Origin of the sequence: Oleiagrimonas soli (genome assembly GCF_000761445.1) — a bacterium.
Taxonomy (GTDB): Bacteria; Pseudomonadota; Gammaproteobacteria; order Xanthomonadales; family Rhodanobacteraceae; genus Oleiagrimonas; species Oleiagrimonas soli.
The window spans coordinates 1,692,608-1,749,835 of record NZ_KN196470.1 but is presented as its reverse complement, the minus strand read 5'-3'; the positions used below and the strand labels follow the sequence as shown (position 1 = coordinate 1,749,835).

General features: G+C 66.0%; 53 protein-coding genes and 2 tRNA genes (2 of these 55 only partly in view). 16 read left to right on the top strand and 39 right to left on the bottom strand.

Annotation, left to right across the window (positions count from 1 at the left end; all coding sequences use genetic code 11):
• Positions 1–16 carry the beginning of a circularly permuted type 2 ATP-grasp protein gene (locus tag LF63_RS07575; RefSeq protein ID WP_043100759.1) on the bottom strand. 1,403 nt of this gene lie to the left of the window's left edge, so the window shows 16 of its 1,419 coding nt (coding positions 1–16); the start codon lies at positions 14–16; its stop codon lies beyond the left edge, outside the window.
• A gap of 170 nt (positions 17–186) precedes the next feature.
• On the opposite strand from LF63_RS07575, the gene purB reads away from it, so the two are divergent.
• The 8 genes from purB (at position 187) to pilH (ending at position 11,251) form a co-directional block, all read left to right on the top strand.
• Complete coding sequence (purB, locus tag LF63_RS07570; protein ID WP_043100757.1) at positions 187–1,554, top strand: adenylosuccinate lyase; 1,368 nt, start codon at positions 187–189, stop codon at positions 1,552–1,554.
• 114 nt (positions 1,555–1,668) lie between these two features.
• Positions 1,669–2,874: a cupin domain-containing protein gene (locus tag LF63_RS07565; RefSeq protein ID WP_043100756.1), complete on the top strand. Its 1,206-nt coding sequence runs from the start codon at positions 1,669–1,671 to the stop codon at positions 2,872–2,874.
• The gene (locus tag LF63_RS07560; protein WP_043100754.1) at positions 2,871–3,836 is read left to right on the top strand and encodes a GNAT family N-acetyltransferase; all 966 of its coding nucleotides are present in this window, start codon (positions 2,871–2,873) and stop codon (positions 3,834–3,836) included. Before LF63_RS07565 ends, LF63_RS07560 begins: the two co-directional genes overlap by 4 nt.
• Before the next feature lie 172 nt (positions 3,837–4,008).
• Positions 4,009–6,852 (top strand): 2-oxoglutarate dehydrogenase E1 component, encoded by a 2,844-nt coding sequence (locus LF63_RS07555; RefSeq protein ID WP_043103419.1) that lies wholly within the window; start codon positions 4,009–4,011, stop codon positions 6,850–6,852.
• A 48-nt stretch (positions 6,853–6,900) separates the two neighbouring features.
• Positions 6,901–8,097: a 2-oxoglutarate dehydrogenase complex dihydrolipoyllysine-residue succinyltransferase gene (odhB, locus tag LF63_RS07550; RefSeq protein ID WP_043100753.1), complete on the top strand. Its 1,197-nt coding sequence runs from the start codon at positions 6,901–6,903 to the stop codon at positions 8,095–8,097.
• A gap of 112 nt (positions 8,098–8,209) precedes the next feature.
• Positions 8,210–9,637 carry a dihydrolipoyl dehydrogenase gene (lpdA, locus tag LF63_RS07545; RefSeq protein ID WP_043100750.1) on the top strand — a complete coding sequence of 476 codons (1,428 nt, stop codon included), beginning with the start codon at positions 8,210–8,212 and terminating at the stop codon, positions 9,635–9,637.
• Between the two features lie 103 nt (positions 9,638–9,740).
• The gene (locus tag LF63_RS07540; RefSeq protein WP_043100749.1) at positions 9,741–10,742 is read left to right on the top strand and encodes a YhdH/YhfP family quinone oxidoreductase; all 1,002 of its coding nucleotides are present in this window, start codon (positions 9,741–9,743) and stop codon (positions 10,740–10,742) included.
• Between the two features lie 143 nt (positions 10,743–10,885).
• Positions 10,886–11,251, top strand: coding sequence for a twitching motility response regulator PilH (gene pilH / locus LF63_RS07535; RefSeq protein ID WP_043100746.1), 366 nt, complete (start codon positions 10,886–10,888; stop codon positions 11,249–11,251).
• Positions 11,252–11,330: 79 nt separating this feature from the next.
• Here pilH and LF63_RS07530 read toward each other — a convergent pair whose 3' ends face one another.
• Entirely contained in the window at positions 11,331–12,230 is a 900-nt protein-coding gene (locus LF63_RS07530; RefSeq protein WP_043100744.1) for a DnaJ C-terminal domain-containing protein, read from the bottom strand.
• 104 nt (positions 12,231–12,334) lie between these two features.
• Complete coding sequence (locus LF63_RS07525; RefSeq protein ID WP_425477062.1) at positions 12,335–12,724, bottom strand: Hsp20/alpha crystallin family protein; 390 nt, start codon at positions 12,722–12,724, stop codon at positions 12,335–12,337.
• A 215-nt stretch (positions 12,725–12,939) separates the two neighbouring features.
• Here LF63_RS07525 and LF63_RS07520 point away from each other — a divergent pair, with 215 nt between their 5' ends.
• On the top strand, positions 12,940–13,425 hold the full coding sequence (locus LF63_RS07520) for a peroxiredoxin (protein WP_043100739.1): 486 nt from the start codon (positions 12,940–12,942) through the stop codon (positions 13,423–13,425).
• Positions 13,426–13,510: 85 nt separating this feature from the next.
• Here the strand turns inward: LF63_RS07520 and gyrA are convergent, their stop codons facing one another.
• The 28 genes from gyrA to tpiA all read right to left on the bottom strand — a co-directional run bounded on the left by gyrA (position 13,511) and on the right by tpiA (position 43,191).
• A complete protein-coding gene (gene gyrA, locus LF63_RS07515) occupies positions 13,511–16,168 on the bottom strand; it encodes a DNA gyrase subunit A (RefSeq protein ID WP_052394829.1) in 2,658 nt (885 codons plus the stop codon).
• 141 nt (positions 16,169–16,309) lie between these two features.
• Complete coding sequence (locus LF63_RS07510) at positions 16,310–16,717, bottom strand: GtrA family protein (RefSeq protein WP_043100738.1); 408 nt, start codon at positions 16,715–16,717, stop codon at positions 16,310–16,312.
• Complete coding sequence (mtnA, locus tag LF63_RS07505; RefSeq protein WP_043100736.1) at positions 16,714–17,733, bottom strand: S-methyl-5-thioribose-1-phosphate isomerase; 1,020 nt, start codon at positions 17,731–17,733, stop codon at positions 16,714–16,716. Before mtnA ends, LF63_RS07510 begins: the two co-directional genes overlap by 4 nt.
• A 138-nt stretch (positions 17,734–17,871) precedes the next feature.
• Positions 17,872–19,977 carry a polyribonucleotide nucleotidyltransferase gene (gene pnp, locus LF63_RS07500; RefSeq protein ID WP_043100735.1) on the bottom strand — a complete coding sequence of 702 codons (2,106 nt, stop codon included), beginning with the start codon at positions 19,975–19,977 and terminating at the stop codon, positions 17,872–17,874.
• Between the two features lie 21 nt (positions 19,978–19,998).
• Positions 19,999–20,268, bottom strand: coding sequence for a 30S ribosomal protein S15 (gene rpsO / locus LF63_RS07495; RefSeq protein ID WP_043100733.1), 270 nt, complete (start codon positions 20,266–20,268; stop codon positions 19,999–20,001).
• Between the two features lie 149 nt (positions 20,269–20,417).
• Positions 20,418–21,353 carry a tRNA pseudouridine(55) synthase TruB gene (gene truB, locus LF63_RS07490; RefSeq protein WP_043100731.1) on the bottom strand — a complete coding sequence of 312 codons (936 nt, stop codon included), beginning with the start codon at positions 21,351–21,353 and terminating at the stop codon, positions 20,418–20,420.
• Positions 21,354–21,392: 39 nt separating this feature from the next.
• Positions 21,393–21,752, bottom strand: coding sequence for a 30S ribosome-binding factor RbfA (gene rbfA, locus LF63_RS07485; protein WP_043100729.1), 360 nt, complete (start codon positions 21,750–21,752; stop codon positions 21,393–21,395).
• An 87-nt stretch (positions 21,753–21,839) separates the two neighbouring features.
• On the bottom strand, positions 21,840–24,614 hold the full coding sequence (gene infB, locus LF63_RS07480; protein WP_043100726.1) for a translation initiation factor IF-2: 2,775 nt from the start codon (positions 24,612–24,614) through the stop codon (positions 21,840–21,842).
• Between the two features lie 131 nt (positions 24,615–24,745).
• The gene (gene nusA / locus LF63_RS07475) at positions 24,746–26,251 is read right to left on the bottom strand and encodes a transcription termination factor NusA (RefSeq protein WP_043100724.1); all 1,506 of its coding nucleotides are present in this window, start codon (positions 26,249–26,251) and stop codon (positions 24,746–24,748) included.
• A gap of 49 nt (positions 26,252–26,300) precedes the next feature.
• A complete protein-coding gene (locus LF63_RS07470; protein ID WP_043103415.1) occupies positions 26,301–26,810 on the bottom strand; it encodes a ribosome maturation factor RimP in 510 nt (169 codons plus the stop codon).
• 146 nt (positions 26,811–26,956) lie between these two features.
• A tRNA-Met gene (locus tag LF63_RS07465) sits at positions 26,957–27,033 on the bottom strand.
• A 92-nt stretch (positions 27,034–27,125) separates the two neighbouring features.
• Positions 27,126–28,568 (bottom strand): NADH-quinone oxidoreductase subunit NuoN, encoded by a 1,443-nt coding sequence (gene nuoN, locus LF63_RS07460; protein WP_043100723.1) that lies wholly within the window; start codon positions 28,566–28,568, stop codon positions 27,126–27,128.
• 10 nt (positions 28,569–28,578) lie between these two features.
• Positions 28,579–30,087 (bottom strand): NADH-quinone oxidoreductase subunit M, encoded by a 1,509-nt coding sequence (locus tag LF63_RS07455; protein ID WP_043100721.1) that lies wholly within the window; start codon positions 30,085–30,087, stop codon positions 28,579–28,581.
• 22 nt (positions 30,088–30,109) lie between these two features.
• Entirely contained in the window at positions 30,110–32,137 is a 2,028-nt protein-coding gene (gene nuoL / locus LF63_RS07450) for an NADH-quinone oxidoreductase subunit L (RefSeq protein ID WP_043100719.1), read from the bottom strand.
• 6 nt (positions 32,138–32,143) lie between these two features.
• On the bottom strand, positions 32,144–32,449 hold the full coding sequence (gene nuoK, locus LF63_RS07445; protein ID WP_043100717.1) for an NADH-quinone oxidoreductase subunit NuoK: 306 nt from the start codon (positions 32,447–32,449) through the stop codon (positions 32,144–32,146).
• On the bottom strand, positions 32,446–33,072 hold the full coding sequence (locus tag LF63_RS07440; RefSeq protein ID WP_043100716.1) for an NADH-quinone oxidoreductase subunit J: 627 nt from the start codon (positions 33,070–33,072) through the stop codon (positions 32,446–32,448). The genes nuoK and LF63_RS07440 overlap by 4 nt, the downstream gene beginning before the upstream one ends.
• A gap of 51 nt (positions 33,073–33,123) precedes the next feature.
• Entirely contained in the window at positions 33,124–33,615 is a 492-nt protein-coding gene (gene nuoI, locus LF63_RS07435) for an NADH-quinone oxidoreductase subunit NuoI (protein WP_043100715.1), read from the bottom strand.
• A gap of 6 nt (positions 33,616–33,621) precedes the next feature.
• Positions 33,622–34,644 carry an NADH-quinone oxidoreductase subunit NuoH gene (nuoH, locus tag LF63_RS07430; RefSeq protein ID WP_043100713.1) on the bottom strand — a complete coding sequence of 341 codons (1,023 nt, stop codon included), beginning with the start codon at positions 34,642–34,644 and terminating at the stop codon, positions 33,622–33,624.
• Between the two features lie 3 nt (positions 34,645–34,647).
• Positions 34,648–36,987 (bottom strand): NADH-quinone oxidoreductase subunit NuoG, encoded by a 2,340-nt coding sequence (gene nuoG / locus LF63_RS07425; RefSeq protein ID WP_043100711.1) that lies wholly within the window; start codon positions 36,985–36,987, stop codon positions 34,648–34,650.
• Positions 36,987–38,297, bottom strand: coding sequence for an NADH-quinone oxidoreductase subunit NuoF (gene nuoF / locus LF63_RS07420; protein ID WP_043100709.1), 1,311 nt, complete (start codon positions 38,295–38,297; stop codon positions 36,987–36,989). The genes nuoG and nuoF overlap by 1 nt, the downstream gene beginning before the upstream one ends.
• A gap of 75 nt (positions 38,298–38,372) precedes the next feature.
• Positions 38,373–38,900, bottom strand: a complete 528-nt coding sequence (gene nuoE, locus LF63_RS07415; RefSeq protein WP_043100707.1) for an NADH-quinone oxidoreductase subunit NuoE — start codon at positions 38,898–38,900, stop codon at positions 38,373–38,375.
• Positions 38,897–40,156 (bottom strand): NADH-quinone oxidoreductase subunit D, encoded by a 1,260-nt coding sequence (locus LF63_RS07410; protein WP_043100705.1) that lies wholly within the window; start codon positions 40,154–40,156, stop codon positions 38,897–38,899. Before LF63_RS07410 ends, nuoE begins: the two co-directional genes overlap by 4 nt.
• Before the next feature lie 3 nt (positions 40,157–40,159).
• Entirely contained in the window at positions 40,160–40,894 is a 735-nt protein-coding gene (locus tag LF63_RS07405; protein ID WP_043100704.1) for an NADH-quinone oxidoreductase subunit C, read from the bottom strand.
• Positions 40,895–40,903: 9 nt separating this feature from the next.
• Positions 40,904–41,458, bottom strand: a complete 555-nt coding sequence (locus LF63_RS07400; protein WP_043100702.1) for a NuoB/complex I 20 kDa subunit family protein — start codon at positions 41,456–41,458, stop codon at positions 40,904–40,906.
• The gene (locus tag LF63_RS07395; RefSeq protein ID WP_043100701.1) at positions 41,449–41,805 is read right to left on the bottom strand and encodes an NADH-quinone oxidoreductase subunit A; all 357 of its coding nucleotides are present in this window, start codon (positions 41,803–41,805) and stop codon (positions 41,449–41,451) included. Before LF63_RS07395 ends, LF63_RS07400 begins: the two co-directional genes overlap by 10 nt.
• Before the next feature lie 71 nt (positions 41,806–41,876).
• Positions 41,877–41,961 (bottom strand) — tRNA-Leu (locus LF63_RS07390).
• A 16-nt stretch (positions 41,962–41,977) separates the two neighbouring features.
• Positions 41,978–42,418: a preprotein translocase subunit SecG gene (secG, locus tag LF63_RS07385; RefSeq protein ID WP_043100699.1), complete on the bottom strand. Its 441-nt coding sequence runs from the start codon at positions 42,416–42,418 to the stop codon at positions 41,978–41,980.
• Between the two features lie 2 nt (positions 42,419–42,420).
• Positions 42,421–43,191 (bottom strand): triose-phosphate isomerase, encoded by a 771-nt coding sequence (gene tpiA / locus LF63_RS07380; RefSeq protein WP_043100697.1) that lies wholly within the window; start codon positions 43,189–43,191, stop codon positions 42,421–42,423.
• 190 nt (positions 43,192–43,381) lie between these two features.
• Between tpiA and LF63_RS07375 the strand changes: the two genes are divergently transcribed.
• Together LF63_RS07375 and LF63_RS07370 are read left to right on the top strand one after the other, a co-directional pair.
• On the top strand, positions 43,382–44,197 hold the full coding sequence (locus LF63_RS07375; RefSeq protein ID WP_043100695.1) for an SDR family NAD(P)-dependent oxidoreductase: 816 nt from the start codon (positions 43,382–43,384) through the stop codon (positions 44,195–44,197).
• Between the two features lie 64 nt (positions 44,198–44,261).
• Positions 44,262–44,933 (top strand): DUF6445 family protein, encoded by a 672-nt coding sequence (locus LF63_RS07370; RefSeq protein ID WP_043103414.1) that lies wholly within the window; start codon positions 44,262–44,264, stop codon positions 44,931–44,933.
• Between the two features lie 13 nt (positions 44,934–44,946).
• Here the strand turns inward: LF63_RS07370 and LF63_RS07365 are convergent, their stop codons facing one another.
• The 5 genes from LF63_RS07365 to orn all read right to left on the bottom strand — a co-directional run bounded on the left by LF63_RS07365 (position 44,947) and on the right by orn (position 49,478).
• Positions 44,947–45,453, bottom strand: coding sequence for a hypothetical protein (locus tag LF63_RS07365; protein WP_043100694.1), 507 nt, complete (start codon positions 45,451–45,453; stop codon positions 44,947–44,949).
• An 87-nt stretch (positions 45,454–45,540) separates the two neighbouring features.
• Positions 45,541–46,476: an isopenicillin N synthase family dioxygenase gene (locus LF63_RS07360; protein ID WP_043100693.1), complete on the bottom strand. Its 936-nt coding sequence runs from the start codon at positions 46,474–46,476 to the stop codon at positions 45,541–45,543.
• Between the two features lie 116 nt (positions 46,477–46,592).
• The gene (glmM, locus tag LF63_RS07355) at positions 46,593–47,945 is read right to left on the bottom strand and encodes a phosphoglucosamine mutase (RefSeq protein WP_043100692.1); all 1,353 of its coding nucleotides are present in this window, start codon (positions 47,943–47,945) and stop codon (positions 46,593–46,595) included.
• 46 nt (positions 47,946–47,991) lie between these two features.
• A complete protein-coding gene (gene folP / locus LF63_RS07350; protein ID WP_043103412.1) occupies positions 47,992–48,903 on the bottom strand; it encodes a dihydropteroate synthase in 912 nt (303 codons plus the stop codon).
• Between the two features lie 5 nt (positions 48,904–48,908).
• Positions 48,909–49,478: an oligoribonuclease gene (gene orn / locus LF63_RS07345; protein ID WP_043100691.1), complete on the bottom strand. Its 570-nt coding sequence runs from the start codon at positions 49,476–49,478 to the stop codon at positions 48,909–48,911.
• 92 nt (positions 49,479–49,570) lie between these two features.
• Between orn and sbcB the strand changes: the two genes are divergently transcribed.
• The 5 genes from sbcB to LF63_RS07320 all read left to right on the top strand — a co-directional run bounded on the left by sbcB (position 49,571) and on the right by LF63_RS07320 (position 54,676).
• Positions 49,571–51,022: an exodeoxyribonuclease I gene (gene sbcB, locus LF63_RS07340; protein ID WP_043103410.1), complete on the top strand. Its 1,452-nt coding sequence runs from the start codon at positions 49,571–49,573 to the stop codon at positions 51,020–51,022.
• Positions 51,019–51,705, top strand: a complete 687-nt coding sequence (locus LF63_RS07335) for a DUF2461 domain-containing protein (RefSeq protein ID WP_043100689.1) — start codon at positions 51,019–51,021, stop codon at positions 51,703–51,705. Before sbcB ends, LF63_RS07335 begins: the two co-directional genes overlap by 4 nt.
• Positions 51,706–51,975: 270 nt before the next feature.
• Positions 51,976–52,839, top strand: coding sequence for a hypothetical protein (locus tag LF63_RS07330; RefSeq protein WP_043100687.1), 864 nt, complete (start codon positions 51,976–51,978; stop codon positions 52,837–52,839).
• A gap of 10 nt (positions 52,840–52,849) precedes the next feature.
• A complete protein-coding gene (locus tag LF63_RS07325) occupies positions 52,850–54,121 on the top strand; it encodes a DUF4785 domain-containing protein (protein WP_043100684.1) in 1,272 nt (423 codons plus the stop codon).
• 120 nt (positions 54,122–54,241) lie between these two features.
• Positions 54,242–54,676 (top strand): phosphate-starvation-inducible protein PsiE, encoded by a 435-nt coding sequence (locus LF63_RS07320; protein WP_052394828.1) that lies wholly within the window; start codon positions 54,242–54,244, stop codon positions 54,674–54,676.
• 16 nt (positions 54,677–54,692) lie between these two features.
• Here the strand turns inward: LF63_RS07320 and epmA are convergent, their stop codons facing one another.
• The 3 genes from epmA to msbA form a co-directional block, all read right to left on the bottom strand.
• Positions 54,693–55,655, bottom strand: a complete 963-nt coding sequence (gene epmA, locus LF63_RS07315) for an EF-P lysine aminoacylase EpmA (RefSeq protein ID WP_043100682.1) — start codon at positions 55,653–55,655, stop codon at positions 54,693–54,695.
• Positions 55,652–56,665 carry a tetraacyldisaccharide 4'-kinase gene (gene lpxK / locus LF63_RS07310; RefSeq protein WP_043100680.1) on the bottom strand — a complete coding sequence of 338 codons (1,014 nt, stop codon included), beginning with the start codon at positions 56,663–56,665 and terminating at the stop codon, positions 55,652–55,654. The genes epmA and lpxK overlap by 4 nt, the downstream gene beginning before the upstream one ends.
• A gap of 67 nt (positions 56,666–56,732) precedes the next feature.
• On the bottom strand, positions 56,733–57,228 hold the 3' portion of the coding sequence (msbA, locus tag LF63_RS07305; protein WP_052394825.1) for a lipid A export permease/ATP-binding protein MsbA. It continues 1,292 nt past the right edge of the window; only the last 496 of its 1,788 coding nucleotides appear in the window; the start codon falls outside the window, past its right edge — the gene reads right to left on this strand; it ends in the stop codon at positions 56,733–56,735.

Genomic DNA, 57,228 nt, shown 5'->3' with positions numbered 1-57,228 from the left:
GGGGGTGCGACGACATCGGTTCGAGCTCCCTGGCCGGCACGCCGGCCGCTGTGGATCGGTGCGTGACACGTTCGACGACCATCCTCGCATACGCCGTGTGAAGTTCCGGGTAATCGTGCGGCCGCGATCCCTGTCGCCGGCAAGTCCATTACAATAGGGCGCTTGTTCCGACCGGAAGCCTGCTTCATGTCCCTGACTCCGTTGACCGCCCTCTCGCCGCTGGACGGCCGTTATGCCGCCAAGGTCGAGATGCTGCGCCCGATCTTCAGCGAATACGGCCTGATGCACCGCCGCGTCCGCGTCGAGATTGCCTGGCTGCTGGCGCTGGCTGCCGAACCGGGCATCGTCGAACTGGCACCATTCTCCACCGCCGCCGCGGCGCGCCTGCAGGCCATCGCCGACGACTTCTCGGTCGAAGACGGTCAGCGCATCAAGGACATCGAGGCGACGACCAACCATGACGTCAAGGCCGTCGAGTACTTCATCAAGGAGCGCATCGGCGACGACGTCGAGCTGGGCGCGGCCAAGGAATTCGTGCACTTCGCCTGCACCAGCGAGGACATCAACAATCTGTCCTACGCGCTGATGTTGCGCGACGCGCGCGACGCCGTGCTGCTGCCGCAACTGGACGCGGTGATCGGTTGCCTGCGCGACATGGCGCACGCCAACGCCGACCTGCCCATGCTTTCGCGCACCCACGGCCAGACCGCCTCGCCGACCACCTTGGGCAAGGAACTGGCCAACGTCGTCGCGCGTCTGCAACGCCAGCGCGCGCAATTGGCGCGCGTCGAGGTGCCGGCCAAGATCAATGGCGCGGTGGGCAACTACAACGCCCATGCCGTGACCTACCCGGACATCGACTGGCGCGGTTTCTCGCAGCGCTTCGTCGAGAGCCTGGGCCTGGACTGGAACCCGTACACCACGCAGATCGAGCCGCACGACGGCGTCGCCGAGTACTGCGACGCGGTGCGCCGCGCCAACGTCATCATGATCGACCTGGCACGCGACATCTGGGGCTACATCTCGCAGGGCTATTTCAAGCAGGCGCTGAAGGAAGGCGAAATCGGTTCCTCGACCATGCCGCACAAGGTCAACCCGATCGACTTCGAGAATGCCGAGGGCAATTTCGGCGTGGCCGACGCCCTGCTCGACCACTTCGCGCAGAAGCTGCCGATCAGCCGCTGGCAGCGCGACCTGACCGACTCCACCGTGCTGCGCGGCCTCGGTACCGCGTTCGGCCATACGCTGGTGGCGCTGGCTTCGCTGCAGAAGGGTCTGGGCAAGCTGGAGGTCAACCCCGAACGCCTGGCCGCCGATCTGGACGCCAACTGGGAAGTGCTGGCCGAAGCCGTGCAGACCGTGATGCGCCGCTACGGCTTGCCCAGTCCGTACGAGCAGCTCAAGGCGCTCACGCGCGGCCGCGGCATCACGCGCGATTCGATGCGCGAGTTCATCGGCCAGCTCGACCTGCCCGAAGCCGACAAGCGGCGTCTGCTGGAACTGACGCCGGCCGGTTATACCGGCCTGGCCGCGGAACTCGCGCGCGATATCTGAATCCACCACCGGGCCGCGACGTAAGGTCGCGCCCGGAACCGCTCGAGCGTCGTTCCAGGATGGCGCATCGAGGTCTGAGACCCTTCGGGGCGGACCCCTCGATACACTAGGCCGATGACTCCACGCACACGTTCCCGCAACCAGCCACCGATCGAAGTCCGCGGCTCGGCCCGGCTGCCGCTCGGCATGCCGGCCGCGCGCTTCCTCGAACTGTACTGGCAGAAGCACCCGCTGCTGATCCGCAACGCGTTCCCGAACTTTGAACTGCCGCTGCGGCCCGAGGATCTCGGCGGGCTGGCCTGCGAGGACGCCGCGCTGTCGCGCATCGTCATCCACGATCCAAAGAACGATCACTGGGAACTGCGCCAGGGACCGTTCGAGGAAGCGACCTTCGCGCAGCTGCCCGAGGATCGCTGGACCCTGCTGGTGCAGGATGTCGACAAGTGGGATGCCGACGTCGCGCGCCTGCTCGACCCATTCCGCTTCCTGCCGTCCTGGCGCATCGACGACGTGATGGTGAGCTACGCCGAGGACGGCGGCGGCGTGGGCGCGCACGTCGACCAGTACGACGTGTTCCTGCTGCAGGGCATGGGCCGCCGTCGCTGGTCGATCGACAGCAACCCGGACGCACCGCAGGATTTTCGCGACGACGTCGAACTGAAGTTGCTGCGCCAGTTCACGCCGGATCACACCTGGGTGCTGGAACCGGGCGACATGCTCTACCTGCCGCCCAACATCGCGCACGACGGTGTCGCGCAGGGCGCCTGCCTGACCTTCTCCGTGGGCATGCGCGCGCCGGCGCACGCCGAATTGCTGACCGACCTGGTCGATCACGTCGCCGAGCAACTGCCGGAACAGCAGCGCTACCGCGATCCCGACCTGCGCCCCGCGCCGACCCCGGGCGAAATCGACGAAGCCGCGCTGAACCGCCTGTGCGCGCGGCTGGGACCGGCCGCCGACCTGCTCTCGCGCGACGCCCTGGCCGAATGGTTCGGCTGCTTCATCACCCGCTACCGCAGCGCGCAGTTCGCGGCGCCGCCGGCGCGCAAGCGGTCGCACAAGCAACTGCTCAACGCGCTGGCCGCCGGCGCCACCTTCGTGCGCCATCCGTGGACGCGCTTTGCCTGGGTACGCCGTCGTGGCGGCGCCACGTTGTTCGCCGCCGGCAACGCCTATCACTGCACGATGAGCATGGCCCGCTGGCTGTGCAGCGAGCGCATCCAGCACTTGCAGAAGCCACCCGACGAGGCCGCCCAGGACGTGTTGCTGGCGCTGATCAACGACGGCCACCTGGCACTCAAGCGAGGCCGCGCCAAATGACGCTCTCGGCGGATTTCCATGTCGAACCGGCGGACTGGAACGCCGACCGAACCGCCCTTCGGGCGATCCGCGACGTGGTCTTCATCCAGGAACAGAACGTGCCCATCGAAGAGGAATGGGACGAACTGGACCCGCAATGCCATCACGTTCTCGCCCGCGCCGCCGACGGCACGCCGATCGGCACCGGCCGCCTGACCCCCCAGCGCACCATTGGCCGCATGGCCGTACTCGCCGACTGGCGCGGTCGCAACGTCGGCGCGGCCATGCTGCAGGCCCTGATCGACCGCGCTCGTGCGCTCGGCTGGACACGCGTGAGCCTGCACGCGCAGGTCCACGCCATCGGCTTCTACGAACGCCATGGGTTCCAGGCCGAGGGCGAACCGTTCATGGAAGCCGGCATCGAGCACCGCACCATGCAGCGCGATCTGGAACCGCTGGAGGCCGCGCCCGGCGAACGCGGCATCGCGGTCGAGCGCCCCGCCTACCGATTGCTGCAGACGGAAACCTGCAGCGATGTCATCGCGGCCGTGCTGCAACTGCTCGCCGACGCGCGGCACGCCTTCGTCGTCCATCATCGCGATCTCGCGCCCGGCGTACTGGACCACGACGACGTACTGACCGCCGTGCGCAAGCTGGCGACCTCCGGACGCGGCGCGGACGTGCGCATGCTGCTGGCCGACCCGGCGCAGGCGCTGCGCGACGATCATCGCCTGATCCCGCTGGCCCAGCGCCTGCCCAGCACCCTGCACTTGCGCCAGCCGGTCGAGGACGAGGACCGCGCCTATCCCTCGGCGTTCTTCGCCAACGACAACGGCGGCTATCTGATGCTGCCGCAGGTCGGACGCTTCGATGGACGCGGCGCAACCTGCAACCTCGGGGCCAACCGTCAGCTGATCGCCTACTTCGACGAAGTATGGCAACGCGCCGCGCCGGCCACGGTCCTGCGCAGCCTGGAACTATGAACAAACCCGGGCATGCACACCCGTCATGAGTCCAAACCTTGTCCCAACACCGTAACGAGTGGCTATAATTAACGGGATTTTGAGCCTTGCGGACGAATAGTTCGCTCCAGCAGGCCCGAAACGACCCTCCGGCGTGCGCCAGCGCGCCCTTTTCATTTTTGCCGGTGGTGACGTGAGCGCAAATCTGATCCGCGAATTCATGGAATCCTCGCAACTCGGCAGCAACGCCGACTATGTCGAGGAACTGTACGAAACCTGGCTTTCCGACCCTTCGGCTCTCCCCGAATCCTGGTCCGAGTACTTTGCCAAGCTGGCCGACGGCCACGCTGGCGATGTGCCGCACTCGGCCATCATTGCCCGCATCGAGGCCGCACAGCGCGATCGCGATCGCAACGGCCATGCCGGCGTACCGATGAGCGACGCGCACGCCCGCAAGCAGGCCGGCGTGCTGCGCATCCTCACGGCCTACCGGTCGCGAGGCCATCTGGGTGCCGACCTCGATCCGCTGAAGCTGGCCAACAAGCTGCCGGCGCCGGACCTGGGCTTGCCGTTCCACGGCCTGGCCGAATCCGATCTCGATACCGAATTCGATACCGGCACCTACTGCGGCGGCGATGCCGGCCGCATGAAGCTGCGCGATCTGCTCGCGCGCCTGCAGAAAACCTACACCCGCTCGATCGGCGCCGAGTTCATGCACATCAGCGACCACGAGCAGCGTCGCTGGGTGTATTCGCGTCTGGAGAAAGCCGCCGGCGAGCCGGGCCTGAGCGACGAGGAAAAGCGCCGCGTGCTCGAGCGTCTGACCGCCGCCGACGGCCTGGAACGCTACCTGCACACCCGCTACGTCGGCCAGAAGCGCTTCTCGCTGGAAGGCGGCGACAGCATGATCCCGATGCTCGACGCGCTGATCCGGCGCTGCGGCGAAGACAACATCGAGGAACTGGTGATCGGCATGGCCCATCGCGGCCGCCTGAACATGCTGGTCAACACCCTGGGCAAACCGCCCGCCGAGCTGTTCGACGAGTTCGAGGGCAAGTTCCAGCATCCGGACGACCCCGAATACAGCGGCGACGTGAAGTACCACATGGGCTTCTCGGCCGACGTCAAGACGCCCAGCGGCAACGGCGTGCACCTGGCCATGGCCTTCAACCCGTCGCACCTGGAGATCGTCGACCCGGTGGTGATCGGCTCGGTGCGCGCGCGCCAGGCCCGCCGCCGCGATGCGGACCACGAAAAGGTGCTGCCGCTGCTGATCCACGGCGACGCGGCCTTCGCCGGCCAGGGCGTGGTGATGGAGACCCTGCAGATGTCCCAGGCCCGCGGCTTCGCCGTCGGCGGCACCGTGCACGTGGTCATCAACAACCAGGTCGGCTTCACCATCTCCAACCCGCACGACGCGCGTTCGACCCTGTATTGCACCGACGTGGCCAAGATGGTCAACGCGCCGGTGTTCCACGTCAACGGCGACGATCCCGAGGCCGTGGTGCAGGTCGCGCGGCTGGCGTTCGAGTTCCGCCGCACGTTCAAGAAGGACGTGGTGATCGACCTGGTCTGCTACCGCCGCAACGGCCACAACGAGGCCGACGAGCCGGCCGCCACGCAGCCGCTGATGTACCAGATCATCCGCAAGCATCCGGTGCCCCGCGCCATCTACGCCGAGCGCCTGGAGAAAGCCGGCGTGATCGACGACGCCCACGCCAAGGGCCTGGTCGAGCGCTACCGCGAGCTGCTGGAAAGCGGCGGTCCGGTCACCGACCTGGACACCGAGAAAGGCGGCACCACGTTCCAGTGGAGTCAGCACATCGGCGGCAAGCTGGACGAAGACATCGATACCGGCATCGAGCGCAAGACCGCCTCCGAACTGCTGGACGTGATCCTGAAGACGCCGGACGACTTCAAGCTGCAGTCGCGCGTGGCCAAGATCTACGAAGCGCGCCGCGCGATGGCCGCTGGCGAGCAGCCCGCCGACTGGGGCTTCGCCGAGAACCTGGCCTACGCGGGCATCATCAAGGACGGCTACGATCTGCGTCTGGTCGGACAGGATTCTGGCCGCGGCACCTTCTTCCACCGCCACGCCGTGTTGCACGACCAGCAGAGCGGCAAGACCGCCCTGCCCCTGGCCGACATCGATCCCGAGCGCAACGTCGAGGTGATCGATTCGCTGCTCAGCGAAGAAGCGGTCATGGCCTTCGAATACGGCTACGCCACCGCCGATCCGAAGTCGCTGGTGATCTGGGAAGCCCAGTTCGGCGACTTCGCCAACGGCGCGCAGGTGGTGATCGACCAGTTCATCAGCGCCGGCGAGTCCAAGTGGAACCGCCTGTGCGGTCTGGTGCTGTATCTGCCGCACGGCTACGAAGGCCAGGGCCCCGAGCATTCCTCGGCACGCCTGGAACGCTATCTGCAGCTGTGCGCGCTCAACAACATGCAGGTGTGCGTGCCGACCACGCCGGCGCAGACCTTCCACATGATCCGCCGGCAGATGCTGCGCCGCGTGCGCAAGCCGCTGATCGTGATGACGCCGAAGTCGCTGCTGCGTCACAAGCTGGCCGTGTCCAGCCTGGACGAGCTGGCCTCGGGCCAGTTCCAGACCGTGATCGGCGACCAGCGCCTGAAGCAGCCGAAGAAGGCCAAGCGCGTGGTGCTGTGCTCGGGCAAGGTCTACTACGACCTGTTCGAGGAAGCCGAACAGCGCGAACTGACCGACGTCGCCGTCGTGCGCGTCGAGCAGCTGTACCCGTTCCCGCGCGAACGCGTGGTCGAGGAACTGGCCAGGCACAGCGCCGCCAAGGAAGTCATCTGGTGCCAGGAAGAACCCATGAATCAGGGCGCGTGGTTCCAGATCCGTCATCACCTGCAGGCCTGCACCGACGGCAAGTACAAGCTGTCCTACGCCGGCCGCGCACGCTCCGCCGCGCCGGCCTGCGGTCATGCCAACATGCACGCCGCCGAACAGAAGGCGCTGGTCGAACAGGCGCTGGTCGATCCGGTCAGCGACGGCCACACCGCCGAATAACCCGACATCCCCTTACACGCATCACGCCATACCCAACAGGACAACCCCATGGCCATCGAAGTCAAAGTCCCGGTACTTCCCGAATCGGTTTCCGACGCCACCATCGCCGACTGGCACAAGAAGGCCGGTGACGCGGTCCGTCGCGACGAGAATCTGGTCGACCTGGAAACCGACAAAGTGGTGCTGGAAGTGCCTTCGCCCGTCGACGGCGTGCTGAAGGAAATCAAGTTCGAGTCCGGCGACACCGTCAACAGCGAGCAGGTCATCGCCCTGATCGAGGAAGGCGCGGCCGCGCCGGCCCCGGCAGCCGAGGACAAGAGCGACGCCAAGGCCGAGGCGCCTGCTGCGCCGGCCAAGGCCGAAGCGCCGAAGGCCGCCAAGGGCAGCGAAGACCTGTCGCCGGCCGGTCGCCGCGTGGCCACCGAGGAAGGCATCGACGCCAGCACCGTCGAAGGCACCGGCCGCGGCGGTCGCGTGACCAAGGAAGACCTGGTCAAGCACGGCAAGGGCGGCGCGGCGGCCGCTGCGCTGGCCGCGCCGGGTGCGCGTCCGGAAGAGCGCGTGCCGATGACGCGCATCCGCAAGCGCATCGCCGAGCGCCTGATGCAGTCCAAGGACTCCATCGCCATGCTGACCTCGTTCAACGAGGTCAACCTGGCCCAGGTCGCCAAGATGCGCAAGACCTTCGGCGAGCAGTTCCTGAAGGAGCACGGCGTGAAGCTCGGCTTCATGAGCTTCTTCGTGAAGGCCGTGTGCGAGGCGCTGAAGCGCCATCCGGTCGTCAACGCCTCGGTCGACGGCGACGACATCATCTATCACGGCTACCAGGACATCTCCATCGCGGTGTCCACCGAGAAGGGTCTGGTGACGCCGGTGCTGCGCGACGCGCAGGACATGAGCTTCGCCGAGATCGAGCAGGCCATCGGCGACTACGCCGCCAAGGCGCGCGCCGGCAAGCTGAGCCTGGACGACCTGCAGGGCGGCACCTTCACCATCACCAACGGTGGCACCTTCGGTTCGCTGATGTCCACGCCGATCGTCAACCCGCCGCAGAGCGCGATCCTGGGCATGCACACCATCAAGGAGCGTGCGGTGGTCGAGAACGGCCAGGTCGTCGCCGCGCCGATGATGTACATCGCCATCAGCTACGACCATCGCATCATCGACGGCAAGGACGCGGTGCTGTTCCTGGTCGACATCAAGAACCAGCTGGAAAACCCGCACCGCATGCTGCTCGGCCTGTAAGGCCGAAGAAGAGCCGGCATGGATGTCGGGGCGCCGCGACCCGTTGAAGTCGCATGCCGTCGCCCTGACATCCGATCCTGACACCCCTTTCCCGAATCTCGTGAGCGAAGCAATGAGCGAAACCAAGTTCGACGTCATCGTCATCGGCGGCGGCCCCGCCGGCTATGTGGCCGCGATCCGCGCCGCGCAGTTGGGCCTGAAGACCGCCTGCATCGACGCCTTCGAGGGCAAGGACGGCAAGCAGGCGCTGGGCGGCACCTGTCTCAACGTGGGCTGCATCCCGTCCAAGGCGCTGCTCGATTCCTCGCGCCAGTTCGAGAACCTGACCAGTCACTTCGACGTCCACGGCATCACCGCCAAGGACCCGCAGATCGACGTCAAGACGATGGTTGGCCGCAAGGACAAGATCGTCAAGCAGTTCACCGGCGGCATCGGCATGCTGTTCAAGTCGAACAAGGTCACGCCCTTCTTCGGCACCGGCAAGCTGCTCGCGGGCAACAAGGTCGAGGTGACAGGCAAGGACGGCGACACGCAGACGCTGGAAGCGGTCAACGTGATCCTGGCCACCGGCTCGGTGCCGGTGGAGCTGCCGTTCGCCAAGTTCGACGGCAAGTTGATCGTCGACAACGCCGGCGCGCTGGACTTCGACAAGACGCCGAAGCGCCTAGGCGTGATCGGCGCCGGCGTGATCGGCCTGGAACTGGGCAGCGTGTGGCGCCGCCTGGGCGCCGAGGTCACCGTGATCGAGGCCCTGCCCGACTTCCTCGCCGCCGCGGATCAGGACATCGCCAAGATCGCCGCGCGCGAGTTCAAGAAGCAGGGTCTGGACATCCGTCTCGGCGCCAAGGTCAGCAAGGCCGAGGCCAAGAAGACCGTGGTCGAGATCACCTACGAAGACAAGAACGGCGAGCAGAAGCTGACCGTCGACAAGCTGCTGGTGGCCGTCGGCCGCCGCGCCTACACCGAGGGTCTGCTCGGCGAAGGCACCGGCGTGAAGACCGACGAACGCGGCCGCATCGCGGTCGACGAGCACTGCTGGACCGGCGTCGACGGCGTCTGGGCCGTCGGCGATTGCGTGCGCGGCCCGATGCTGGCGCACAAGGGTTCCGAGGAAGGCGTGATGGTCGCCGAGCTGATCGCCGGCAAGGCCGGTCACATCGACTACGACGTGATCCCGTGGGTCATCTACACCGAGCCGGAAGTGGCCTGGGCCGGCAAGACCGAGCAGCAGTGCAAGGACGAGGGCATTCCGTACAAGACCGGCAGCTTCCCGTTCTCCGCCATCGGCCGCGCCGTGGCCATGAACGACACCGCCGGCCAGGTGAAGGTCATCGCCCATGCCGAGACCGACCGCCTGCTGGGCGTGCACATGGTCGGACCGTGCGTGTCCGAACTGATCGCCGAGGCCGTGGTGGCGATGGAGTTCAAGGGCTCCGCCGAGGATCTGGCGCGCATCGTGCACGCCCATCCGACGCTGTCCGAGGCCGTGCACGAGGCCGCGCTGTCGGTCGACAAGCGCGCCATCCACAAGGCCAACTGATCCACCGTTCCAGGCCCGCGGCACATCGCCGCGGGCCACTCTTTCCGGCATGCCGCGTCCGTTCGCCACGTCGACGCCATGCGATACACGGAGGTTCCACGCCATGAGCGACACCTTCCGCGCCTTCCGCATCCACCACGACGATGACGGCTACCGCGCCGGTATCGAGACGCTGCGCCTGGACGACCTCTCGCCGGGCGAGGTGACGATCCGCGCCGCGTATTCCTCGGTCAACTACAAGGACGCGCTGGCCGGCACCGGCCAGGGCAAGATCCTGCGCACCTTCCCGCTCAACGGCGGCATCGACGTTGCCGGCCACGTGATCGCCTCGACCGATCCCGCCTTCAAGGAAGGCGACGCCGTGCTGTGCACCGGTTGCGGCCTTTCCGAGACGCGCGACGGCGGCTACAGCGAAGTCGTGCGCCTGCCCGCGCAGTGGACCATTCCCCTGCCCGCCGGCCTGAGTCTGGAAGAAGCCATGATTCTGGGCACGGCCGGCTTCACCGCCGGTCTGGCGCTGCTGCACATGCAGGACAACCGGCAGACGCCGGAACTCGGCCCGATCGCCATCACCGGTGCCACCGGCGGCGTCGGCATGCTCGGCGTGGACATCTTCACGCGCGCCGGCTACGAGGTGCACGCGATCAGCGGCAAGCGCGAACGCTTCGACTTCCTGCAGGCGCTCGGCGCCAAGGCATGTCTGGACCGCGAGGCGCTCGGCTTCAGCGGCAAACCGATGGAGTCGACCCGCTTCGGCGGCGCCTTCGACTGCGTCGGCGGCGACATCCTGGCCGGCCTGCTCGCCTCCACCGCGCCCTACGGCAACGTGGCCTGCTGCGGCCTGGCGGCCAGCCCGAAGCTGTCGACCACGGTGATGCCCTTCATCATCCGCGGCGTGAATTTGCTGGGCGTGGCCTCGGCCGGCACCGCGCGCGATCTGCGCGAACGGGTCTGGCAGCATCTGGCCGACGACTGGAAGCCCGCGCACCTGGAGCGCATCCACACGCGCACGCTTCCGCTGGACGAATTGCCGTCCCTGTTCGAGGACATGCTGGCCGGCCGCTCGTTTGGCCGAAGCGTGGTCAGGATCACAGTGTCGGATTGATATTTCACATCAACTTGGCATCACAACACATTCAATATACATCCCTTTTCTGGTCCCACTTTTAGCTTGGCCGGAACCCGCGAGGGACGTAGAATGAACCGTATCGTTTTCACTTCAACACACGCAGCATTGGGGAATCCTACATGGCGCGCATTCTGATCGTTGACGACTCGCCGTCGCAGTTGCTGGGCATCAAGCGGATCGTCGAACAGCTCGGCCACGAGGCCATGACCGCCGAAGACGGCGCCGCCGGCGTCGAGGCCGCGAAGCGCGAAAAGCCGGACCTGATCCTGATGGACGTGGTGATGCCGAACCTCAATGGTTTCCAGGCCACGCGTACCATCAGCAAGGACGAGGAAACCTCGCATATTCCGATCGTTCTGGTCACCACCAAGAACCAGGACACCGATCGCGTCTGGGGCATGCGCCAGGGCGCCAAGGGTTATGTGACCAAGCCGATCAACGAGGGCGAGTTGTCCAAGACGATCCAGGAACTGCTGACGGGCTGACGCCCGTACGCGTGCCGCGTTCGATCACAAAAAAGCGGAGTCGAACGGCTCCGTTTTTTTGTGCCCTTGAGCGGATTGTTCAGCGCGGATCGTAATCCGGGAACGCCTCGCGAAAGGCCGCGTAGGCCGCTTTGTCGTCGTCGCTGTCGGCCGGTGGCGCGTGGATTTCCAGCGTGACCAGCTGATCGCCGGCGGGGTTGCCCGGCAGACCGCGCCCCTTCAGGCGCAGCTTGCGACCGCTCTGCGAGCCTGCGGGAATCTGCAGATCCACGATGCCACCCAGCGTCGGCACCGGCACCTTGGCGCCCAGCGCGGCTTCCCACGGCGTCACCGCCAGCGTGCTGGCGACATGACGACCGTCGAGCCGGAACACCGGGTCGGGACGGATGCCGACCTCCAGCATCAGGTCGCCGGAAGGACCGCCGGCCGCGCCGGGATGGCCCTGCCCGCTCAGGCGGATCACCTTGCCCGACTGGATGCCAGCCGGAATCTTCACCTCCAGCACGCGCTCGCCGCCCGCGCCGTCATGCAGACTGACGCGCGTGCTGCCGCCGGCATAGGCCGTGCGCAAATCGATGTCGATGTGCGCCTGTACGTCACGGCCGCGCATCGGGCGCTGCTGATACGCACCGCCCTGGCGCGCCGCGCCGCGACCGAACAGCGACTCGAAGAAGTCGCTGAAATCGCCGCCGCCGAAATCGAACTGCGCGCCGCCGCCCTGGCCCCAACCCGGCGGCGGCTGGAACGAATCGCCGCCGCGATAGCCACCCGCGCGCAACTGGTCGTAGGACGCGCGTTTCTGCTTGTCCTTCAGGACCTCGTGCGCCTCGTTGACCGCCTTGAACTTCTCCTCGGCTTCCGGCTCCTTGTTGCGATCCGGATGGTACTTGCGCGCGAGCTTGCGGTAGGCGTTGCGAATGTCGGCATCGCTGGCCGAACTGTCGACGCCCAGGATGTCGTAGTAATCCTTGAACTCCATCGGGGTTCCTCAAACGAACACGGCACGGATACCCGTGCCGCGAAACCGTCCCTGCGCGTCGACGATGCGACGCGCAGGGCTGCGTGACACGGACCGTCCGCAGTTTACTCGCCTGCCTCGATGTTGATGCGGCGCGGCGTGCTTTCGGGCTTCTTCGGAATGCGGATTTCCAGCACCCCATGGCGGCCCTTGGCGCTGACTCCCTCGGCGTCGGCGCTGTCCGGCAGCGCGAAACGACGGTAAAACACACCGTGCGAACGCTCCACGCGGGTGTACTTATCGTCCTCGTTGCGGCTCTCGTTGCTGCGTTCGCCGCGGATCGAGAGGATGCCCTTGTCCATGCTGATCTCGATGTCCTTCGGATCGACGCCGGGAATGTCGGCAAAGATCACGAAGCCATCCTTCTCCTCGCGGATGTCCACGCGCGGGGTCCACTGGCTGGTGACCACGTCGGACTGGTCGCCGCTCTCTTCGCCGAAGTAACGCTCCAGCATCTGCTTGAAATCCTTGTGCAGGCCGCCCGGATTGTTCCACGGATGGTAACGGGTGATACTCATGTCGATGTCTCCTTGATGCGGTGCGGGCCGATGCCCGCTTGTCTGCAAAAATGGGTGCCTACGCACCGCTTTCAAGTGGCTTTATTTCATCGTCGGCCGCCCGCTCGGCGGCTGTCCGCCCGGGCCGTACGGCCCCGCCAGGAGATTCCCGCATGACCATCCGCGTCGGAGAACGCATCCCCCACGCCACCCTGACCCGCATCCGCGACGGCGTCGACGTCGTCACCAGCGAGGAGCTTTTCGACGACCGCAAAGTCGTCCTGTTCGCGGTACCCGGCGCGTTCACGCCCACCTGTTCGGAACAGCACCTGCCCGGCTTCATCCAGCACATGGCGCAGTTCCGCGAGCGCGGCGTCGAGGTCGCCTGCATGGCGGTCAATGACGCCTTCGTGATGGACGCCTGGGCACGCGCGCAGGACGTGCCGGACGACCTCGTCATGCTGGCCGACGGCAATGCCGACCTGACCCGCGCGCTGGGCCTGGAACTGGACGGCAGCGGCTTCGGCATGGGCCTGCGCTCGCAGCGTTTCGCCCTGTACGCCGAGGACGGCACGGTCAAAATCCTGCAGGTGGAAGCGCCGGGCGAATTCCGGGTCTCCAGCGCCGAGGCCATGCTGCAGGCGCTCGACGCGCGCTGACCTCGGTCACGCACGGCCGATACGCACCATGAAAAAAGCCGGTGGATTCGATCCACCGGCTTTTTCTTTTGGCTTCAAACGGCAATCAGTCGTCTTGCGGCGGCGTTCCCTCGGCATCGCCGGCCTCACCGGCATCGGCCTCGCCTTCGTCGACCGAGGAAGGCTGGACGTCGGTCTCGGCAACCGACACCTCACCCTCGATCAGTTCGTCGCCTTCGTCGTCTTCTGCCTCCAGCCGCACCACGCCGACCAGATGCTCGTCCTTGGGCAGGCGGATCAGCGTCACGCCCTGGGTATTGCGACCCAGCTGCGAGACCTCGGCCACGCGCGTACGCACCAGGGTGCCGAGGTTGGAGATCAGCATCAGCTCGTGATCGTCCGTCACCTGCACGGCCGCCACCAGTTCGCCATTGCGATCCGAGCACTTGATGCCGAGCACGCCCTGGATGCCGCGACCCTTGGTCGGGAAGTCGTCCAGCGGTGTGCGCTTGCCGTAGCCGTGTTCCGTGGCGGTGAGAATGTCGCCCTCGCGGGCCACGATCATCGACACCACGCGGGCATCGTCGGCCAGACGCATGCCGCGCACGCCGCCGGCGGTACGGCCCATCGAGCGGACCTCGCCTTCGGCGAAACGCACCGTCTTGCCGTTGGACGCGAACAGCATCACGTCGCGGTCGCCGTTGGTCAGCTCGGCGCCGACCAAAGCGTCGTCGTCGGCCAGCTTGATGGCGATCTTGCCTTTCTGCAGCTGGAAGGCGAACTCGGTCAACGGCGTCTTCTTGACGGTGCCGTTGCGCGTGGCGAAGAACACGTAGCGCCCCTCTTCGTATTCGCGCACCGGCAGCACGGCCTGGACGTACTCGTCCGCAGCCAGCGGCAGCAAATTGACGATGGGCTTGCCGCGCGCCTGCGGGCCGGATTCGGGAATCTGGTACACCTTGAGCCAGTACACGCGGCCGGTGCTGGTGAAGGTCAGCAGCGTGTCATGGGTGTTGACCACCCACAGCTGCTCGACGAAATCCTCGTCCTTCAGCGCCGAAGCCGAACGGCCCTTGCCGCCGCGCTTCTGCGAACGGTAGGTCGTGGCCGGCTGGCGCTTCACGTAGCCGGTGTGCGACAGCGTGACCACCACGTCCTCGGGCGCGATCAGGTCCAGCACGTCGAGGTCTTCCTGCGACGGCTGAATCTGCGTGCGGCGTGCATCGCCAAAGTCGTTCTTGATGGCTTCCAGCTCCTCGCGGATCACGCCAAGCAGCTTGTCCGGGTCCTCGAGGATGGCGATCAGGCCGCGAATTTCGTCCAGCAGCTGGCGGTACTCGTCGCTGAGCTTTTCCTGCTCCAGACCGGTCAGGCGATGCAGACGCATGGCCAGGATTTCCTGAGCCTGCTTCTCGGACAACTGATAGCCGTCCGCCTTCAGGCCATCGCGCGGATCCATGTCTTCGGGACGCGACGCCTCGGCGCCGGCCGCGCCCAGCAGCGCGCTGACCAGGCCGGGCTGCCAGCGCCGCGCAAGCATGCGCTCGCGCGCCATCTGCGGCGACTCGGACGTCTTGATCAGCTCGATCATCTCGTCGATGTTGGCCAGCGCGACGGTCAGACCTTCGAGGATGTGCGCACGGGCGCGCGCCTTGCGCAGCTCGAAGATGGTGCGGCGCGTGACCACTTCGCGGCGGTGGCGGATGAAGGCTTCCAGCGCCTGCTTCAGGTTCAGCAGCAGCGGACGGCCGTCCAGCAGCGCGACCATGTTGATGCCGAAGGTCACCTGCAGCTGGGTCTGCTGGAACAGGTTGTTCAGCACGACGTCGCCCATGGCGTCCTTGCGCACCTCGATCACCACGCGCATGCCGTCCTTGTCGGATTCGTCGCGCAGTTCGGAGATGCCCTCGATCTTCTTTTCCTTGACCAGCTCGGCGATCTTCTCGATCAGCCGCGCCTTATTCACCTGATACGGCAGCTCGGTGACGATGATGGTCTCGCGGCCGTTCGGCTCGGTCTCGATCTCGGCCTTGGCGCGCACCAGGATGCGGCCGCGGCCGGTGCGGTAGGCCTGCACGATGCCGGCGGCGCCGTTGATGATGCCGGCGGTCGGGAAATCCGGTCCAGGGATGTACTGCATCAGTTCGTCGATGCCCAGCTCGGGCTCGTCGATCAGCGCGATGGTCGCGGCGATGGTCTCGCTGAGATTGTGCGGCGGAATGTTGGTGGCCATGCCGACCGCGATGCCCGCCGAACCGTTGACCAGCAACGCCGGCACCTTGGTCGGCAGCACCAGCGGCTCGTTCTCGGACTCGTCGTAGTTGGGGCCGAAGTCGACCGTTTCCTTGTCGATGTCGGCCAGCAGCTCATGGGTGAGCTTGGACATGCGCACTTCGGTGTAACGCATGGCCGCGGCGTTGTCGCCGTCGACCGAACCGAAGTTGCCCTGACCGTCGACCAGCATGTAACGCAGCGAGAACGGCTGCGCCATGCGCACGATGGCGTCGTAGACCGAGGAATCGCCATGCGGATGGTACTTACCGATCACGTCACCGACCACGCGGGCCGACTTCTTGTAGGGCTTGTTCCAGGCATTGCCGAGTTCGTTCATCGCGTACAACACGCGTCGATGCACCGGCTTGAGACCGTCGCGTGCGTCGGGCAAGGCGCGGCCCACGATCACGCTCATGGCGTAGTCGAGATAGCTCTGACGCATCTCGTCTTCGATGTTGACGCGAATCACTTCTTTGGCGAGTTCTGCCATTCCTGCTTCCCTGAAATTGGACGTGCTAGGGGCCCCGTGTACGGCTCGGGAACGCGTCGATGCGCGCATCGGGGAACAACCCGCCTAGTATACCACATCGGCCCATTGCCCGCCCGTTTAAAATCTTTTCAAATCAATGATTTATACAACATGTTTCGCGCCGCGAAAAACCAGCTTGCGGGCCCCTGCGAAATTGGCGATGGCGGCCACACAGGAGCCCGCGGCGACGCCCATCGCAGGCCATGCGCGAGCCGTGTCGGAGAACGCCAGCACCAGCGCGTAAGTGCCGTAGTTGATGACCGCACCGACGGCCATCACCGCCATCCAGCGCAGCCATTCGCGATGTGCGTCGTCGCCGCGACGATGCGCGAAACTGAAACGACGGTTCCACCACCAGGTGACGCTGGCGGCGGCCAGGAACGAGGGAATCCGCGCCAGATACGGGTCCCAGCCCGCGCCACGCACCAGCATCTGCACGATGCCGGCGTCGATCACGAAGCCGATCGCACCGCCGACCGCGAACAGGGCCGCTTCGCGCGCCAGCTTCACGAGGGATCGAACATCGCGCGCATGCGCTCGGCGTCGGGGCGCTCGATCACGCCGCGCTCGGTCACGATGGCGTCGATCAGCGACGCCGGCGTGACATCGAACACCGGATTCCAGGCCGAAGCGCCGTCGATGACCGTGCGTACGCCGGCGATGGACAGCAGTTCGTTGGGATCGCGCATTTCGATCTCGATGGCCTCGCCGCTCGGCGTGGCCATGTCCACCGTCGTCGACGGCGCCACCACCATGAACTTCACGCCGTGATGGCGCGCGGCGATGGCGAGTTGATAGCTGCCGATCTTGTTGGCGACGTCGCCGTTGGCGGCAATGCGGTCGGCGCCGATGACGACCCACTGCACCTGACCGCTGCGCATCAGGTGCGCTGCCGCCGAATCAGCGATCAATTTCGCAGGAATGCCGTCGTGCACCAGTTCCCACATCGTCAGCCGCGCGCCCTGCAACCAGGGCCGCGTCTCGCCGGCGAACACGCGCTCGATGCGTCCCTCGGCGACACCGGCGCGGATCACGCCCAGTGCCGTGCCGTATCCCGCGGTCGCCAGCGAGCCGGTGTTGCAATGCGTCAGGACGCCGGAACCGGCATCGATCAGGGCCGCGCCCAAGGCGCCCATGCGGTGGTTGGCGGCCAGGTCCTCGTCCTGGATCACCTGCGCCTCACGTTGCAGTGCCTCGGCGTCCGCACCGGCCTCGATGCGCGCGCGCATGCGGTCCAGCGCCCACATCAGGTTCACCGCGGTGGGTCGCGCGGCGCGCAGATGTTCCAATACCGGCGTCAGCGCCTCGCCAGTCTGCGCCGCCAGCACCACGCCCCAGGCCGCGGCGATGCCGATGGCCGGCGCGCCGCGCACGACCAGGTCCGCGATGGCGTCGCGCACGTGCGCCGCCGTGCGGCATTCCAGCCAGGATTCCTCGGCCGGCAACCGGCGCTGATCGAGGAGGCGCAGGACATCGCCGCGCCACTGTACGGCGCGGATACTGTCATGGTCGGCAAGAGCGGTCATTGGCGATCCTGAAAGGCAAAAACCGATTATCGCGCGGAGCGATGCATCGCGTCATGCCATTCGCCGCGCAGCAGAACAAAAAAGCCCGGCATGCGTGAACATGCCGGGCTTTCGTTTTTCAAAGACGGACGCGTCGGATTACGACGTGGCCTTCTCGTCCTCGGTCACGGCCTTCATGGACAGGCGGATACGGCCCTGCTTGTCCACTTCCAGCACCTTGACCTTGACGATGTCGCCCTCGGACAGCTTGTCGGAGACCTTCTCCACGCGCTCCTCGGAGATCTGCGAGACATGGACCAGACCGTCCTTGCCCGGCAGGATCGTCACGAACGCGCCGAAGTCCATCAGCTTGGCGACCTTGCCTTCGTAGATGCGGCCCGGCTCGACGTCGGCCACGATCTGCTCGATGCGCTTCTTCGCGGCATCGGCGGCGGGACGATTGACCGAAGCGATGACCACGGTGCCGTCGTCGCTGATGTCGATGGTCGCGCCGGTCTCTTCGGTGATCGAGCGGATGGTGGCGCCGCCCTTGCCGATGACTTCGCGGATCTTGTCCGGATGGATCTTGATGGTCAGCAGACGCGGAGCGTACTCGCTCATCTCGGCACGCGGGGTGTCGAGCGCCTTGGCCATTTCGCCGAGGATGTGCAGACGGCCCTGCTTGGCCTGCGCCAGCGCGGTGCGCATGATTTCCTCGGTGATGCCGTCGATCTTGATGTCCATCTGCAGGGCGGACACGCCCTCGGAGGTGCCGGCGACCTTGAAGTCCATGTCGCCCAGATGATCCTCGTCGCCGAGGATGTCCGACAGCACGACGAAGTCGTTGCCTTCCTTCACCAGACCCATCGCGATGCCCGCGACCGGCGCCTTCAACGGCACGCCCGCGTCCATCATGGCCAGCGAGGAGCCGCACACCGACGCCATCGACGAGGAACCGTTGGACTCGGTGATCTCGGAGACCACGCGAACCACGTACGGGAACTCTTCCATGCTCGGCTTGACGGCCTGCACGCCGCGCTTGGCCAGACGGCCGTGGCCGATCTCGCGGCGCTTCGGACCCATCATGCGGCCGCACTCGCCCACCGAATACGGCGGGAAGTTGTAGTGGAACAGGAACGGATCCTTCGACTCGCCGGCCGGCGCGTCGATGATCTGCGCATCACGCGCGGTGCCCAGGGTGATGGCGACCAGCGCCTGCGTCTCGCCGCGGGTGAACAGCGCCGAACCGTGGGCACGCGGCAGCACGCCGGCACGAACGGTGATCGGACGCACGTCATCCAGATTGCGGCCGTCGATGCGCACCTTGGTCTTCAGCACGCTGCCGCGCATGGTCTGGTACTCGAGTTCGCCGAACTCGCCGGCCAGCGCTTCCGCGCTCCAACCGTGGCTCTCGGCCTGCTCGGCCAGCGACTCCATGACGTCCGCCTTGATGGCGGCGATGGCGTCGCGACGCTGCAGCTTGTCGTGCACCTGGAAGGCTTCGTCCAGACGGCTGCCGACGGCGTTCTTGATGGCGTCGACCAGCGCCTGGTCACGCGACGGCGCTTCCCAGTCCCAGGACGGCTTGCCGGCCTCGGTGGCCAGTTCGGCAATCGCGCGGATCGCGGTCTGCATCTGCTGGTGACCGAAGACCACCGCGCCCAGCATCACGTCCTCGCTGAGCAGCTTGGCCTCGGACTCCACCATCAGCACGGCATTGCTGGTGCCGGCGACGACCAGATCGAGGTCGGAATCGACCAGCTCGGAGGCGCTCGGATTCAGCACGTACTCGCCGTTGACGTAACCGACGCGAGCGGCGCCGATGGGGCCCTTGAACGGCGCGCCGGACAGCGACAGCGCCGCGGAAGCGCCGATCATGGCCGGGATGTCGCCGTCGATCTCCGGGTCCATCGAGACCACGGTGGCGACGATCTGCACTTCGTTCTTGAAGCCTTCGGGGAACAGCGGACGGATCGGACGATCGATCAGACGCGAGGTCAGCGTCTCTTTCTCGGTCAGGCGACCTTCGCGCTTGAAGAAGCCACCGGGGATGCGACCGGCGGAATAGAACTTCTCCATGTAGTCGACGGTCAGCGGGAAGAAGCTCTGCCCTTCGCGCTGGGTCTTGGCGGCGACCGCCGCGACCAGCACCTCGGTGCCGCCCATCTTGACCAGGACCGCACCGGATGCCTGACGGGCGATTTCGCCCGTCTCCAGTGTGACTTCATGCTTACCGTACTGGAATGACTTGGTTACTTTCGCCACTTTATTCTCCTTGACCCGGGATTAACGGCGCAGGCCGAGGCGTTCGATCAGGCTCTGATAGCGCGCTGTGTCGCGCTGTTTCAGGTAACCGAGAAGGCGCTTGCGCTGGTTGACCAGCTTCAGCAGGCCGCGGCGGGAATGATGATCCTGCTTGTGCGACTTGAAGTGCTCGGTCAGGTGGCTGATACGTGCCGACAGCAGGGCCACCTGGACTTCCGGCGAACCGGTGTCTTTCGCGTCGTGGCCGTACTCGGCAATGATCTTGCTGGTCTGTTCCGCAGTGAGCGACATGAACGTGTTCCTCAGAAAAAGCATGCGCGAGGCTTGCGAAGCACCACCGAAACGATGCGGCTGCGCAAACCCCGCAGGTTGTTAAAAGCTACGGGTCAAGCGCCTATTGTAATGTCCAGACGGTTGCTGCAACAAGGCTTTAACACGAGTTATTCCGCGATTGGGGGCAAATTGAAGCCGCGTTTCACCTGCAAAGCGCCATTCGGCCCCGTCTCGGCAAGGGCGAGAAGTCGTCCGTCAGCGGCATAGGCGCGGCACAAACCCGGTTCGGTCGAAGTCATCTGCACCGTCTGACCATGGCCCAGTGCCTCGCTTTGCGCGATATCCAGATCCAGTCGCGGCAGGTGCGCAAGGCCCGCATCCAGCGGCAGCAGGCAGGCATTCAATGCCTCCGGTCCCTGCTCGGCCTTTTCGCGCAGCGCGTCCAGCGTCCACATGCACGGCTCGCGGAAAGGTTCGACCCAGGTCCGGCGCAAGGCACTCAGATGCGCGCCGCAGCCGATCCGTTCGCCCAGATCGCGCGCCAGACTGCGGATGTAGGTGCCGGAGCCGCACTCGACGTACAGCTGCAGGCGGTCATGTTCGCGCCGCAGCAGATCGATGCGGTGAATCTCGACGTCGCGGGCCTCGAGTTCCACGGACTCCCCGCGTCGCGCGCGCACGTACATCGGCACGCCGTCGCGCTTGAGCGCCGAATACGCCGGCGGCACTTGAGCGATGCGGCCGACGAACGCATCCAGATGTTCGCGCAGCACGGCATCGTCGAACGTCGGCACGGGATGACGGGCGATGATTTCGCCCTCGCCGTCGTCGGTGTTGGTGACCACGCCGAGCTGGCATTCGGCCTCGTACGCCTTGCGCGAACCGAGCAACAGACCGGCGATCTTGGTGGCCTCGCCGAGACAGATCGGCAGCAGGCCGGTAGCGAGCGGATCGAGGCTGCCAGTGTGACCGGCCTTGGCCGCGCCGTAAATGCCACGCACGATCTGCAACGCCTTGTTGGAACTCAGGCCGAGCGGCTTGTCCAGCAGCACGATGCCGTGAACGGCGCGTCGGGGACGGCGGCGGGCTTGCTTGGCGGTCATGGGAACAGCCGGATGCGGCAACGAACAGACGAACGCCGTTTACAGGCGTCCCTGCTCCTTTTCCTGCCGCAGCAGCGTCTCGATGCGCTCGCCCTGCTCGACCGACGCGTCGTACTTGAAGCGCAGTTCGGGCACGCGACGGATGCGCAGGGTGCGCGACAGTTCGCGGCGGAATTCACCGGCCATGGCGTTGAGCGCCTTGACCGTCTCGCTCGCCATCTCGGGCTGCAGCACGGTTACCCAGACGGTGGCCACGTCCAGATCCTTGGTCGCTTCGACGTCGGACACGCTGGCCGAAGGCACGCCGTGATCCCGCGCCGCCGCATGCACGAGCATGCCGACCTCGCGGCGCAACATCGCCGAGATACGGTCACTACGTTTGAAATCGCGGGAGGGCATGGCGGGAACCGGGTGTTGCGAAAGGAAAGAAAATCGAGGGCCGGTCGGCGGGACGCTTGCAAGCGTCCCGCCCCGGATGTCTACAGCTTACAGCGTACGAGCAACCTCGATACGCTCGAAGCACTCGATCTGGTCGCCCGGCTTGACGTCGTTGTACTGCTTGACGCCGATACCGCACTCGGTGCCGGACTTCACTTCGTCGACGTTCTCCTTGAAGCGACGCAGGGATTCCAGCTCGCCCTCGAAGATCACGGTGTTGTCGCGCAGCACGCGAATCGGCTTGCTGCGCTTGACCGTGCCTTCGGAGACCATGCAGCCGGCCACGGCGCCGAACTTCGAGCTGCGGAATACGTCGCGCACCTCGGCGGTGCCGATGATCTCCTCGCGAATCTCGTTGCCGAGCAGACCGGTGGCCGCCTGGGTCACCTGGTCGATCACGTCGTAGATGATCGAGAAGTAGCGCACGTCCAGGCCGGCGGTGTCGATGACCTTGCGGGCCGAAGCGTCGGCACGCACGTTGAAGCCGATCACCAGCGCCTTGGAGGCCGCCGCCAGCGTGGCGTCGGACTCGGTGATGCCGCCGACGCCGGAGGACACCACGTTGACCTTCACCAGCTCGTTGCCGATCTGCGACAGCGACTCGCGTAGCGCCTCGGCCGAACCCTGCACGTCGGCCTTGATGAGGATGTTCAGCTGCTGCTGCTCCTCGCCCTGGCCCATCTTCGCCATGATGTCCTCGAGGCGGTTGGCCTTGCTGACCATGCGCGTCTCGCGACGACGATTCTCGCGCTCGACCGCCACTTCCTTGGCCAGACGCTCGTCGGCCACGACCACGAAGTCGTCGCCCGCCTCCGGCACGCCGGAAAGACCCAGCACCTGCACCGGAATCGACGGACCGGCCTCGTCGACCTGCTTGCCGTTCTCGTCCAGCAGGGCGCGCATGCGACCGTATTCCACGCCGCAGACGGCGTAGTCGCTCTTCTTCAGCGTGCCGCGCTGCACCAGCATGGTGGCCACCGGGCCACGGCCGCGATCCAGGCGCGATTCGATGACCACGCCGGACGCCGGACCGTCGTGCACCGCGGTCAGCTCCATCAGTTCGGCCTGCAGCGAGATCGAATCCAGCAGGTCGTCGACGCCCTGGCCGGTCTTGGCCGACACCGGCACGAACTGCACGTCGCCGCCCCAGTCCTCGGGCACCACTTCTTCCTGCACCAGCCCCTGCTTGACGTTGTCGAGGTTGGCGTCGGACTTGTCGATCTTGTTCACCGCGACGATCAACGGCACCTGCGCCGCACGGGCGTGCTTGATCGCCTCGATGGTCTGCGGCTTGACGCCGTCGTCGGCCGCGACCACCAGCACCACGATGTCCGTGGACTGCGCGCCGCGGGCACGCATCGACGTGAACGCCGCATGGCCCGGGGTGTCGAGGAAGGTGATCACGCCCTTGTCGGTGGTCACATGGTACGCGCCGATGTGCTGCGTGATGCCGCCGGCCTCGCCCGTGGCGACCTTGGTGCGACGGATGTAGTCCAGCAGCGAGGTCTTGCCGTGATCGACGTGGCCCATGATGGTGACCACCGGCGGACGCGGCAGCTTCTCGCCCTGCTCCTCGGAGGTCGCCGCATGCTCCATCAGCGCGGCCTCGGCGCCCTTGTCCTCTTCCTTCACCGGCGTGTGGCCCAGTTCCTCGATCACCAGCACCGCGGTGTCGTGATCGATGACCTGATTGATGGTGGCCATGACGCCCATGTTGAACAGCGCCTTGACCACTTCCGAACCCTTCACGGCCATCTTCTGGGCCAGCTCGCTGACCACATTGGCCTCGCCGACGGCGACCTCTCGCACGACCGGCGCGGTCGGCTTGGAGAAGCCGTGCGCGCCGCCACCGGCGCCCGCGGACGGACGCTCGTTGCCGCGACCGCGACGACGGCCGCTGCTGCGGCGCGCGCGATCGGCATCGGACAGGTGCAGCTTGCCGCTGCCGAACTTCTTGCCGCCCTTGCGACCGCGCTCCTCGCGCTCTTCGCGTTCGTCCTTGGCCTTCTTTTCCGGTGCCGCCGGCTTGACGGACGGCTTGGGACGACCCATGGCCTCCTCGCGGGAGACTTCGCGCACGCGATCGCGGCGCTTGGGCTGTTCGTGCACGCGCGGCATGACCGGCGTGGACCAGGCATCCTTTTCCTTGGGCGACGTGTCGTCCTGCGTCTCGTCGACCGAAGCGCTGTCGGCGGCCGGTTCGGCAACTTCGGCGCTTTCTTCCGGCGCACTCTCGACCGGTGCTTCGGCAGCCGGCGCTTCCGCCTGGGCCTTCGCCTGGATTTGAGCGGCCTCGGCGGCTTCCCGCTCGGCCTGGCGGCGGGCTTCTTCTTCCTGCTGCTTGCGCTCGGCCTCGGCGCGACGCTGTTCCTGCTGTTCGGCGCGCTCGGCTTCTTCGCGCTGGCGAAGCTCCTGCGACTCCTGCAGCTTGCGCGCGGCCTCCTCGCGCTCGGCGTCGACCGACGCCTCCTCGCTGATGGCGCTGCGCTTGACGTAGGTGCGCTTGGAGCGCACTTCGACGTTGACCGTCTTGGCGCCGCCGCGCGCGCCGGCGCGGCCGCTGCCGGAGGCGACCTTCAGTTCGCTGACCTTGCGTCGACGCAGGGTGACCTGGCGCGGTCCCGCGGACGCGTTGTCGCTTTCACCGCTGCCGCCCTTGCCGTGCTTGCGGCGCAGGAAGCCGTGCAGCTTCATCTTCTCGGTGTTGCTGATGACCTGCTCGGAGTCGGAGAACTCCATGCCCGCTTCGGCAAGCTGCGCCAGCAGCTTGTCGACAGGCAGGTCCAGGACCTTGGCCAATTGCTTGATGGTGACGTCCGACATCGTTCTCTTACTCCGCCTTTCCCGCGATCTTCATGTGTGTCGCCGTGTTGCTCGACACAGCCGTTCCGTCCCTGGCGGGAGGCATCTCAGCCTCCCCAGATGCACACCGTCCCGGCATGCACCCGTATCGATCAGCCTTCCTGCTCCAGACGCGCGATCATCGGCGCGCGTGCGGCCATGATCAGCGCTGCAGCGCGCTCCTCGTCCATGCCGTCGATGTCGATCAGGTCGTCGACGGCCTGATCGGCGAGATCGTCCGCCGTGGTCACGCCGCGCTCGGCCAGGGCGTAGGCCGTGGCCTCGTCCATGCCTTCCAGCGCGAGCAGATCCTCGGCGGGCGTGTGCTCTTCCAGGCCTTCCTCGACCGCCAGCGCCGCCGTCAGCAACGCATCGCGGGCGCGGGCGCGCAGCTCCTCGACGATGTCCTCGTCGAAGCCCTCCACGGCCAGCAGCTCGCCGGTCGGCACGTAGGCCACTTCCTCGACGCTGGAGAAGCCTTCCTGCACCAGGATGTTGGCGATCTCTTCGTCGACTTCGAGCTTGTCCATGAACAGCTGACGCGAAGTCTCCTGCTCGGCCTCGCTCTTTTCCTGCACCTGGTCCTGCGTCATCACGTTCAGCTGCCAACCGGTCAGCTTGCTGGCCAGGCGTACGTTCTGGCCGCCGCGACCGATGGCCTGGGACAGCTTGTCCTCGGCCACCGCGATGTCCATGGAGTGCTTGTCCTCGTCCATGATGATGGACTGGACTTCGGCCGGCGCCATCGCGTTGATGACGAACTGCGCCTGGTTCTCGTGCCACAGGATGATGTCCACGCGCTCGCCGTTGAGCTCGTTGGTCACCGCCTGCACGCGCGAACCGCGCATGCCGATGCAGGCGCCGATGGGATCGGTGCGCGCGTCGTGCGCCAGCACCGCGATCTTGGCGCGGTCGCCGGCGTCGCGGGCGCAGCCCATGATCTCGACCAGGCCCTGCCCCACTTCCGGCACTTCGAGCTTGAACAGCTCGATCATGAACTCCGGCGCGGTGCGCGACACGAACAGCTGCGGGCCGCGGATTTCCGAACGCACTTCGTACAGGTAGCCGCGCAGGCGGTCGCCGACGCGCACCGGCTCGCGCGGAATCGACTTGTCGCGCGGAATGAAGGCCTCGGCGTTGCCGCCCAGATCCAGATAGATGTTGCCGCGCTCGACGCGCTTGACGATGCCCGTGATCAGCTCGCCGACGCGATCCTCGTAGGCGTCGACCACCAGCGCGCGCTCGGCTTCGCGCACGCGCTGCACGATGACCTGCTTGGCGGCCTGCGCGGCGATGCGTCCGAACTCGGCGTTCTCGATCTGCTCTTCGATGTACTCGCCGATTGCCGCATCGGCGCGCTCGTCGACGGCATCCATCATGCGGATCTGGCGGTACGGCGATTCCATCTCGATGTCGTCGGCCACGATCTCCCAGCGACGGAAGGTTTCGTATTCACCCGAGTCACGGTCGATCTCGACGCGGATGTCCGCATCCTCGTCGGGATAGCGCTTCTTGGCCGCCGAGGCCAGCGCCGCTTCCATCGCCTGGAAGATGATGTCGCGCGAGACGCCCTTTTCGTTGGCTACCGCGTCCACCACCAGCAACAGTTCTTTGCTCATTGCCGCCACTCCGCGAACGCCACCGTGGCGTTCGTTCGTATCAGAAAAATCAGTGTTTCTTGCTCTTGCTGCCCGACTTCGGCACCGGCGCGTAGCCGAGCGCTTCCCAGTCGGGGACCAGTCGCGCACTTTCCACGTCGGCATGCGCGAATTCGATGGGGCCGACGCCGTCGACCTCGACCACGATGCGCTCGGGCGCCGCCTCGACGACGCGTCCGCGCAGACGGCGACGGTTGTTGATCGGCGCCTTCAGCACGACCTTGACCTCGTCGCCCAGGAACTGCGCGAAATGATCGGCCGTGAACAACGGCCGGTCGATGCCCGGCGAGGACACCTCCAGCACATAATGTCCCGGGATCGGATCTTCAACATCCAGCGTCGCCGACAGTTCGCGGCTGGCCGATTCGCAATCGTCGATGCCGACCTCGCGGCCCTCGGCATCGATATAGACGCGCAGCGTACTCTGTCCGCCGGAGGGAACCCACTCCACTCCAAGGCAGGTCAGGTCGAGATCGGCGAGGATCTCGTCGAAGCGTTGAGCTAGGGACTGCGTGTCCAAAATCGATCGCAACTCCATCATTCAAAAACAAAAAATGGGCGTGACGCCCATTTCCGTAGCGTGGTCGTTGGTTCCGACACCGACCATCGCGCATCCGTGCGCTCAACAAAAAAGCCTCACGATGGAGGCTTTCTTGCCGAAAGTTCTGGTAGCGGGGGTAGGATTCGAACCTACGACCTTCGGGTTATGAGCCCGACGAGCTGCCAGACTGCTCCACCCCGCACCGGAGAAGCGAAACTATAGCGTCGCAGCGTTCACTTGGCAATACCAATCTGCATAGAAAATGCTGTTTTTCTGCAAATCGGCCACGCCCGTTCAGCCTGCGAAGGCCTGCTGGCACCAGGTGAACAACGGACCCCAGTACAGACCCAGGGCGAGCAGCGCCAGCGCGTTCAGCGACAGCATCCAGCGCATCGGAAGATCGCCCTGCGGCTTGATCTCGACACCCTCCACGGGCTTGTCGAAATACATCACCTTGACCACGCGCAGGTAGTAGTACAGGCCCACGATGGCCGCGACGATGGCGACGATGGCCAGCCACATCATGCCGGCATCGACCGCCGCCTTCAGGATCAGCAGCTTGGCGAAGAAACCGAACAGCGGCGGCACGCCCGCCAGCGAGAACATCGCCAGCATCATCAGGAAGGCCATCCAGCGCGAACGTTCGTTGAGACCCTTGAAGTCGTCGATCTCCTCGCACTCGAAGCCGGCGCGCGACATCGCCATGATCACGCCGAAGGCGACCGTGGACATGAGCGCGTAGCTGATCGCGTAGAACATGGCTGCGGCGTAGCCGGACGGCGAAGCGTTGACCAGACCCAGCAACAGGTAGCCCATGTGCGCGATGGTCGAATACGCCAGCAGACGCTTGATGTTGGTCTGCACAATCGCGACCAGATTGCCGATCACCAGCGAAAGCACGGCCAGGATCGCCAGCATCAGCTGCCACTGGTGCAGCAGGTCGCCCGGACCGAAAGCCGACAGCAGGCGGTAGGCCATACCGAACGCAGCCAGCTTGGACGCCGAAGCGACGAAGGTAACGGTCGCTGTCGGCGCGCCCTGATAGACGTCCGGCAGCCACATGTGGAACGGCGCGGCACCCAGCTTGAAGGCGATGCCGACGATCATGAAGATCAGGCCGAAACGCAGCAGGTTCGGCATGTCGGTCTGCGCCACCGTGGCGTGCAGATGCGCCAGATCCAGCGTGCCGGTGGCGCCATACACCATCGACATGCCGTACAACAGCGAACCCGACGCCAGCGCGCCCAGCACAAAGTACTTGATCGCCGCTTCCGACGACATGCGCGAGTCGCGGTTGAAGGCGACCAGCGCGTAGGACGATAGCGTGAGCAGCTCCAGGCCGAGGTAGATCGTGATCAGGCTGCCGGCCGAGACCAGGAACATCACGCCCAGCACGGCGAACAGCGTCAGCACGTAGAACTCGCCGTGCCACAGCTTGCGGTCCTTCAGATACGGACGCGAGAACACGAATACCAGCAGCACCGAGATCAGCGCGAACAGGCTCAGGATCTCGCTGACGCGATCACGCACGAACATGCCACCGAAGGCGCTCAGCCCCTGCGGCGGCTGCCCGGTCACCACCAGGAAGCCGGTGATCGCGGTGATCGCGATGGCCAGCCAGTGGGTGGCGTTGCGCTGTTCCTCGCGGATGAAGACATCCATCAACAGCAGCACGCACACCGCCGCGACCAGGTAGATCTCCGGCAGGAGGATGAGTATGTCGTTCCAGCTCAGCATGCGGCAGTCCTCAGATCTTGCTGATGGCCAGTTGTTGCACCAGATGGTTGATCGAACCACCCATCAGATGCACCAGCGGCTGCGGCCACACGCCGATGGCGAGCACCACCACCGCGAACGCCGTCAGCACGAAAGCCTCTCGGCCATTGATGTCCTTCATCGCGGCGACCTTGTCGTTAGTCACCTCGCCCCACACCACGCGCTTGACCAGCCACAGCGTGTACGCCGCGCCGATGATCAGGGTGAAGGCGGCAATCAGCGCGATCCACGGATTGGCACTGAAGCTGGCCAGGATCACCATGAACTCGCCGACGAAGCCGCTGGTGCCCGGCAGGCCGCAGTTGGCCATCGCGAAAAACACCATGAAGAAGGCGAACCACGGCATCACGTTGACCAACCCGCCGTAGTCCTTGATCTGACGCGTGTGCAGGCGGTCGTACATCACGCCGATGCACGAGAACATGGCGCCCGACACGAAACCGTGCGACATCATCTGCACCATCGCGCCCTGCACGCCAAGATTGGCCGCATCGACGTTGCCCAGATCGCGCACCAGCATGAAGGCGATGAAGATGCCCAGGGTCACGAAGCCCATGTGCGCGATGGACGAGTACGCCACCAGCTTCTTCATGTCCTCCTGCACCAGCGCCACATAGCCGATGTAGACCACGGGAATCAGGCTCAGCACGATCACCAGCCAGGCGTAGTGCGCCGAAGCGTCCGGCACGATCGGCAGCGAGAAGCGCAGGAAACCGTAGCCGCCCACCTTCAGCATCACCGCCGCCAGCACCACCGAACCGCCGGTCGGCGCCTCGACGTGGGCGTCGGGCAGCCAGGTGTGCACCGGCACCATCGGAATCTTGATGGCGAAGGCGATCAGGAAGGCGAAGAACAGCCAGCTCTGTTCCTTCATGGTCAGCGGCAGCGCGGCCAGCGTGGCCATGTCGAAGGTGCCGGCCTTGTGATACAGGTAGATCAGGCCGATCAGCATGAAGATCGAGCCGAGGAACGTGTAGATGAAGAACTTCAGCGTCGCATACACGCGGCGCGGCCCGCCCCAGATGCCGATGAGGATGAACATCGGAATCAGCATGGCCTCGAAGAACACGTAGAACAGCAGCGCGTCGGTGGCGCAGAACACGCCGATCAGCAGGCCTTCCAGCACCAGCATGGCGGCCATGTACTGATGCGGCTTGTTGTCCTTGATGACGTCCCAGGCGCCGACGATGACCAGCACGCCGACGAAACTCGTCAGCAGGATCAGCGCGACCGAGATGCCGTCCACGCCCAACGCGTAGTTGACGTGCAGCGAGGCGATCCACGGCGTGGACTCGACCAGCTGCATCACTGCGCCGTCGGTGTGATAGGCCGGCAGCAGCAACAGGCTGGCCGCGAAGGTCGCGATGGCGACCGCGAGCGCGATCCAGCGACTGGCGCTGCCGCGCGCACCGGCGATCAGCACCGGCACAGCGCCGGCCATGGGCAGCCAGATCAGCAGGCTAAGCAGATGATTCGACATAGGTCCTTGCTTCCCTGATTGCTCAAACGTGCCCGAACCACCAGAACCCGCCCAGGAGCAGGATCAGGCCGAGGATCATGGCGAACGCGTAGTGATAGAGGTAACCCGACTGCAGGCGGCGCATGCCGGCGGCGATGCGCTGCACCAGACTGGCCGAGCCGTCGATGGCACCGTCGATGACGGCGGTGTCGCCGGCCTTCCAGAACAGGCGGCCCAGCTTGACGCCGCCGCGGGCGAAGATTGCGAGGTAGACCTCGTCGACCCAGAACTTGCGGTCGAGCACCACGTAGACCGGCTTGAAGATGCGCTGGATGCGCCCCGCCATGGCCGGGTTGAAGATGTAGACGTAGGTGGTGATGGCAAAACCCGCCACGACCAGCCAGAACGGCGTCTGCGTGAAGCCGTGCAGCGCCATCGTCAGCGCGCCGTGGAACTCGGCGCCCATCTCGGCCAACACGTTGTGCGCTTCGCTGACGTGGATGGCCTTGCCGAACCAGTCGCCGAACAGCATCGGGCCGACGGTGAAGAAGCCGATCAGCAGCGACGGGATCGCCAGCAGCACCAGCGGCACCGTCACCACCCACGGCGATTCCTTCGGCGCATGCGCCAGGACGCCTGGTTCATGGTGATGATCGCCGTGGTCGTCATGGCCGTGACCGTGCGACTCGACCACCTTGAAACGCTCCTTGCCATGGAACGTCAGGTGCATCTGGCGGAACGTGTACAACGCCGTCACCAGCGCGCCGAGCAGCACGCAGATGTAGGCATAGTGCGCGCCCCAGCGATGCGACTCGCCGGCCGCCTCGATGATCGCGTCCTTGGAGTAGAAACCGGAGAAGAACGGCACGCCGCACAGCGCCAGCGAACCGACCCACATGGTGATGTAGGTGATCGGCATGTACTTGCGCAGGCCGCCCATGTGGCGCATGTCCTGCTCGTGGTGCATGGCGATGATGACCGAGCCGGCGCCCAGGAACAGCAGCGCCTTGAAGAACGCGTGCGTCATCAGGTGATAGACCGCGCCGGCGTAGGCGGACACGCCCAGCGCCACGGTCATGTAGCCCAGCTGCGACAGCGTCGAATACGCCACCACGCGCTTGATGTCGTTCTGCACGATGCCGATCATGCCGGTGAACAGCGCGCCAGTAGCGCCGATCACCATGATGAAGCTCAGCGCCGTCGAGGACAGCTCGAAGATCGGCGACATGCGCGCGACCATGAAGATGCCGGCCGTGACCATGGTCGCGGCGTGGATCAGCGCGGAAATCGGCGTCGGGCCTTCCATCGAATCCGGCAGCCACACGTGCAGCGGCACCTGCGCCGACTTGCCCATGGCGCCGATGAACAGCAGGATGCCGATCACCGTGGCCGCGCTCCAGGCGTGGTTCTGGGTGATGTGCAGGGTCTGGCCGACCAGGGTCGGCGCGGCGTCGAACGCGGTCTGGTAATCGAGCGTGCCGAGGAAGTACAGCACCGCGCCGATGCCCAGCACGAAGCCGAAATCGCCGACGCGGTTGACCAGGAACGCCTTCAGGTTGGCGAAGGTCGCGCTCGGACGCTTGAAGTAGAAGCCGATCAGCAGGTACGAGACCAGGCCCACGCCTTCCCAGCCGAAGAACAGCTGCATGAAGTTGTTGCTCATCACCAGCATCAGCATCGCGAAGGTGAACAGCGCGATGTAGCTGAAGAAACGCGTGTAGCCGTCATCGTCGGCCATGTAGCCGATGGTGTAGATGTGCACCATCAGCGACACGAAGGTGACGACGACCATCATCATCGCGCTCAGGCGATCGATCATGAAGCCGACGCTGGCGTTGAACTTGCCGATCTCGAACCACGTGTAGAGGTCGTGGTTGTAGTTGGCCGCCCCGCCCCACACCAGTTGGTAGAGGACGTAGAAGGACAGCGCGCAGGAAATCGCCACGCCGAGGATGGTGACCGTATGCGATCCGGCGCGTCCGATGACGCGGCCGAGGAAACCGGCCAGCACGGCACCGGCCAGCGGCGCCAGCGCGATGATCAACAGGATGGAGGTGGATAGCTCGTGCATGTGCCTTTAACCCTTCATGCTGTCGATTTCGGCGATGTTGATGGTGCTGCGATTGCGGAACAGCAACGTCAGGATCGCCAGGCCGATGGCCGTTTCGGCCGCCGCCACGGTGAGAATGAAGAACACGAACACCTGCCCCGCCACGTCGCCGCTGAAGCGCGAGAAGGCGACGAAGTTGATGTTCACCGCCAGCAGCATCAGCTCGATCGACATCAGCAGCACGATGACGTTCTTGCGGTTGATGAAGATGCCGGCCACGGCGATGCAGAACAGCACGGCGCCGAGCACGATGAAATGCGAAAGCGTGATCATGATTCGGACTCCTGCGGGCGCTCGGCCGCCATCTTCACGACGCGCACGCGGTCGCGATTGCTCACGCGCACCTGGTCGCCCGGGTTCTGTCGGCGGGTCAGCGGCTTGTGGCGCAGCGTCAGCACCACGGCCGCGATCAGGCCGACGGTAAGAATCAGCGCGGCGATCTCGAACGGCAGCAGGAAGCGCGTGTACAGCGCCTGTCCCAGCCAGGCCGTGTTCGACATGCCCGCGGCGGCAGCCGGATCCGGCCCCATCGTCATCACGTGCATGGCGCGCACGCCGATCAGCGCCAGCATCTCCACCAGCATGACGGCAGCCACGACGATGCCGACCGGCAGGAACTTGATGAAGCCCTCGCGCATGCGCTCGAGGTTGATGTCGAGCATCATCACCACGAACAGGAACAGCACCATCACCGCGCCGACATAGACCACGATCAGCGCGATGGCGAGGAACTCGGCCTGCGCCAGCAGCCAGATGCAGGCGACGCTGAAGAAGGTGAGCACCAGCGACAGCACGGCATGCACGCTGTTGCGCAGCGTGATGACCATCAGCGCGGAGATGCCCGCGACCGCGGCGAAAGCGTAGAAACAGATCAATTGCAGTAGCTGTGCGCTCACTTCACTTCTCCCGCCAGCCGCGCGTTGTCAATTCGGTTCATGTCCATGCCCTCAGCGGTACGCCGCGTCCTGCGCACGATCGGCGGCGATGTCCTGCTCGTAGCGATCGCCGATGGCCAGCAGCTGCTGCTTGGTGACGACGTTCTCGCCGCGCTGCTCGAAGTGGTACTCGTGGATCGAGGTCTCGACGATCGAATCCACCGGACAGCTTTCCTCGCAGAAACCGCAGTAGATGCACTTGAACAGATCGATGTCGTAACGCGTGGTGCGGCGCTGGCCGTCGCTCTCGCGCGGCGCCGAATCGATGGTGATCGCCAGCGCCGGGCACACCGCCTCGCACAGCTTGCAGGCGATGCAGCGCTCTTCGCCGTTGGCGTAACGACGCAATGCATGCAGCCCGCGGAAGCGGTTCGACTTCGGGATGTGCTCCATCGGGAAGCGCATCGTGTACTTGGGCTTGAACATGTAGCGCAGCGTCAGGCCCATGCCCTTGAACATCTCGATGAGCAGCAGGCTCTTGAAGTAGCTAGTGATTCGGGACATGTCTGATCAACCTCCGATCGTGACCCAGCCGAGGTACTTCATGCAGCCGGCTACGAGCACCCAGACGATCGTGATCGGAATGAATACCTTCCAGCCCAGTCGCATGATCTGGTCGTAGCGATAGCGCGGGAAGGTGGCGCGGAACCACAGGAAGAAGAACGAGAAGATGAACGCCTTGGCGAACAGCCACAGGATGCTGCCGTGGCCGATCCAGCCCCACGACACCGGGAACGGACTCAACCAGCCGCCCATGAACAGCACCGCTGCCAGGAAGCTGATCAGGATCATGTTGGCGTATTCGGCCAGGAAGAAGATCGCGAAGGCCGAACCTGAATACTCGACGTGGAAGCCGGCGACGATTTCCGACTCGCCCTCGGCGACGTCGAACGGCGCGCGGTTGGTCTCGGCCACGCCGGAAATCCAGTAGATCACGAACACCGGCAGCAGCGGCAGCCAGAACCAGTCGAAGATGCCCTTCGGACCGGCCTGCGCATCGACGATGGCGGTCAGGTTCAGACTGCCGGCCAGCACCAGCACGCAGACCAGCGACATGCCCATGGCCAGCTCGTAGGAGATGACCTGCGCCGCCGAACGCATCGCGCCGAGCAGCGCATAGCGCGAGTTCGACGCCCAGCCGGCCAGGATGATGCCGTACACGCCCACGGAACTCATCGCCAGCAGATACAGCACGCCGGCATTGACGTTGGCCAGCACCAGCCCCTGCCCGAACGGCACCACGGCCCAGGCAGCCAGCGCCGGAATCAGCGCCAGCAGCGGCGCCAGGAAGAACAGGAACTTGTTGGCGTTGGTCGGGATGACCACTTCCTTGATCAGGAGCTTCACCACGTCGGCGAAGGCCTGGAACAGGCCCAGCGGACCGATCTTGTTCGGCCCCATGCGCACGTGCATCCAGCCGATGACCTTGCGTTCCCAGTACACGAACATGGCCACGGTCAGAACCACCGGCAGCATGATCGCGAGGATCAGCAGGACCGGGATAAGCACCTCGTGAAACAGCAGGTCGGCCATGGGTTACGCCTTGCTCAGAGTGAGGGCTGCGCCGTACGGCGGCAGCGAAGCGGTATCCGCGTAGGCGGACTCGATCCAGACGGCGCCGACCGGCACCGCCGTATCCACGACGACCGGCAGCACGCGCGTATCGCCGACGCGGGCACGGCCGCCGTCGCTCAGCCCCAGTCGGGCCGCATCGTCGGCATGCAGGCGCACGGCGGCGCCGCGTGTCAGCGGATGGTCGTTGAGGGCCTTGGCGCGACGCAGCACGGCATCGCTGCGGTAAATCGGCATGGTGGCCACGCGCGTCAGCGCGTTTCCGCCTACGGCGGCTTCGCGAGGACACAGGCCTTCACGCTGGGGCGCTTCGGCTTCATGCAGATCGGCGCGCAAGCCGGCGAAATCGTCGAAGGCAAAGCCGTCGATACCGAGTTCGCCGCCCACGGCGCGCAGCACCTTCCAGCCCGCACGCGCCTGACCGGGCGCGGTGGCGCCGGCGGCCAGCGACTGCTCGACGCCGTCGACGTTGGTCAGCGTGGCGTCCGTCTCCGGCAGTAGCGCCAGCGGCAGGATCACGTCGGCAACGTCACGCAGGCTGCGGCCGGCGTAGGCGCTGAAGGCCACCACGGTATTCGCGCCGAGCAGCGCCTGCATCGCCGTGGCATCGTCGGCCAGGTCGTACGGCAGATCGACGCCGTACAGCACATAGGCATCGCGCGGCTGTGCCAGCATGGCGCGGGCATCGAGACCGCCCTCGCCCGGCAGCACGCCGCCGCGGGCCAGGCCGATGGCGTTGGCACCCAGCGGGAGTTCGTTGAAACCGGCCTGCGCCGCTTCGGCGACGTAGCGCGCCGCGGCGCGCAGCCAGGAGGCCTGCGGATGCGTGGCGGCCATTTCGCCGAACACGACCACCGCCTGCGAAGCCTTGCTCAAGGCGTCGAAAGCAGCCTCGGCAGCGGCATCGGCTTCGACGCCGCTCAGCGCCTCGGCCAACGCCGACGATGGCGTCAGCTCGCTCTTGGCGGATGCCGCCTTGGCGATGGCCAGCACGGCACTCGGCAGATGCTGCGGCGCGACCGTGGTCTCGCCGGCCAGCGCATAGCCCTGGTCGATCTTCAGGCTGCCGACCGCGTGCACGGCAGCGCCGTGACGCACGGCCTGGCGCAGACGATGGCCCAGCAACGGCAGCTCGTGGCGCAGGTTGCTGCCGACCAGCAGCGCCGCGCCCACCTTGTCCATCTCGGCGACCGGCGTGCCGAACGCACGCGCCACCGGCGCATCGGCGAAATCCAGCGTGCGCAGACGGTGATCGATGTGCGCGCTACCCAGGCCCTTGGCCAGACGGCGCAGCAGATCGCCCTCTTCGTTGCTGGTCGACGGATGCACCAGGAAACCGATGTCCTTGCCCGCCTCGCGCAGCGCGTCGACGGCAGCCTTCAGAGCCACGTCCCACTGCACTTCGTGCCAGGTGCCGTCGCGCTTGACCATCGGCACGTGCAGACGCTCGGTGTACATGCCCTGATGGCTGTAGCGGTCGCGGTCGGACAGCCAGCACTCGTTGATGGATTCGTTGTCGCGCGGCACCGTGCGCAGCACTTCGCCGCGGCGCGTGTGCAACCACAGATTGGAGCCCAGCGCATCGTGGTAGCCGATGGACGGACGCGCGATCAGCTCCCAGGCGCGGGCCTGGAACTGGAACGGCTTGTTGGTCAGCGCGCCGACCGGGCACACGTCGATGATGTTGCCGCCGAGCTCGCTGTCGATGGACTTGCCGATGTAGGTGCCGATTTCCAGGCCCTCACCGCGGTTCATGCCGCCCAGCTCGTAAGTGCCGGCGATCTCGCCCATGAAGCGCACGCAGCGCGTGCACTGGATGCAGCGGGTCATCTCGGTGGCGACCAGCGGGCCGAGGTTCTCGTCGGCCACCGTGCGCTTGCGCTCGGTATAGCGGCTGACAGAACGGCCGTAGCCCAGCGCCACGTCCTGCAACTCGCACTCGCCGCCCTGATCGCAGATCGGGCAGTCGAGCGGATGGTTGATGAGCAGGAACTCCATCACGTCGCGCTGCCAGTGCAGCGCCTTGTCCGAACGCGTGGAGACCTTCATGCCCTCGCCCACCGGCGTGGCGCAGGCCGGCTGCGGTTTCGGGATCGGGCGACCGCCCATCTCCACTTCGACCAGGCACTGCCGGCAGTTGGCGGCGATGGCCAGCTTCGGGTGGTAGCAGAAACGCGGAATCGTGATCCCGGCCTTGTCGGCGGCCTGGATGATCATCGAACCCTTCGGCACCTGCATGGCCTTGCCATCGATCTCGATGTTGACCATGTCCGGCGGGGTGTTGTTGGCGGGCTGCGCACTCATCAGGCGGCGACTCCCAGCTTGTCTTCGGTCATCGAACGGCCGTGCTCGACGAAATATTCGAACTCGTCCCAGAAGTGATGCAGGAAGCCCTGCACCGGCCACGCGGCGGCTTCGCCGAAGGCGCAGATGGTGTGGCCCTCGATCTGACCCGCGACCGCCTTCAGGCGATGCAGATCGTCCTTGGAACCCTTGCCTTCGACGATGCGCGACAGCACGCGGTACATCCAGCCGGTACCCTCGCGGCACGGCGTGCACTGGCCGCAGGATTCCTTGAAGTAGAACTGCGAGATGCGGCGGCAGGCCTTCACCATGCAGGTGGTCTCGTCCATCACGATGACCGCGCCCGAGCCGAGGCCGGAGCCGGCCTTCTGCAGGCTGTCGTAGTCCATCGTGCAGTCGAGGATGACGTCGGCCGGCAGCACCTTCATCGAGGAACCGCCGGGAATCACGGCCTTGAGCTTGTTGCCGTTGCGCACGCCGCCGGCCATTTCCAGCAGGTCCTTGAACGAGGTGCCCAGCGGAATCTCGAAGTTGCCCGGGTTGTTGACGTGGCCGGACACCGAGAAGATCTTCGGGCCGCCGTTGTTGGGCTTGCCCTGTTCCAGAAACCACTCCGCGCCGTTGCGCAGGATCGCCGGCACCGAGGCGTAGGTCTCGGTGTTGTTGATGGTGGACGGCTTGCCGTACAGACCGAAGTTGGCCGGGAACGGCGGCTTGAAGCGCGGCTGGCCCTTCTTGCCTTCCAGCGATTCCATCAGCGCGGTTTCCTCGCCGCAGATGTAGGCGCCGGCGCCGAGCGCGTTGTGGATGTCCACATCGATGCCGGTGCCCTGGATGTTCTTGCCCAGCAGGCCGGCGGCATAGGCTTCGGCCAGCGCTTCCTCGATGTGCTCGAACGGTTCGTGATGGAACTCGCCGCGCATGTAGTTGTAGGCGACGGTGGAACCGGTCGCGTAGCAGGCGATGGCCATGCCTTCGAGCACGGCATGCGGGTTGAAGCGCAGGATGTCGCGATCCTTGCAGGTGCCCGGCTCGGACTCGTCCGAGTTGCACAGGATGTACTTCTGCATGTCGCCCTTCGGCATGAAGGACCACTTCAGACCCGTCGGGAAGCCCGCGCCGCCGCGACCGCGCAGGCCACTGGCCTTGACCGCGTCGACGATGGTGGACGGATCCGGCTTCTCGGCCAGGATCTTCTCCCAGGCCTTCCAGCCGCCGCTTGCGCGGTAGCTTTCCAGGGACCACGGCTTGTCGTGGTGCAGCGTCGTATAGACGACCTGGTGCTGTTTGGGTTCGGGACCGTATGCCATGACCTTTACCTTTGCGATCCCGCCGCGGCGAGGATCCAGTCGCGGCCGCTCAAGGCCGCAGAATGCGAAATTGCGTCAATCGAGCTTGTCGAGAATCTCGTCGACCTTGGCCAGCGTCAGCTTCTCGTGATAGTGGCCGTCGACCACCATCATCGGCGCGCCGGCGCAGGCGGCCAGGCACTCTTCCTCGCGCTTGAGGTAGATGCGTCCGTCCGCCGAGCTCTCGCCCAGCTTCACGCCGTACTTGTTCTCGCAGTGGCGCACGATGTCCTCGGCGCCATTGAGCCAGCACGAGATATTGGTGCAGATCGCCACGTTGTGACGGCCGACCGGCTCCAGCTCGAACATCGAATAGAAGGTGGCGACCTCGTAGGCCCACACCGGCGGCAGATCCAGGTACTTGGCCACCGCCGCGATCAGCTCGTCGGTCAGATAACCGCCGTTCTGCACCTGCGCGGCGAACAGGCTCTGGATCAGCGCCGAGCGCTTGCGGTCGGCCGGGAACTTGGCCGCCCAGTGATCGATGTGCTTGCGCGTGTCCTCGCTGAGGACGGCCTGCGGATCGACGTCGCGAACCTTGTCGAAATTACCGGTGGCTCTCATCGGTCGACCTCCCCGAACACCACATCGTAAGTACCGATCATGGCGACCACGTCCGGCAGCATGTGGCCGGCGACGATGTCGTCCATGGACGAAAGATGCACGAAACTGGGTGCGCGGACCTTCAGACGGAACGGCTTGTTGGCGCCATCCGAAATCAGGTACACGCCGAATTCGCCCTTGGGCGCCTCGACCGCGGCGTAGGTTTCGCCGGCCGGCACGCCGTAGCCCTCGGTGAACAGCTTGAAGTGATGGATCAGGGCTTCCATGTCGTTCTTCATGGCTTCGCGCGACGGCGGCGACACCTTGAAGTTGCTCAGCATGACCGGACCCGGATTTTCACGCAGCCATTTCACGCACTGCTTGATGATGCGGTTGGACTGGCGCATCTCCTCGACGCGCACCAGGTAGCGGTCGTAACAGTCGCCATGCACGCCGACGGGAATGTCGAAGTCCATGTCCGCATAAGCGGCATACGGCTGCTTCTTGCGCAAATCCCATTCGATGCCCGAACCGCGCAGCATCGGACCGGTCATGCCCCAGGCCTGCGCCTTCTCCGGGCTGATGATGCCGATGTCGACGGTGCGCTGCTTCCAGATGCGGTTGTTGGTCAGCAGGTTCTCGTACTCGTCCACCTTCGACGGGAAGTCGTCGGTGAAGGCGTCGAGGAAGTCCAGCATGGAGCCTTCGCGCCACTGGTTCAGGCGCTTGAGGTCCGCGCCCTTGTGCCAGCGCGACTCGTTGTATTGCGGCATCTTCGACGGCAGATCGCGGTAGACGCCGCCGGGACGATAGTAGGTCGCGTGCATGCGCGCGCCGGAGACCGCCTCGTAGCAGTCCATCAGCTCTTCGCGCTCGCGGAAGGCGTACAGGAACACCGCCATGGCGCCGAGATCGAGCGCGTTGGAACCGATCCACATCAGATGGTTCAGGATGCGGGTGATCTCGTCGAACATCGTGCGGATGTACTGCGCGCGAATCGGCGCCTCGATGCCCAGCAGGTTCTCGATGGCGCGCACGTAGCCGTGCTCGTTGCACATCATCGACACGTAATCGAGGCGGTCCATGTAGCCGATCGACTGGTTGAACGGCTTGGACTCGGCCAGTTTCTCGGTCGCGCGATGCAGCAGACCGATGTGCGGATCGGCCTTGACCACGGTCTCGCCGTCCATCTCCAGCACCAGGCGCAGCACGCCGTGCGCGGCCGGATGCTGCGGGCCGAAGTTCATCGTGTAGTTGCGGATTTCCTGAGCCGACATCGCTCAATTCTCCTGCCAGTGATCGGCAGCTTCGGCCTTGGCCTGCTGCAGGTCGACGTCGTCGCGGATCACGCGCGGCACCAGTACGCGCGGCACCACGGAGGTGACCGGCTCGTACACCACGCGCTTCTTGTCGGGGTCGTAGCGCATCTCGACGTTGCCGATCAGCGGGAAGTCCTTGCGGAACGGACGACCGACGAAACCGTAGTCGGTCAGGATGCGGCGCAGATCCGGATGACCGTCGTAGACGATGCCGTACAGATCGAACGACTCGCGCTCGAACCAGTTCGCCACCGGCCACAGCGCGACCAGCGACGGCACCAGCGGCAGCGCGTCGTCGTCGCAATAGGTGCGGATGCGCAGGCGCTTGTTGTGACGGATCGACAGCAGATGCACGACCGAGGCGAAACGACGCTCCATCTCCACGTTGCGCGGACGGCCTTCCCAGTCGAAGCGACCCGTGGCCTCGCCGCGCACACCGCGCGAGAAACCGGCGCCGGACACCGAGGTGGTCTCCCACTCGTTCTGTCCGTAACCGAGGTAGTCGACGCCGCAGATGTCGATCAGTTCGCTGAAGTCGAATTCGGGTTCGTCGCGCAGCGCGGTGGCGACCTGCAGCAAATCGCCGGCGGCCACCTCCACGGTGGTTTCGCCGCGCACGGTCTCGACCTTGCTCAGCACCTCGCCGAAGCGCGCGACAAGGCGCTCGGCCAGCGAGTTCGTTTGCGTTTCGCTCATGGCCCGGCCTCAGCGTGCGATGGTGTGGGTACGGCGAATCTTCTTCTGCAACTGCAGAATGCCGTGGATCAGGGCTTCGGCCGTCGGCGGACAGCCCGGCACGTAGATGTCCACCGGCACGATGCGGTCGCAACCGCGCACCACCGAATAGGAATAGTGGTAGTAACCGCCGCCGTTGGCGCACGAACCCATGGAAATGACCCATTTCGGATCGGGCATCTGGTCGTAGACCTTGCGCAGCGCGGGCGCCATCTTGTTGACCAGCGTGCCGGCGACGATCATCACGTCGGATTGTCGCGGGCTGGGACGGAAGATCACGCCGTAGCGGTCCAGGTCCAGACGCGCGGCGCCGGCATGCATCATCTCGACGGCGCAGCAGGCCAGACCGAAGGTCATCGGCCACATCGAACCCGTGCGCGCCCAGTTCATCAGCGCATCGACGCTGGTCGTGGCCCAGCCGCGCTGCACGATGGGGTTGTCGCCGGCCGGTCGCAGGATGTCGTCGACGCGGTCCAGCGGCTGCGGGTTGTGCATCACCCGATCGATGGAGGAGATCAATCCCATTCCAGCGCTCCTTTCTTCCAGACGTAGGCGAACCCGATCACCAGCAGCGCCAGGAACAGCGCCATCTCGATCAGCGCGATCGAACCGATCTTGTCGAAGACCACGGCCCACGGAAACAGGAACGCCACCTCCAGATCGAAGATGATGAACAGGATGGCGATCAGGTAGTAGCGCACGTCGAACTTCATGCGCGCATCCTCGAAAGCCTCGAAACCGCACTCGTACGGCGAGAGCTTTTCAGGGTCGGGATTGCGGGGTGCCACGAGCAGACCGATCGCCAGCAGGACAATGCCGAGGCCACCGGCCACGACGAGGAACAACAGCACAGGCCAGTATTCGGCTAGCACGGGTCGGCAACCTCCACGCTTCGTTGCGCATCAGCGACTGTCGCCCCGATGACGACAGCCTTCATTGTATTTGGTGCCCAAGGGGGGACTCGAACCCCCACGACTTGCGTCGCTACCACCTCAAGGTAGTGCGTCTACCAATTCCGCCACCTGGGCAAAAAAACTTACATCGTCACTTCTTCGCGGACGCCGACGAGGCCGGCTTCGCGCTTCCCGCTTCCTGCGGCAGCGACGGCACGTCGGTACCGCTCTGCCGCGGTGCGACGCTGGACGGCGGAGCCGTCTGGACCGGCACCGTCGGCGCCGTCGTGGACGTGGCACTCGCGGCAGGGGTCTGCATCGCGGACATCACGCCAAGATTCTTGACCTGCTTCGGCGCACCGCTATGGCTGAAGTATATCGCCATACCGAGGCTGAGGAGAAAGAAAAGTGTCGCCAGCACGCCAGTGGCGCGGGTCATGAAACTGGCCGATCCGCGCGCACCGAACACGGTGCCGGATGCGCCCGCACCGAAACCGGCGCCGGCATCGGCACCCGTGCCGCGCTGCATGAGGATCAGCACGATCATGGCCGCGGCGATCAGGATGTAGAAAACGCTGAAGATGATGAACATGTCTAATGGGTCTCCGCCGCGCCACGCGCTTGATGCGCTGCCGCGCAGATGGCCAGAAAATCGGTTGCAGTCAGGGAAGCCCCGCCGATCAAGCCGCCGTCCACGTCCGCCTGGGCGAACAGTTCGGCTGCATTCGAGGGTTTGACGCTGCCGCCGTAAAGCAGGCGCGTCAGACCGCTTATTTTAGCACTGCCTTTTGCCAATTGGCTACGGATAAACGCATGTGCGTCCTGCGCCTGCTGCGGCGTCGCCGTTCGACCGGTGCCGATCGCCCATACCGGCTCGTAGGCGATCACGGCCTGCGCGAACGCCTCGACACCATTCAGATCCAGCACGGCGGAGAGCTGCTCGGCCAGCACGGCTTCGGTGCGGCCTGCCTCGCGCTCTTCTAGCGTCTCGCCGATGCACAGCATCGGCTGCAGCCCCGCCTGCAGCGCCGCGGCGAACTTGCGCGCCACCAGCGCGCTGCTCTCGCCGTGGTACTGACGTCGCTCGGAATGGCCGACCAGCGTCCAGACGCAACCGACATCGCGCAGCATGGCCGCCGATACTTCGCCCGTGTAGGCGCCCTGCGCGTGCTCGCTGACGTCCTGCGCGCCGCACGGCAGCATGTCGCCGCGCTTTGCGCACAGATCGGCCAGATAGGGGTACGGCGGGAACACCGCCACGTCGACATCCACCGGGCACTTCGCCGCGATATCCGCGGTCAGCGCATCGGCCATCTCGCGCGAGCCGTGCATCTTCCAGTTACCTGCCACCAGCATTTTGCGCATGCGTGGACCCCTTTCGCCTCGATCAAGCCCGCAAGGATAGCGGCGACGACGCGAATGTGGCAATGCGGCCATGCGTGCGGCGCGCGCCGTCACCCTTGCCCTCAAGCGCCGAAAAACGTGCGCAGCGACCGCCTCGCATTGTCTCGGCTTTGCTTATGATGTGGATTCGACACCGCAAGGAAGAACGCGCATGACCGCACATCCCCGCCCCGTGGCTCTGGTCACCGGCGCCTCGGCCGGCATCGGCGCTGCCTTCGCGCGCGAACTGGCCGCGCGCGGTCACGACCTGGTGCTGACCGCACGCCGCGCCGCGCGACTGCAGGAACTGGCCGAGGAACTGTGCGCCAAGCACAACGTCGACGTGCAGATCATGGTCGACGATCTGACCGACCCGATGGCGCCGCGTCGCCTGGTCGATGCGCTCGAACAGCGCAACCTCGGCATCGACGTACTCATCAACAACGCCGGCTACGGCGTGCCCGGTACCTTCGACAGCCAGCCTTGGGTGCGCCACAGCGATTTCCTGCAGGTGCTCGTGCATGCACCGACCGAACTGGCGCACCGCCTGCTGCCGGGGATGATCGAACGTCGCCACGGACGCATCGTCAACGTCGCCTCGCTGGCCGGCCACCTGCCCGGCTCCACCGGCCACACGCTCTACGCAGCCTCCAAGGCCTACATGATCCGCTTCTCGGAATCGCTGGCGCTGGAGAGTCGCGCGCGCGGCATTCATGTCTGCGCGGTCTGCCCGGGCTTCACCTACAGCGAATTCCACGACGTCACCGGCGCGCGCGAACTGGTCTCGAAGATGCCCAAGTGGATGTGGATGCAGGCCGACCAGGTGGCGGCGCAGGGTCTGGATGCCGTCGAGCGCGGCGACGTGGTCTACGTCAACGGGCGCATCAACCGCATGATCAAGACCTTCGCCAAACTGCTGCCGGATCGGCTCGCCCTGCGCCTGTCGGCGCGTCACTCCAGTCGCTATCGGGTGATGGAAGGCGAATAGTCCGCCGAACCGCACGCGACGCTGCGGTATGCTCGGGCGTCGCCCCTTTCGCGAAGTGAACGCCATGCCCGCCGCCGTCCGTCCGATGCGCAATCTGCCCTATCGCAAGCCCGTCGAGGGCCGCGACTACTGGGTCGTGGACGACGCCCTGCCGGACCCGATGGCCGTGCGCGAACGCCAACTTGCGCGCGAGGACTGGAGCTACGGCCATCCCCACACCGCCGAAGTCTGGCCCGGCATGCGCGCCCTGCCCGCGCTGGACGAGGACGAACAGGCGCACATCGATGCTCGCGTCACGCAGCTGACCGGCGCCAAGCGTCTGTGGGTCGAGCAGACCGAGGACGGCACCCGTCTCAATCACAATTGCGTGCAGGTGGTCGGCGCCATCGAGGGCGGCGTGAAGCCGCATACCGATTCGCTGCACCTGTGCCGCTACGCCGCCGTGCTGTACCTGACCCCCGACGCGCCGGCGCGTTGCGGCACCGCGTTCTACCGTCAGCGGCTGGGCAACGGCCAGGCCGGCGGCAACACGGTCAACAAGCCGCATCGCCATCTGGTCGACGCGCTCGGCACGCGCCACGTGCCGCCGAACTCGTTCGTCGAGGACGTGCACGTGGACAACCGCTTCAACCGCCTGCTGGTCTATCGCGCCAACCTGATCCACAGCGCCACCGCCTACTGCGGCTTGACGCTGGAGGACAAACGCATGACGGCGGTGTTCTTCTGGATGGCCTAGTTTTTGCCGCGCATCAGGAGCGACGCCGGCAGGTAAGCGTGTCGCCAACTTCAAGACCACGACCGGAGCGATCGATCTTCCAGTCGACCCGGTACGTGTTCCGGTTCAGACGCACATACACGAACTGCTGCGGCGGCCCTCCGTCGGTATCGACCACCCAGCGCAGCACCTTCCCCTTCCAGCCGTCACTGCGCATGCGGCGTGCTCCACCAAAGTTGTCCATCACCGTAGCGCGGTAAGTTTTTTCCTGTTGGTCGTAACCCCACGCTTCAATCGCCCGATAGCCCGACGGCGGTCGGTCGTCGTGATGCTTGACGAGCACCGCTCCACCCAGATCGAAATCGAACCGCATCGTCGAGGCGATGTGCTTGCCGCTGGCCGGAAACACTCCCTCGCAGGCCCAGCTTCCCGAGAAGTAGCTCAACGCATGCATCGCTGCGGCCGGGGCGGACGGTCCGCACCATGCATCGGTGACCGCAACAGACAGCAGCATGCAAAGGGTTTTGCTGAAAAAGCGCATTCGTACTCCCCTGGGACCCAAAGCTCGACAACGCAGACAGTCCGCCGGACCATGGAACATGGCCCGGCGGAACGGCCGCAATGAAGATTAAATCAGACGAATCTCGCGCAGCCGCTGCTGCAGGTATTCGTGCGAGGTGATCGACGTGTCGTAGCGGCTCGGGTTGTCCGCGCTCACGCACTGCGGCACCGGGTCCAGCACCACATCCGGATTCGGATGCAGGAAGAACGGCACCGAATAGCGCGGCTTGCGGGCATCGGCGCCCGGCGGGTTCACCACGCGATGCGTGGTCGACGGATACACGTGGTTGGTCAGGCGCTGCAGCATGTCGCCGATGTTGACCACGATGGCGTCGCCGGTGGTGGTGATCGGCAGCCATTCGCCCTCGCGCGTGAACACTTCCAGGCCCGCCGCACTGGCGCCGACCAGCAAGGTGATGAAATTGATGTCCTCGTGCGCGCCGGCGCGCACGTTCGGCACGTCGCCGCCTTCGATCGGCGGATAGTGGATCGGACGCAGGATCGAATTGCCCTGGTCGATTTTGTCCTCGAAATAGGTTTCGGGCAGATCGATGTGCAGCGCCAGCGCCCGCAGCACGCGCGCGCCGAGCTGGTCCAGCGCCTCGTACAGGGCGTAGCCATGCTGCTTGAAATCCGGCACCTCGGCCGGCCACAGGTTCGGCGCCATGGTGTCGGCGAACTTCGAGTCGGGATCGATCTCGCGACCGATGTGCCAGAACTCCTTGAGATCCGGATACTGGCTGTCCTTGGCCGTCTCGACCTTGAACGGGGTATAGCCGCGCGCGCCGCCGGTGCCGGGCACGTGATACTTCATCTTCACGTCCTCGGGCAGCGCGAAGAAGCGCTGGAAGACGTCGTAGGCGTGCTCGATCCGCTCGTGGGCGATGCCGTGGCCACTGATGCAGCAGAAACCGAATTCGCGGTAGGCGGCGCCGAGTTCGGCGACGAAGGCGTCGCGGTCGGTGTCGAAACGGCGGATGTCGAGCGTGGGTACGTTTTTCATCGTTCCATAAAGTCCAGGTTGGCGTGCGGTCGTCTTGGGAATCCGCTACCGCAGGAGCGGTGCACGTCGGGCCAATCCTTGGCGACCTGGTTGGACACGTCTGGCGTCCGGCAGGCTCACGAGCGTGAGTGCGCCGATTTTACGACGTCCGCGAGGGCCTGCGCCATGCCCTGCACTTCCTCGGCATCGGCGGCCTCGACGGTGACGCGCACCAGCGGCTCGGTACCCGAGGGCCGCAGGAACACGCGGCCGCGTCCCTGCAGGCGCTTCTCCGCCGCCGCGACGGCCGTCTGCACCGCTTCGGTTTCCAGCACCTCGCGCGCGCCCTGCGCCACTGGCACGTTGAGCATGACCTGCGGCAGCTTGTGCATGCTCGCACGTGCCGCCACCAGATCCTGACCCAGATTTCGCAGCGCTTCGAGTACGCACAACGCGGCCACGATACCGTCGCCGGTGCTGGCGCGGTCCAGGCACAGGACGTGGCCGGACGTTTCGCCGCCGAGCACGCCGCCGTGCGCCTTCAGCTGCTGCAGCACGTAGCGGTCGCCGACGTTGGCGCGGATCAGGTCGACGCCCAGCTCACCCAGCGCCTGCTCGAATCCGTAGTTGCTCATCAACGTGCCGACCACCGGGCCGTGCAGCCGCCCGCTGCGCTGCCAGGCGCATGCCATCACGTAGAGCATGTCGTCGCCATCGACCAGCACGCCGTTGCGGTCGACCATCTGCACGCGGTCGCCGTCGCCGTCGAAGGCGATGCCCAGATCCGCGCCCTGCTCCAGCACCGCCTTGCGCAGCGCTTCGGGATGGGTCGAACCGATGCCCGCGTTGATGTTGAAGCCATCCGGCTGCGCGCCGATCAGATGCACCTCGGCGCCCAGTTCGCCGAAGACTTTCGGCGCCACCTGGTACGTTGCGCCATGCGCGCAATCCAGCACGATGCGCGTGCCATGCAGGCTGAAGTCCCGCGGCATGGTGCTCTTGCAGAACTCGACGTAGCGGGCCTCGGCGTCGTCGATGCGCCGCGCCTTGCCCAGGCGCTCGGACGGCACGGTGACGAAATCGGCATCGACCTCGCGCTCGATGGCCGCCTCGACCGCATCGTCGAGCTTCTCGCCGGCCGCGGAGAAGAACTTGATGCCGTTGTCCTGATGCGGGTTGTGCGAGGCGCTGATGACGATGCCGGCGTCCGCGCGCAGACTGCGCGTCAGGAACGCCACGGCCGGTGTCGGCATCGGTCCCAGCAGGCGCACGTCCGCACCCGAGGCCACCAGACCGGCCTCCAGCGCCGACTCGAACATGTAGCCCGAGATGCGCGTGTCCTTGCCGATCAGCACCGTGGGACGCTCCTTGCTGCCACCGAGCGCAACGCCCGCGGCGCGTCCCAGACGCAGCATGAACTCGGCGGTGATGGGCCATTCGCCGACCCGTCCACGGATGCCGTCGGTGCCGAAGTATTTGCGGTTGCTCATGGCGTGGGATTCTTCTGCAAGGTCGTGGATGCGCGCGGCCCGCGCGTCATTCGTCGTCGGGCCAGCGCGGGGCGGCGTCGCGACGTTCCGCGCGCGGCGAACGGTCGCCGGCGTGCACCGCGCGCCACACGGCGAGCGCATCGACAGTCGCCGCCACATCGTGGGTGCGCACGATCATCGCGCCGCGCTGCACGGCGATCAGCGCCGCCGCCACCGAACCGGCCATGCGCTCGACCGGCGTTTCGCGCCCGGTCAGCGCGCCGATCATGGATTTGCGCGACAGGCCGACGTAGACGCCGGCGGCCAGGTCGACGAAACGTTCGGTGTGCCGCAGCAGTTCGAGATTGTGTTCGAGCGTCTTGCCGAAACCGAAGCCGGGATCGACCAGCAGCTGGCGCTTGTCCATGCCGGCCATTTCGCAGGCGAACACGCGCTCGGCGAGAAAGCGGTGCACTTCGCCGACCACGTCGTCGTAGGCCGGCGCCGACTGCATGCCGCGCGGCGCGCCCTGCATGTGCATCAGGCAGACCGGCACCTTCAGCGCCGCGGCGGCGTCCAGCGCACCGTCCTCGCGCAGCGCACGCACGTCGTTGATGAGTCCCGCGCCGGCCTCGACGGCGGCGCGCATCACGGCCGGTTTGGAGGTATCGACGGACAGCGGTGCATCGCACTGCGCGGCCAGTCCGCGCAGCACCGGCACCACCCGGCGCAGTTCCTCATCGACATCGACGTCGGCCGCGTCAGGGCGGGTGGATTCGCCGCCGATATCGAGCATGTCCGCGCCTTCGGCCAGCAGCTTCAGGCCATGGGCCACGGCGGCGCCGGTGTCGGCGTGGTCGCCGCCGTCGGAGAACGAATCCGGCGTGACGTTGACGATGCCCACCACGCGCGGCCGATCCAGCCGCAGGACGCGCCCGCCGCAGTCCAGACGCCGCACGCCGGCATCCTCGACAAACAGGCTGCTCACGCCGCGGGCTCCGCCTGACCGGACAGCGCGCCCATGAAGCGGCGGTAGTAGCGCAGTTCGTCAATGGAATCGCGGATGTCGCTGAGCGCGGTATGCGCGCTGGTCTTGCCGATGCCGCGCGCGATTGACGGCGCCCAGCGGCGTGCCAGCTCTTTCAGCGTGGACACGTCGAGATTGCGGTAATGGAAATAACGCTCCAGCGCCGGCATCTGCCGATGCAGGAACCGACGGTCCTGGCAAATCGAATTGCCGCACATCGGCGACTTGCGCTCGGGCACCCATTCCTTCAGGAACGCCAGCGTCTCGGCCTCGGCCTGCGCATGGTCGACGCCGGATGCCAGGACCTGATCCCACAGCCCGGAACTGCCGTGCTGGTTGCGGTTCCAGTCGTCCATGGCCTGCAGGCGCGACTCGGTATGCAGGATCGCGAACACCGGCCCTTCGGCCAGCACGTTGAGTTCGCGATCGGTGACGATGGTGGCGATTTCCAGGATGGAATCACGGTCCGTGTCCAGCCCGGTCATTTCCAGGTCGATCCAGATCAGGTTGTCGTCGTGTTGCGGCATCGCCGGCCTCCTCGGGATTGGTCGCGAGTGTAGCAGGGGCGCGGCGCGAAGCCTTGCCCCGCAAGGGGTGCAGTCGTGCGAAGATGCCCGCCATGAGCGAGGCGAGCTTCTTCTGGCACGACTACGAGACCTTCGGCACGGACGCCCGCCGCGACCGCGCGGTGCAGTTTGCCGGCATCCGCACGACGCTCGATCTGGAGCCGATCGGCGACCCGGTGTCGCTGTTCTGCCGACCGCCGCGCGATGCCCTGCCGCAGCCCGAGGCCTGCCTGGTCACCGGCATCACCCCGCAGCAGGCGCAACGCGAGGGCGTGTGCGAGGCCGAATTCGCCTCCCGCGTGCACGAGGAGCTGGCCGCGCCCGGCACCTGTGGCGTCGGCTACAACTCGCTGCGTTTCGACGACGAATTCACGCGGCAGATGCTGTACCGCAACTTCTACGATCCGTACGCGCGCGAGTGGCGCAACGGCAATGCGCGCTGGGACCTGATCGATCTGGCACGCATGTGCCACGCGCTGCGCCCGGACGGCATCGTCTGGCCGCAGCGCGACGACGGCGCGCCGAGCTTCAAGCTGGAGCATCTGGCCGCAGCCAACGGCCTGGAGCAGCGCCGCGCGCACGATGCGCTGTCCGACGTCGAGGCGCTGATCGCCTTCGCCCGCCTGATCCGCACGCGCCAGCCGCGCCTGTGGAACTGGTATTTCGAGCTGCGCCGCAAGCAGCGCGCCTTCGAACTGCTCGACCTGGTGCGCAAGCCCGCGCTGCTGCACGTGTCCTCGCGCTACCCCGCCGCCAACGGCTGCATGACCATGATCGTGCCGCTGGCCCGGCACCCGTCGCGCAGCAACGAGATCATCGTCTACGACCTCGCCACCAACCCGGTCGACCTGATCGTGCTCGACGCCGACGACATCGCCGACCGCGTGTTCACGCCGCGCGCCGACCTGCCCGAGGACGTCGAGCGCATTCCGCTGCGCACCATCCACGCCAACCGTTCGCCGGCGCTGGCGCCGCTGTCGGTGCTGGACGGCGTGGACACCGCGCGCATCGGCCTCGACGCGGAGCGCTGCGCCGTCCACCGCAAGGAGCTGCTGGCCGTGCATCGCATCGCCGACAAGGTGCGCGAGGTCTTCGCCGTCGCCGCGGACCTGCCGCCGCCGGACGATCCGGAACTGGCGCTCTACGCCGGTTTCCTGCCCGACGCCGACCGGCCCTTGCTGGACGCCGTGCGGGCCACGCCGCCCGAACAGCTCGGCCGCGATTTCGGCTTCGGCGACCCGCGCTACGCCGAGCTGCTGTTCCGCTACCGCGCCCGCAACTGGCCGCACACGCTCAGTACCGAAGAACGCGCGCGCTGGGACGACTTCCGTCGCCAGCGCGTGCGCGGAAGCCATCCACTGTCGACGTTGTCGCTCACGGATTACATCGACCGACTGCAACGCCTGCGCGGCGAGCGCGAGAGCGCGGCGCTGCCCCTGCTCGACCAGCTCGAACAGTGGGGCCGCGAACTGGCCACCGAACTTGATCTGGACATCAAGGCATGAGCCGAAGCTATTTTTCCGACGCCACGTTCCGCTTTCTCACCCAGCTCAAACGCAACAACAGTCGCGAGTGGTTCCATGCGCACAAGGACTCGTACGAAGCACATCTGCGCGAACCGTTCCTGGCACTGATCGCGGACCTGCAGGAACCGATCGCGGCGATCAGCCCGCACTACCGCGCCGATCCCAGCAAGATCGGCGGCTCGCTGTTCCGCATCCATCGCGACGTGCGCTTCTCCAACAACAAGCTGCCGTACAAGACCTGGAGCGGCGCGCGCTTCTTCCACGAGCGCCGTCGCGAGGTCCACTCGCCGTCGTTCTACCTGCACATCGAACCCGGCAACAGCTTCGCCGGCGGCGGCATCTGGCATCCGGAATCGCCGACGCTGCGGCGCATCCGCCACTTCATCGCCGACAATCCCGATGCCTGGAAGCGCGCCACCCGCAGCGCGGCGTTCCGCAAGGAATTCGCCTTCCACGGCGAGCGGCTGACCCGTCCGCCGCGCGGTTTCGATCCCGAGCACGAACTGATCGAGGATCTGAAACTGAAGAGTTTCGCCACCGGCGCGCCGCTCGACGACGCGCTGGTCTGCTCGCCCAGACTAACCGGCGAAGTGGTGCGCATCTTCAAGCGCGTCGCGCCGCTCGTCGACTACCTCTGCGCCTCCGTCGACCTGGAATTCTGAAGCGCTCGTATCGCGCGGATTCACACCGCGCATTCGCTCGGCTTCACAAATTTACAAACGTTCGTTTGACTGCCATCACCCTCCGGGGCTAGGCTCGCGAACGCCGCTGCGCTCAACTCCGGGGGGAGATGCGCGCCACGGTACGGGCGGTTCGCTGGGGGGCGGACCGATTAACCGCTCATCACTCGATGTGGAAGGACGCGATGCCCCGCAAGCGGGTGCATGGGCACGTGCGGCACACGCCGCGCGAGATGGATGGGGAGGAACATCATGCAACGACGCATACGTCTTGCCTTCGTACTGGCCATGCTCATGGCCTTGTTCACCGTTCCGGCCTTCGCGGCCGTCACCGGTGTGGCGCTGGTCCACGGCACAGGAAGCCAGACCGACGCCTACAACGACTACTGGCAGTCCTCGATGGTCGAATCGATCCGCAAGGGATTGAGCGATCCGAACAACCTGCTGGTGGTCAACTGCGATTTCACCCAGTACATGTGGGACAGTCGCGCGGCAGGCTGCCTGGCGACGCAGCTGACGAACTTCATCAACGCCCGCCACATCGACGACCTGGTCGTCATCACGCACTCCAACGGCGGCAACGTGATGCGCTGGATTCTGTCGAATCCGACCTGGGACAGCCGCTACCCGAACATCATCGCCAAGATCCGCTGGGTCGATGCCGTGGCCCCTTCCAGCGCGGGCACGCCGCTGGCCGACGCGGTCATGAACGGCAACGTGTTCGAGGCTTCGCTGGGTTGGCTGCTCGGTTACCAGAACGACGCCGTGCGCCAGCAGCAGGTGAGCTGGATGGCCTACTACAACCAGAACTACCTGCTCGGCACGTCGGGTCGCCCCGCCCTGCCCAAGGGCTTCTGGGACGTGGTCGGCACGGATGTCACGTCCTCGCCGTTCAATTCGGACTCCTACTGCGGCGGCTACTCCCTGAACGTCGGTCTGGAGCTTACCCAGAACTGGCTCGACAGCTGCTCGGATGGCTTCCTGAACTGCACCAGCCAGTCCGCGGCCGGCACCCTGTGGTTCAAGGACAAGAACGTGCTGGGCAAGACGCTCTCGCACAACCAGAGCCGTCGCGCCTGCTTCGGCATCGACACCGTGCTGCGCAACGACCTGTAAGGAGGCCGCCATGAACAAGATCCGTATTCTTCCGATCGCCGCGGCCCTGACCCTGATGGTCGCCGGCGCCGCGAACGCATCCAACGCCAGCCTGCTGCCCGCGCAGAAAGGCGACCTGGTACCGCAGACGCTGCGCACGGTGCCGACGGCGCCGGCCACCGCCTCGCTGTCGACGGCTGCCGCGCCGGCTACGCCGAGCATCGATCACCGCCCGGTGCACGTCAGCTGGAAACTCGACGCCCAGCGCGCGCTGGAAGCCGCGCCGAAACCGTTCGACCGCAACAGCCGCGAGTACTGGCAGGACGTCTCCGCCGACGAACTGCACCACGGCCTGCAACTGCGCACTTCCGCGCCCGGCGCGCTGGTCCGGCTGAGCCCGGTCGGCGGCAGCTTCGGCCAGCTCGATCCGCAGCGCATGCAGGTCGTGCATGGCGGACGCACGCTCACCGGCACACAGGCCATGAGCAACAGCGCCGATGCCTCGCAACTGCGTCAGGCTGGCATGATGGTCAGCGACGGCAGCATGGTGATGAAACTGCGTCCGGACCTCGGTCCCGGTCCGGTCACGCTGAAAGCCGATGACGCCAAGGGCCGCTACGTCGTGCATGTGTACGAACCGCAGAGCCCGATGGTGCTGCACGCGCAGACCGATCGCGACACCATCGCCTCCGGCCAGTCGGTGCGTCTGAACGTGCACCTGCGCGATGACGGGGCCAACCGCGCGATGGACGCTGTGGGCGGCTACCTGGTCGCGCCGGACGGTCACACCCGCAACCTCAGCTATCAGCGCCATGCCGATGGCAGCTACACCGTGGACGTGACGCCGGATGCCGACCATGCCACCCGACCGGGGCTGTGGGAGCTGCACACCTTCACCAGTGCCACCGACGCTTCCGGCCAGACCGTGCTGCGTGACGCCACCACCGCCTTCGCGGTCAGCGTCACCGATGCGAAGCTGAGCGGCGCGGTGCAGGTGAAAGCCCGCGGCAAGCGCGGTATCGACGTGATGATCGGCGTCGACGCGGTGCAGGCCAGCCGTTACGCCGTATCCGGCGTGCTCTACGGCCAGGCGGCCGACGGCAGCATGAAACCGATGGCGTACGCGCAGTCGGCCGACTGGCTGCAGGCCGGCAACGGCACCATCGACCTGCGCTTCGATGCCGGCGCGCTGGCCGGCAGCGGTCTGCAGGCACCGTACGAGTTGCGCGACCTGAAGCTGGTCGACCAGGCCCACATGGGCATTCTGGAACGCCGCGCCGTGGCGTTGCGCTTCTCGCCGTAAGACCCGTCGCGGCGCGCCGATGTACGGCGCGCCGCGATGCTGTGGCATAACGTCGCAAGGCGGCGTGCGCTGCATCCCGGCGACATACGCTGTGACCATGGGTCACCAGCGGAGAAGGTCATGCCCAACGGTATCGAGCACGCCCTGCGCGAACGCGGTTTCCGTCTGATCCGGCTGCTCGAATACGCCGGTCTGCTGGTGGTGCTCATCGCCACACTGGCTGCCGCCGGCCAGGAGATCGCACTGATGTACCGCCAGGGGCGCGTAACGGTCGCCGATCTGCTGATGCTGTTCATCTACCTCGAACTGCTGGCCATGAACGGGATCTACTGGCGCGCCGGCCGTCTGCCGGTACGCATGCCGCTGTACATCGCGATCGTGGCGATGGCGCGACACCTGACGCTGGAAACGCCCGACATGAACGCCTGGACCACCCTGGCCGAAGGCGGCACGGTGCTGCTGCTGAGCCTGGCCGTGCTGGTGGTGCGCTACGGCCACATCCGCCTGCCCTACCGCGACGAAGATCCCGACAACATCGGCGGCCGTCGGAGCTGAGGTCCGCCGGCCGGACTCAGGCGCTGCGGAACGGGAACGCCAGCACGTCGGCGATGGCGTCGGTGCCGAGCATGCACATCAGCAGACGATCCACGCCGAGCGCGACGCCGGCGCAGTCCGGCAGATCATCGAGTACCGCCAGTAAAGCCTCGTCCATCGGCACCGGAGCGAGACCGCGCGCCTCGCGCACGGCGAGATCGCGGCGATGGCGGGCACGCTGTTCGTCGGCATCGGCAAGCTCGTGGTAGCCGTTGGCCAGCTCGTAGGCGCCCAGGTACACCTCGAAACGCGCCGCCACCGGCGGCGAGCCGGGCCGCACCCGCGCCAGCGCGCACTGGCTGGCGGGATAGTCGTGCACCACGGTGATGCGATCGGCGGGAAAGGACGGCTGCAGACGATGCGTCATCAGCAGATCGAGCCAGTCGTCGCGCCCGAGTCCTTCGGCATCGATGCCGAAATCCCGCAACGGCTCGCGCAACTGTTCGACGGAGGCCGTGTGCGGGTCCAGCCCGAGCGCATCCCGAAACAGCGCCGCATACGTGGTCACGCAAACTTCGGCATGGCGTTCGACCAGCGTCAGCGCCGCCTGCGTCAGCGCCACGACCTCCTCGGCCAGGCGGCGCTCGTCCCAACCGACGCGATACCACTCCAGCATGGTGAATTCGGGATTGTGGCGACCGCCGGCCTCGCCGTCGCGGAACACGCGGCCGAGTTCGTAGCAATCGCCCAGCCCTTCCGCCAGCAGACGCTTGAGCGGAAATTCCGGCGAAGTGCGCAGGTAACGTACGGCTTCGCCGGCATCGACGTGGCCGTGAAAGCGCGTGCGGAAACTCTCGATGTTCGGGTCGGTGTTGCCGGCCGCGGACAGCACAGGCGTCTCCACCTCGAGCACGCCGCGCTCGCGGAAGAAGTCGCGCACGCAGGCGTACAGGCGCGCGCGCAGACGCAGCCGTGCATGACGCGCCTGTGCGACGGTCATGCGCCGTCCCGCGTCCGCTTCGGGCGCGGTTGCGCACGGCGAAGACGGTCGGTCAGTTCACGCAGGAAGCTGTCCGGCAGATCGGCGCGCACCGGCACGCTGTACCAGTGCTTGCGCGCGAAGAAAATGCACTTGACCGCATCCTTGCCGGTCATCAGCACCGGCAGGCGATCGGCAAAATCCAGATCGCGTGCGCTGAAGGCGTGGTGGTCGGGAAACGGATGCTCGATCACATCGATGCGCTGCGCGCGCAGGCTCTCGAAGAAGCGGCGCGGATTGCCGATCGCGGCCACCGCGTGCACGCGCTTGCCGACCAGCGATTCCAGCGGCAGCGTGCGCTCCTCGCCGAGCAGCGGATACGCGGTGTCGCCGAGCAGGCGCATGGGCACCTCGCCGTCCTGTGCGACGCCGCCGTTGCAGACCCTGAAATCGACGTCTTTGAGCCGCTCGATCGGTTCGCGTAATGGCCCCGCCGGCAACAGCCAGCCGTTGCCGAAACGACGGATGCCATCGATGACGCAAATCTCGATGTCGCGCCGAAGGCGGTAATGCTGCAGGCCGTCGTCGGCGAGGATCACGTCCACGCCGGCCTCCACCAGCAGTCGCGCGGCAGCCGGTCGATCCCGACCCACCGCCACCGGCGCGCCGGTGCGCCCACGGATCAGGCAGGGTTCGTCGCCGACCTCGGCCGGATCCGGCGCATCCCCGAGCAGCTCCGGCACGCGGCGCTGGCCGCCGTAGCCGCGACTGACCACGCCCGGATGCCAGCCCTGCGCACGCAGGGCCTCGACCAGCGCGATGGTCAGCGGCGTCTTGCCGGTGCCGCCGACGGAAAGATTGCCGATCACGATCACCGGCACCGGCATGCCGACGCTGAGCGCGGGATGGCGCGCGAAGCGGGCGCGACGGCGGCGGGCCAGCCAGCCGTACAGGCGCGACAACGCGCGCAGCGCCAGCGACGTGGGCTGCGAGCGATACCAGTTGCGTTGCACGGCGTCGGAAAGGCTCATGCCTCGTCCACCTCGTCCTTGTCGTCGAACCACGGTCCGGCCGTGCGCGGCCGGGACCGGCAAGGTATCAGTCCGCGCCCGTCACGACCATGCCGTCGTCATGGAACTGCATGCGATGCAGCGCCGCGTAGGTGCCCTCGCGTTCGAGCAGTTGGGCATGGGTACCGAGTTCGACCACGCGGCCCTGATCGAGCACCGCGATCTGGTCGGCATGTTCGACCGTAGACAGGCGATGCGCGATCACCAGGGTGGTGCGATTGACCATGAGCCGCGACAGCGCCTGCTGGATCAGGCGTTCGGACTCGGTATCGAGAGCCGAGGTGGCCTCGTCGAGAATCAGGATCGGCGCGTCCTTGAGTACCGCACGGGCGATGGCGATGCGCTGGCGCTGACCGCCGGACAGCGTGTTGCCGCCCTGCCCGATGCGCGTGTTGAGACCTTCCGGCAGCTCGCGGATGAACTCCATCGCGTTCGCCGCTTCGGCGGCCGCGACGATATCCGCCTCGCTGGCGCCAGCCAGCTCGCCGTAGGCGATGTTGTTGGCCACGGTGTCGTCGAACAGC

Excerpts from the sequence above, each read along its gene's own strand:
- purB (WP_043100757.1), top strand. The coding sequence starts at position 187 with ATGTCCCTGACTCCGTTGACCGCCCTCTCGCCGCTGGACGGCCGTTAT.
- LF63_RS07565 (WP_043100756.1), top strand. The coding sequence starts at position 1,669 with ATGACTCCACGCACACGTTCCCGCAACCAGCCACCGATCGAAGTCCGC.
- LF63_RS07560 (WP_043100754.1), top strand. The coding sequence starts at position 2,871 with ATGACGCTCTCGGCGGATTTCCATGTCGAACCGGCGGACTGGAACGCC.
- odhB (WP_043100753.1), top strand. The coding sequence starts at position 6,901 with ATGGCCATCGAAGTCAAAGTCCCGGTACTTCCCGAATCGGTTTCCGAC.
- lpdA (WP_043100750.1), top strand. The coding sequence starts at position 8,210 with ATGAGCGAAACCAAGTTCGACGTCATCGTCATCGGCGGCGGCCCCGCC.
- LF63_RS07540 (WP_043100749.1), top strand. The coding sequence starts at position 9,741 with ATGAGCGACACCTTCCGCGCCTTCCGCATCCACCACGACGATGACGGC.
- pilH (WP_043100746.1), top strand. The coding sequence starts at position 10,886 with ATGGCGCGCATTCTGATCGTTGACGACTCGCCGTCGCAGTTGCTGGGC.
- LF63_RS07530 (WP_043100744.1), bottom strand. The coding sequence starts at position 12,230 with ATGGAGTTCAAGGATTACTACGACATCCTGGGCGTCGACAGTTCGGCC.
- LF63_RS07525 (WP_425477062.1), bottom strand. The coding sequence starts at position 12,724 with ATGCTGGAGCGTTACTTCGGCGAAGAGAGCGGCGACCAGTCCGACGTG.
- LF63_RS07520 (WP_043100739.1), top strand. The coding sequence starts at position 12,940 with ATGACCATCCGCGTCGGAGAACGCATCCCCCACGCCACCCTGACCCGC.
- gyrA (WP_052394829.1), bottom strand. The coding sequence starts at position 16,168 with ATGGCAGAACTCGCCAAAGAAGTGATTCGCGTCAACATCGAAGACGAG.
- mtnA (WP_043100736.1), bottom strand. The coding sequence starts at position 17,733 with ATGACCGCTCTTGCCGACCATGACAGTATCCGCGCCGTACAGTGGCGC.
- rpsO (WP_043100733.1), bottom strand. The coding sequence starts at position 20,268 with ATGTCGCTCACTGCGGAACAGACCAGCAAGATCATTGCCGAGTACGGC.
- truB (WP_043100731.1), bottom strand. The coding sequence starts at position 21,353 with ATGACCGCCAAGCAAGCCCGCCGCCGTCCCCGACGCGCCGTTCACGGC.
- rbfA (WP_043100729.1), bottom strand. The coding sequence starts at position 21,752 with ATGCCCTCCCGCGATTTCAAACGTAGTGACCGTATCTCGGCGATGTTG.
- infB (WP_043100726.1), bottom strand. The coding sequence starts at position 24,614 with ATGTCGGACGTCACCATCAAGCAATTGGCCAAGGTCCTGGACCTGCCT.
- nusA (WP_043100724.1), bottom strand. The coding sequence starts at position 26,251 with ATGAGCAAAGAACTGTTGCTGGTGGTGGACGCGGTAGCCAACGAAAAG.
- nuoN (WP_043100723.1), bottom strand. The coding sequence starts at position 28,568 with ATGCTGAGCTGGAACGACATACTCATCCTCCTGCCGGAGATCTACCTG.
- LF63_RS07455 (WP_043100721.1), bottom strand. The coding sequence starts at position 30,087 with ATGTCGAATCATCTGCTTAGCCTGCTGATCTGGCTGCCCATGGCCGGC.
- nuoL (WP_043100719.1), bottom strand. The coding sequence starts at position 32,137 with ATGCACGAGCTATCCACCTCCATCCTGTTGATCATCGCGCTGGCGCCG.
- nuoK (WP_043100717.1), bottom strand. The coding sequence starts at position 32,449 with ATGATCACGCTTTCGCATTTCATCGTGCTCGGCGCCGTGCTGTTCTGC.
- nuoI (WP_043100715.1), bottom strand. The coding sequence starts at position 33,615 with ATGTCCCGAATCACTAGCTACTTCAAGAGCCTGCTGCTCATCGAGATG.
- nuoH (WP_043100713.1), bottom strand. The coding sequence starts at position 34,644 with ATGGCCGACCTGCTGTTTCACGAGGTGCTTATCCCGGTCCTGCTGATC.
- nuoG (WP_043100711.1), bottom strand. The coding sequence starts at position 36,987 with ATGAGTGCGCAGCCCGCCAACAACACCCCGCCGGACATGGTCAACATC.
- nuoF (WP_043100709.1), bottom strand. The coding sequence starts at position 38,297 with ATGGCATACGGTCCCGAACCCAAACAGCACCAGGTCGTCTATACGACG.
- nuoE (WP_043100707.1), bottom strand. The coding sequence starts at position 38,900 with ATGAGAGCCACCGGTAATTTCGACAAGGTTCGCGACGTCGATCCGCAG.
- LF63_RS07410 (WP_043100705.1), bottom strand. The coding sequence starts at position 40,156 with ATGTCGGCTCAGGAAATCCGCAACTACACGATGAACTTCGGCCCGCAG.
- LF63_RS07405 (WP_043100704.1), bottom strand. The coding sequence starts at position 40,894 with ATGAGCGAAACGCAAACGAACTCGCTGGCCGAGCGCCTTGTCGCGCGC.
- LF63_RS07400 (WP_043100702.1), bottom strand. The coding sequence starts at position 41,458 with ATGGGATTGATCTCCTCCATCGATCGGGTGATGCACAACCCGCAGCCG.
- secG (WP_043100699.1), bottom strand. The coding sequence starts at position 42,418 with ATGTTCATCATCTTCAGCGTTTTCTACATCCTGATCGCCGCGGCCATG.
- tpiA (WP_043100697.1), bottom strand. The coding sequence starts at position 43,191 with ATGCGCAAAATGCTGGTGGCAGGTAACTGGAAGATGCACGGCTCGCGC.
- LF63_RS07375 (WP_043100695.1), top strand. The coding sequence starts at position 43,382 with ATGACCGCACATCCCCGCCCCGTGGCTCTGGTCACCGGCGCCTCGGCC.
- LF63_RS07370 (WP_043103414.1), top strand. The coding sequence starts at position 44,262 with ATGCCCGCCGCCGTCCGTCCGATGCGCAATCTGCCCTATCGCAAGCCC.
- LF63_RS07365 (WP_043100694.1), bottom strand. The coding sequence starts at position 45,453 with ATGCGCTTTTTCAGCAAAACCCTTTGCATGCTGCTGTCTGTTGCGGTC.
- LF63_RS07360 (WP_043100693.1), bottom strand. The coding sequence starts at position 46,476 with ATGAAAAACGTACCCACGCTCGACATCCGCCGTTTCGACACCGACCGC.
- glmM (WP_043100692.1), bottom strand. The coding sequence starts at position 47,945 with ATGAGCAACCGCAAATACTTCGGCACCGACGGCATCCGTGGACGGGTC.
- orn (WP_043100691.1), bottom strand. The coding sequence starts at position 49,478 with ATGCCGCAACACGACGACAACCTGATCTGGATCGACCTGGAAATGACC.
- sbcB (WP_043103410.1), top strand. The coding sequence starts at position 49,571 with ATGAGCGAGGCGAGCTTCTTCTGGCACGACTACGAGACCTTCGGCACG.
- LF63_RS07335 (WP_043100689.1), top strand. The coding sequence starts at position 51,019 with ATGAGCCGAAGCTATTTTTCCGACGCCACGTTCCGCTTTCTCACCCAG.
- LF63_RS07330 (WP_043100687.1), top strand. The coding sequence starts at position 51,976 with ATGCAACGACGCATACGTCTTGCCTTCGTACTGGCCATGCTCATGGCC.
- LF63_RS07325 (WP_043100684.1), top strand. The coding sequence starts at position 52,850 with ATGAACAAGATCCGTATTCTTCCGATCGCCGCGGCCCTGACCCTGATG.
- LF63_RS07320 (WP_052394828.1), top strand. The coding sequence starts at position 54,242 with ATGCCCAACGGTATCGAGCACGCCCTGCGCGAACGCGGTTTCCGTCTG.
- epmA (WP_043100682.1), bottom strand. The coding sequence starts at position 55,655 with ATGACCGTCGCACAGGCGCGTCATGCACGGCTGCGTCTGCGCGCGCGC.
- lpxK (WP_043100680.1), bottom strand. The coding sequence starts at position 56,665 with ATGAGCCTTTCCGACGCCGTGCAACGCAACTGGTATCGCTCGCAGCCC.